We start from the raw sequence: 55,834 nt of genomic DNA, 5'->3' as shown, positions 1-55,834 counted from the left end.
GGAGTACCGGCCGCGCGGCTTTCAGCATCTGGCCGGGATCACCGCCTACTACAACACCCGGAACTGGTACTACCTGTACGTCACCGCGGACGACGACGGCAGTGCGGTGGTCCGCCTGGCCGCCCGCGACCGAGGCCGCACCACGGTCGACACCACCCACCAGGCAGCGCTCGGAGACCTCGCACGCCTCCACCTCGGGCTCGACCTCGACGGACCGGCTCTGCGATTCCGTCTCGACACCGGGGCCGGCTGGCAGTCCTTCGGACCCGCGCTCGACGCGACGGTGCTGTCCGACGAACACGCCGAGGAGTTCGACGGCGACCAGATCCGCTCCCTCGGCTTCACCGGCGCGTTCGTCGGCCTGTGGGTGTGGGACCTCAACGGGCACGGCCACCATGCCGACTTCGACCGGGCCACTTACCTGACCACCTGAGCTCCCGCGGTCGGTGATGTATGTGTCGGTCTGTCCGGGACGACGGCATGTCGCCCAACCACTCCAGGGCGTACCGCACTTCGCTGCCAACGTTGTCAGATCTGACTGGTCTACACCCTTGACTGGTACATACCAAAGCGGTTGAGTGTGCCTCCACACCCCCCACCGCGGCCGCCCCCGACGCCGTGGCCGGCTCGCCCGGCGCGTGCGCTCAAGGGTCTGTTTCGCTCTGCCCTTGTCTCGGGTGCGGCCGTGCTCCGCGAAGGAGTTGATCCTGTGTCGAGGCGCCGCATCTCCGCCCTCATGGCCGCACTCGTCGTCGGAACCGCCGTACCGGCGCTGTTGCCGGCCACGAGCGCTTCCGCCGCGGCTTGTTCGAGCTACCCGAGCTGGGTGGCCGGCAAGTCCTACGTCACCGGCAACATCGTCCGGTACACGGACGGCAAGACCTACATCGCCGAACACGACAACCCGGGCTACGACCCCACCATCAGCACCTGGTACTGGGATCCGTACGCCTGCGACGGCGGCTCCACGCCGTCCGACGGTTTCGTCGTGAGCGAAGCGCAGTTCAACCAGATGTTCCCGAACCGGAATTCCTTCTACACCTACAGCGGGCTGCGTGCGGCGATGAGTGCCTATCCGGCGTTCGCCAACACCGGCAGCGACACAGTCAAGAAGCAGGAGGCTGCGGCGTTCCTCGCCAACGTCAGTCACGAGACCGGCGGACTGGTGTACGTGGTGGAGCAGAACACCGCCAACTACTCCCACTACTGCGACTGGAGCCAGTCGTACGGCTGCCCGGCCGGTCAGTCCGCGTACTACGGCCGCGGCCCGATCCAGCTCAGCTGGAACTTCAACTACAAGGCGGCGGGCGACGCGCTCGGCATCGACCTCCTCAACAACCCCTACCTGGTGCAGAACGACGCCTCCGTGGCCTGGAAGACCGGCCTCTGGTACTGGAACACCCAGACCGGCCCCGGCACGATGACCGGCCACAACGCCATGGTCAACAGCGCGGGGTTCGGCCAGACGATCCGCAGCATCAACGGCTCCCTTGAGTGCGACGGCAAGAACCCGGCGCAGGTGCAGAGCCGCGTGGACGCCTATCAGCGGTTCGTGCAGATCCTCGGTACGACGGCGGGCGCCAACCTGTACTGCTGACGCCCGCACCGGCGCGTGGCGGCCGCATCGGCGCCGGTGGGCGACTGGCGTGGCATGCTCATGACTTCCCACAGGAAGGGGCCACGTGACCATGAGACCGACCACACGCTCCCTGCTCGCCGCCACCGCCGTACTGGGCGCCGCCCTCACCGCTCCCTCGCCCGCCCGGGCCGCCGAAGTCCCGGACGCCGGCGCGTACTACGTCCAGAGCGCGGCCACAGGACTGAACGCGTCCGACAGCGGGGGAGCGGTCGTCCAGCACAACCCCAAGGGCAACGAGGACCACCAGCAGTGGACACTGCGGGCGAGCGGATCCTCGTACGTCCTGGAAAGCGCCGACACGGCGGGCAGTTGTCTGGGCCGCTCCGGTGACCAAGCCAGGACCGTGGCCTGCGCGAGTGCCGACGCCGGGTGGCAGCTGGCGCCGGCCGGAGCCGACCAGTACACCCTCAAGGACCCGGGCGCGGACCGGTACTTGACGGTGGCCGCCAAGCCCTCCGGCTCGAACTACCCCGCCCAGCTGGTCCTCGGCTCGGCGGGGAGCCTCGCCGCCTGGTACCTCACCCCGGTGACACCCGCGACCAGGCCCATGCCCTCCCAGGATCAACGCACCCTGGACCAGGTCACGTTCCTCACCGCCCACAACGCCTTCGCCAACGGCGTCGACGGCGGCTTCGCCCCGCCCTTCGTGAACCTGGTGCCCAACCAGACACGCGGCATCAACCAACAACTCGCCGACGGAGTACGCGGGTTCATGCTCGACATCCACCAGACCTCCGACGGCGCGATCCTCTGCCACAACAGCTGCACCCTCGTCAGCAGGCCGGTCGCGCTCTGGGTCGACCTCCAGCGCATGGTGGACTTCCTCAAGCAGCACCCCGACCAGTTCGTCACCGTCTTCCTGGAGGATTACGTCGACCCGGGCGTTCTGCGCGGCGAACTCGCCCGCGTGAACGGCCTGTCGGACGTCCTCTACCGTCCCGACCAGACCGGCGTACGCCAGAACGGCTGGCCGAAGCTCGCCGACCTGCTCGCCGCCGGCCACCGGTTGCTGATCTTCACGGACCACAGCCGCTCCTCCGACGAGTCCGCGGGCCTCACCCGGGACAGCTTCGGCGTGATGTACCAGCGTGACTGGACCGTGGAGAACTACTGGTCCATGGGCTCGGGCATCGGCTCCTCCGACTGGTCCTGCTACAGCCGCTGGTACGGCGCCGACACGAACATCCCGCTGACCCGCACCGAAACCGGCTTCCGCCCCCTCTTCGTCATGAACCACTTCCGCGACGCCACGATCACCTCGACCGCCACGACGGACAACACGAAACTCGCCGACCGGGCCCAGCGGTTCTGCCAGCCTGCTGCCCGCAAGAAGCCCAACTTCCTCGCCGTGGACCGCTACGACCTCGGCGACCCGGCAGCGGCTGTGAGCGCCCTGAACGCGTACACGTATCCGGAGGGCCCTTAGCCTCATCGGTAACGTGCTAGTCAGAGGCCCTATTTGGTCAAGTTGTTCGTCGTCGATTCACCGGCTGTCCAGGCCGTAGGACGTTGACGGCACAACTCCGGCCTTGCCACTGATCCAAGCTGGCGGCGCCTCCTGCGCGCTCTTGCGGCGAGCCTGACCGTGAGCCACCGTCAGATTTGGCAGTTGCCTCTGACAGTGCCACGAGTACGACGCTCAATCGGGAGCTCCCTGCGAACGATTCTGTTGGTAGGAACGTAGCCAGGACACCAGCGCTGGACAACTGTCGACGTACTTCACAGCAGCCTCCGGGCTGGGCGTCTCCCTCGGACCCGACTCCTCAGCCTCGTTCCGGAGTCGACGAAGAGCGAGAAGGGAACGCATAATGTCCTCCGGAATTTGGCCTTGAGAAGCGACGAGCCATGGGAGTTCCTCCCGTTGGCCACGCATACCCACTGGAACAATGTCAAGCAGAGCGTCTTCGACCCGCTCCCACGCGGCGATCATTCCAGCTACAGGGACGTCGTATGCGAGTGAGGTCAGGTGCTGGTCCTGGTCTCCGGGATAGGTCTTACTTCCCAACCGATCATCAGAATCCGTCGGCCGGTAAGCCAAAGGAGGGAGGGATCCAGGAGCGGACGGGGGCACGGGAGGGGGCGGGCGCTCGACAGAAGGCCATGCCGGCCCGGAAGGCGGCCGCAGAGGGCCAGGAGCGCCGCCAGCGGCCATACGAGGACCTTGAAGAAGTCGAGAATCAGACGCGCAATCTCCACACCTCCATCATGACCGACACCGGTCTGACCTCCGGGTACCGACGGCCGCGGCCCATGGTCAGCCTGGTGAGATCAATCGGTTCCGTATGTGTCACCCCGCAGGTAGGGGCAATATTCCATGATCGTCAGGCGAGAAACACCCCATCTTGTCTGACGGCTAGCACTGGGGGGAAACCCGTTCGGTCAGGGGCCCGTGACCTGGCCGTTCACCGACCGCGCTAGTAGCTGACCTGTCACTGGTTGTCGCCGCGGTCGCTGCCGGGCGCTCTCGCACGGCCCAGGGACGGCCCAGCACGGTACGCGGTCCGAGCCTCGTGGCGCTGTCAGTGCCAGTGGTTATGGTGCGACAGCCATCGAGCGCGACTCATCGGGGAGGGGCTATGGGAGCCAAGACGGGACTGCTCATCTATGCCGACGGCGAGGTGCCGGGCCTGCTGCGGCAGGTGAAGGCGGCAGACCTGCTGCGGACGTCCGAAATGATGCGGCGCCTTTACCCGGGCTGGGAGATCGAGCAGCTCGCAGGCTCGGCACTGGGGAGCGGCGTGTACCCCCCGAAAGATACGGCGTACGCCGCAAGCTGGCCGGGCGTGGAGGTTATCTGCGACCAACGGGTAATGATCGACTTCCCGTCCCAGCTTCCCGAGCACCTCGTCGCGGCAAGCGCCGGCCGACGGCTCGTCCTGCACGCCATGCACAGTGTCGTCGACTGGCTCGCGTTCGCTGTGTGGGAGGACGGGCGCCTGGTCCGCTCCCTGAGTCTGTCGCCGGACAGCGGCATCATCGAGAACATCGGCGAACCGCTCCCCTTCGAGCTGCCCTACTGGGCCGGGGACCGTCCCGCCGACGTCGTCCCCTGGCCGGACGAGGACGAAGAGCCGTACCCGCTGCCCTTCCACCCCCTGGAGCTGGGCGAAGACGCGCTGCGCGCGCTCTGCGGCTTCATCCAGGAAGGCCGCCCCGAGCCTGATGACGTCGACGCCGACAACATCGGACTCCATGGATTCCATGTGCGGGAGCCAAACAGGCCGGATCCTGCGGAGCAGGAAGCAGAGTTGCGAGCGGCCATGGAAGCCATGGGTCCGCCGCGCTTCTACACGCTGGGGCCTGACGGCTCGCTGTTCGAGCGCGATGGCATTTAGCTCGCGACCCTTTCGTCCCGAAGCAAGTTGGGCGGGGGCGCTTTCTTGGGCTGGTGTGGCTCTCCCCTGCGCTGTTGTGCAGTAGGCGTTCGCGCCCGTCCGCCGGTGTCACGCAGTCACGTAGCTTCCGTGGCAGAGATGAGCCGGTTCGATGTTCTTGCCGAAGAACACGGCGGCCAAGGGGGTGGCCGGATAGGGATCCCCGGACTACTGGGTCCCCGGGACGCCGAATGGCTCCGCGCCCACCCCCCTCACAACCTTCTGATCCGTAGCTCTATAGAGATCGGTCGTTGACGCTCATACAGGCCGCGACAGGTCTCATAAGAGCCGCTGTCCGACGCTGACGGTTGCTGGGGTTGCTGTACTTCACTGCTGCACGGCAGTGGTCGCTCGCGTCTCGTCTCCGGGCGGTCTGCGGATCAGGCTCCTGCGTTGGCCGCGACGCAGACGTACTGAGGGGGTTGCGCACCGCCATCGTTCGGGAAGTCCAGGATGGCCGGGTAGGTCATCCGGGTGTCCGGGTACGACTCCGCGCAGTCTGGGGGAGTGCCGTAGAAGACCGATGTGCCGTCCGGTTGAATCGCTTGTCCGTTTGCGCCGACCAGATCAGCCCCGCACTGATATCCCGGTGCGTTCATGAGCAGGGTGGCGTCCTTCCCCGCGCCGTTACTGCTGCCGGTCCAGGCGAGGCAGTAGCTGGATCCTGGATCTCCGCCAGTGGCCGGCTCCGAGATGACGTGGATGGCCTGGACGGGTATGGGGCCACCACAGAGTGCCTCGATGTCAGTCACGTACCAGGGCGCCCCCGGGCTACAGATGTCTGTCTTCGACTCACAGCTCGCTTCGCCGCGAGGGGTCTTGTACGTCACGTGAACGCATGTGGGCGCCTTACTCGCCGAGGGCGGCGCGGCCGTGACGACCGAGGGAGATGCCGTCGTCGACGGGGAAGAGACAGCGGCCTTCGCACTCGGAGTTCCTGGAGCACTGCGCGTCGCTGGGGTATGGGTTGCGGCGTCGGCGAAGTGACCACCCTCCGCCGGGTGATGCAGGAGCAGAGCAACGCAAACCCCAAGGATGATCGCCACGGCTCCCCCCGCCATTGTGACCTTCCAAGGGAAGCGCTTGCGCGGGGTCTCACGGATGACAGGGATGTTCTCCAGAGTGTCGCCGTTGTGGAAGGCGAGCACTTCATCAGGGCGCGGCGGTCTCTTCGGCGATTGCGGTGTACTCACGGTCCCCCCTGCTTGCGATGCGTGACGCTCACGGTAAGGACACCTAGCGTCACGTGGAACGAACTGCGAGGAAGAGCAACGTCGTTGTGATTCGCCCGTTGGGATGGGCGAGGCACCGCTCCAAGACCGCCCGGACTACACACGAAGCGGCGGCCCTGGCGAGGCCTCCAGACAAGGCGCACGCTTTCCAACTGTGGTGGTGGGCCCTCGGGCTGTGTGCGGGGGCGTTCACCTGCGTTCACGGGCGGCCGGTCGTTCTGGGTGGCTACCGCCGTTGGTCTCGTCTGGACGGCCGTGAACGGCGATGAATGAGACGGTGCGGTCTGATAGACAAGCGTGGCCGCTGGCGCACTTCCAGTCCTGAGCCTCCACCTCGGCCCGTGCGCCTCTACCTTGCTCAGATGGAGTGGTCCTCACTTGCCAGCACCCTTGTGGGTGGCACGATTGCTGCCGTTGCCGCGCTCCTCGTGGAAGGCCGCCGCTGGAAGCGGGAACGGAGCAATCAGCGCTCAGAAGTCCGCCGGACCTTGTATGGGAGCTACCTCGCGAGCCTCACGCAAGCCAGGCACGCATGCAGTGTCTTGGCGCGCGACCCGGATGCATCGCCAGCAGCAAGGCGCAGTGCAATCCACAAAGCTTTCGATCCGTGCAACGCCTTTCGTGCACAGATGACCATCGTCGCTCCGCGTGGACTGGTTGATCCATCTCGTCGTGCCTACTTGGACTTGCGAGAGTTCGGCGACCGCATCGCCGAAGGGCTGCGCTTGGAAGACCCGGAGTATGGCGTACGACGAACCAAGCACGACCAAGTTCTCACGGTGTTGATCGATGCGATGCGGCAGGACTTGGACAAAGGCTGATCCTGGCCAACAGTCGGGTGCCTGGCGCATGGCCGAGATCCTTGCCGGGACTCACGGTTTTCGAGAAGACCTCAGCTTGGGAAGCGACGGCGCTTGGGAAGCCGGATAGCCTCTGAACTGGGCATACGTGCTCTGGTGTGGCACCGGGGGCGCATGATCGCACCGTAGTTGACCGTGGTTCACCGGTCTTATGGGCACGCTATGGGCACGACGCTCGGCGACGGGTGGGTGCCGCGTGAAGTGGCCCACCTTTTACATGGGGCCGTCCGTGCCAGGGCCGACTGCGCGGAGCCGTTGCGTGTGCACATGGATAGCTGGCCCCTTCTTGGCGTCACCCGCCCTTGCCTGAGAGGTGGAGCTTGCTGGTGAAGCCGCCCCGGGAGCGTCCTGGGCCCTCGTCGGGGCGGTGCTGCCGGAGCGTGCGTCCTTTCCCGGCACTCTCGGGGCCGTCTCGCGTGCCCCGGCCGCCCGAGCGCACCCGCCGATGCGGCGGGGTTCGGATTGACGCTTGAGCTTGCGCCAGAAAACCGATCGGTTTACGCTTCTGGAAACTGATCGGTTTCACGTTCTCCAGGGAGAGTCATGACTGTTTTGAAGGGCGCGAACGTCTTCGTCACCGGCGGCAGCCGCGGCATAGGCAAGGCGCTCGTGGAAGAGCTGTATGCGCGCGGTGCCGGCAAGGTCTACGCCACGGCCCGCGACCCGCGTACGGTGACGCACCCGGACGCCGTCCCGGTGGCGCTGGAGGTCACCGACCCGGCCTCCGTGGCGGCCGCCGCCGCGCAGGCGCAGGACGTGACCGTGCTGATCAACAACGCCGGTGCCTCGGTCGGCGCGTCCTTCCTCGACTCCCCGGTCGACGACGTACGCCGGGAGTTCGAGACCAACTTCTACGGCCCGCTGCTTCTCACCCGCGCCTTCGTGCCGGTTATTGAGCGCAACGGCGGCGGCCACCTCCTCAACGTGCACTCCGTGCTCTCCTGGATCGCGCTCGGCGGCTCCTACAGCGCCTCCAAGGCCGCCCTGTGGTCGCAGACCAACTCCCTGCGCCTGGAGCTTCAGTCGCGCGGCATCGCTGTCACCGGACTGCACGTCGGCTACGTCGATACGGACCTCGCGGCTGGCGTCGAGGCGCCCAAGTCCGACCCCCGTGACGTCGCCTCCCTCGCCCTCGACGGCGTCGAGACCGGCGCGTACGAGGTGCTCGCCGACGACATCTCGCGGCAGGTCAAGGCGGGCCTGGCCGGCGACCTGGCAGGGCTGTACCCCCAGCTCGCCAAGTAGACCGGGTCCCCGGCGGGGCCCCCACCACCAACCACAACTCACCGGAGAGGGTATTAATAATGAGTGCGAATTCAGAGAAGAAGAAGTTTTACGCCCTGAATATGTTTGACGTGGTCGACCTGGAGGAATACCTTGCGTATTTCAGCCGCTTGCCGGAAGTGGCTCCGCAGTACGGCGGTCGAATGGTGGCGTTTGGTCGCTTCCGGGACAACGTAGCTGGTGACCTCGCGCCACGGCAGGTTCTGTTCCTCGTGGAATGGGAGTCCGAAGAGGCGTTCAACAGGTTCCGGGACGATCCGGAATTGGCCGACCTGCATCCGCTGCGGGAGAGCGGGACGGCGTCCTATATCTGGCAGACGTTCGATGGTTCCGATATGAGTGACCCCACCGACGTTTCGCTCGACGATGTACTGGCGGTGCTCAAGCCTTAGCCTCGATCTTTCGTGAGGGCCCGCCGACGGAGTCGGTGGGCCCTTTCGCTTTCCGGAGCTGGTGGTGGGCAGGCCGGCGGCTCGGTGGAGAATCCTGCGTCGGCCGGTGGTGGCGCGGCTGTGCGGAAAGCCCGGGTAGCGCCTGTGCGTCAGCCGGCCAGCTGGTTCATCTTGCGGATCTGCTTGTCGAAGACCCCGGCGGGAGCGAGACGGCGCAGTGCGCGTGCGCGTCCGGCCAGGGGGCCGGCGGTGTAGCGCGGCTTCGGCTTCGGGTCGGTCGCCGCCGCGACGATCGCCTGGGCGACGACGCCGGGGGCGTCGCCGTTCCTGACCGCCTCCGCCATCGCGCGGTCGACGGTCTGCCGCTGCTGCGCGTACGCGTGCAGGGGGGTGTCGGGCTTCGCGCTGTTGGCCTCGAATCCGGTCCTGGTGTAGGCGGGTTCGACGATGAGCGCCCGGACGCCGTGGTCGCGGACCTCGTGGTCCAGGGACTCGGTGTAGCCCTCGATCGCGTGCTTGGAGGCGGCGTAGGCGGCCATGTAGGGCTGGGGCAGGAACCCGAGCACGGACGAGATGTTGATGATGCGCCCGCGTCGCTGAGCGCGCATGTGCGGCAGGACCTCGTTCACCATGCGCATGACCCCGAAGACGTTGGTGTCGAAGAGGGACCGGGCTTGCTCGACGGAGGTTTCCTCCGCCGCCCCCATCGAGCCGACGCCGGCGTTGTTGACCAGGACGTCGATCCGCCCGAACCGCTCGCTCACTTCCTGGACCGTTGCGGCGACCGAGGCGTCACTGGCGACGTCGAGTCCGAGGAACGTCACGCCGTCGAGCGGGGTGGCGCGTGAGGTGTCACGGCTTGTGCCGACCACGTTGAATCCGGCTGCGACGAGGGCGAGCGCGGTTTCCTTCCCGATGCCGGATGACGCACCCGTCACGAGTGCCACCGGCCGATCTGTCGTCATCCTGGACTCCCGCACCCACTCGAAACCGATCAGTTTCCGCTAGGGTAAACCGATCGGTTTTCGCATGCAAGTTCAAGCAGGGAGAATGCCGCCATGGGCCGGATCAGTGCGCAGGAGCGGCGTGAGAACGTCATTCGCGCGGCGATCGCCGAGTTTGCGATCGCCGGCTACCGCGGCACCACCACCGCTGCGATCGCCGAGCGGGTCGGCGTCAAGCAGCCGTATCTCTTCCGGCTTTTCCCGGACAAGAAGGCGATCTTCGTCGCCGCTCTGGTGCGGAGCGCGGAAGACACTCGCTTGGCTTTCGAGAGGGCGGCCGACGGGGTGGAGGGAGGCGAGCGAGCCCGGCAGGTGATGGCGGACGCCTATGTGCAGCTGATCTCGACGCGCCCCGAAACGCTCCTTATGCAGATGCAGGGATATGCCGCCGTGGCGGCCTCCGAAGTACAGGGCGATGACCTGATCGGTGAGGTCGTCCGGGCCGGCTGGATGAGTATCTGGGAAACCGTGCACCTGTCGCTGGGCGCTGATGCCGACAAGACCGCAAGCTTCTTCGCCTGCGGCATGCTCGGCAACACGCTTACGGCCATCGGGCTTCCAGTGGGTGCCGGGAGGTGAGGGAGTCTTCTGGGCGGCGATGTGTCAGTGCACACCTGCCGCGTCGAGCAGGGTCGTCACGGTGGGCGCGACGAGCCCGGTCAGGTTGTCGGCCTGAATCCCCGCGCGGGCGCTCGCGCCGTCGAAGACGAGGCTGAGCTGCCGGGCCAGCAGATCCGGATCGCCCGCCCCGCCCCGCCCTGCTCGGCCTCGGCGCGGAAGAAGGCCGTCAGATTCGCCTTGACTTGGTGGGCCACGCGGCTCGCCGGGTGACTCTGGTCCTTGAGCTCGACCTGCACGGCCAGATACCGACAGCCTCGGAACTCGGGCGCTCCTGCCTGCGATTCCACCTGCTCGAAAACGTGCAGGATCCGCTCGCGGGGTGACCGGCCGTCGTCCATCGCGGGCAGGAGAGTCGCCACGTAGGCGGAGGGGCGCTCCTTCAGGCTCACTGCCAGGAGTTCGTCCTTGCTCTCGAACAGCTGATACATGGAGCGCTTCGACACCCCCGCCGCCTTGCACAGCGCCTCGACGCCGATGCTGACGCCGTCTCGGTAGGTGAGCGTGGCCGCCGCCTCCAGCAGGCGCTTCCTGGGGCTCAGTTTCACTTCCGTGCTCATGCCGTGAGGTTAACCCGGAGTGGACGAAATGAAAACCGATCGGTTTCCGGAGGTCTCCGGCGAGGGCTCGGCGACGGCCTGGGGGAAGGGCCGTCGCCGAGCCATGATGGTGTGCGCGCCTGCCGTCCCTGTCAGGACGACGCACACCGGGGCCACTCCGAGTGATGGCCCGTCTTGGGTGGCCTGCCGTCGTGCCCGTACGGCGGTCTTCTCCGGCTTCGTCTCCGCCGGGATGCGGTGCAGGCCCTGGCGGTAGTAAAAGGGGTGACTGCCGCTCATGACGTACGTGTCTCTCGGCCGGGGGGCGCGGAACGCTTCGCCGGGGGATGCCAGCCACCGGTGACTTCCTTGACGGGCTTGTGGGGGAAGCGGCGCCGGGCGTACTCCTGTGCGTGGGAGTCCGGCAGGACGTACAGGGTTTCCTTCTTGTCCTGGAGCGGGCGCAGGACGGTGTCCATGAAGTTCTTGCGGTCGTCCAGGTACGGGCCCAGGACGTCCTCGCCGGCGGGGCAGACAGCGAGGCAGTAGCCGGACTTGTAGCCGGGCGGAGAGCTCAGGCTCTGCCACATGGAGGCGCTCTCGGAGTCGGTGACCCTGGATCGGTAGTCGGCGGCGTCCTCGCTGTCGGCCACGGTCTGCGCCCAGTCGGTGAACCCGCTCATGAACTCGCGGTAGTTGTGGGTGGTGCAGGCCAGCGCGTCGAAGGCGCCGTCCTTGGCAATGGCGCCGACCGGACAGGCGGCGACGCACAACTTGCAGTCGATGCAGGGGTTGTAGTCCAGCGCCTGCCCGTACGCGCTGACCTCCGCGTCCACCAGGACGGTCACCAGCAGGACGAAGCTGCCGAACTTCGGGTGGATGACGTTGCGGTGCAGGCCCATCACGCCGAGTCCGGCGGCCACCGCGACCGTCTTGTGCGCCACCACCCAGATCCGCTCCCTGGGGAAGCGGTCCATCTCCTGGGGGAAGGCGACGGACGGATTGAGCGCGCGGTACCCGGCGTCCTGGAGCGCCTGGGTGACGCTGCGGGCGGCGTGGTTGGCCTGCTCGTCGGTCTGGTGGAACTCCTGGTTGGCCACGCTGCGGGCCGGGGAGCGGCAGTTGTCGCGGTTCATCCGGACCGCCATCGCGATCAGGGTGCGGGTGCCGGGCAGCGCCGACTGCGCGTACTCGCGCTCGCCGGCCAGATCGGGGTGGTCCAGGCTGACCGCGGCCGCGTCGTCCGCACCGGCCGCCAGACACAGCTCGCGCAGCCAGGCGGCGTCGATCACCGCCGGCGGGCTTGTGACGTCTCCGGCCCTGCGCCGGGCGAGCACAGCCTGCACCGACGGGTGGGCCGCCAGCTTCGCCGGAATCCTGGGATGAGTCGGTTGCTCCTCGGCGTCGCGCGCGGCAGCCATCCGATGCTCCTGGAAATGCGGGGACGAGGCTCGCCGGCACGGCGAGAAACCGAACAGTTTCACCACCGTAAACCGATCGGTTTCTCGACGCAAGCCCAAGCGGCGAACCTCCCCTTCGGCCTGCCGATCACATTCCTGCGGATGTTGGCGTCGATCGCCAGGTGATCGGAGCCCCGCCCCGCGAGTTCGTCCGGACCGACTGGATGTCCGTGAGGCCGTGCACCTGCCGCCGAGGGCCGATGCCGATGAGCTCACGACCCTTCCTGGTTCACGGCATGCTCATCAACGCTCTTGCGGCCGTCGCCCCCCGGATGTGAGGAGGGAGGAGAGTAAGGGTGTGATGCCATGAGAGTTGCCCGGGTCGCCGGAGGCCGGCCGCGACTCGCCGAGTGCATCGGTCGCCGAGACTGCCCGTAAATGCGACGCGTCAACGCATGCCCGCCGCATCGAGCAGGAGGGTCACAGTGGGAGCGATGAGCCCTGTCGGCGTGTCGGCCTTGATTCCCGCACGGGCGCTGGCGCCGTCGAAGACCAGGATCAGCTGCCGGGCCAGCAGATTCGGGTTGCTCGCCCCACCCTGTTCGGCCTCGGCGCGGAAGAAGGCTGTCAAGTTCTCCTTGACCCGGTGGGCCACCCGGCTCGCAGGGTGGCTCTGGTCTTTGAGCTCGATCTGCACGGCGAGGTACCTGCATCCCTGGAAGTCGGGCGCACCCGCCTGTGACGCCAACTGATCGAAGACGTGCATGATCCGCTCGCGGGGTGACCGGTTGTCGTCCGCCGGGGGCAGGAGAGTCGCCACGTAGGCGGAGGCGCGTTCCTCCAGGCTTGCCGCCAGCAGTTCGCCTTTGCTCTCGAACAGCTGATACATGGAGCGCTTCGACACCCCCGCCGCTTTGCACAGCGCGTCGACGCCGATGCCGACACCGTCTCGATAGGTCAGCGTGGCTGCTGCCTCCAGCAGCCGCTCTCGGGGACTTGGCTTCGCGTCGGTGGTCATACCGCGAGGTTAACTCGATTCCGGCCAATTGTAAACCGATCGGTTTACAACGCTTGTCGAAGCGATCTTCGACGCCGCCCACGGCCTAGAGGGTATGTGAATACGGTTCCCGCTACGTTGGGGTAGAGGTCTTCTCGGCTTCGTCTCCGGGAGGGCGCGGTGCAGCCCTGTCGGTCTGACCATGAGCTGCGCCACGCCCAGCACGACGAGCACCCACCAGCGCACGGCGTGTGAGCCACGGCGGCCCGAGTCTGTTTTCCCGGAGGCGGGCGCCCCGCTGTCGAAGGTGGTACTCACTTTTCCCCTTAGTCGCTGGTCATGGGCCGACCATCAGCAGGAAACCGATCTGTTTCCACTTAGGGAAACAGATCGGTTTTATCGGTTTCCCAGGCGCAAGTGAACGGGTCGCTTCTGGCCCGGGACTGCCCCGACAGGGTCGAAATCCGCGTAGGCCGACGACGCTGCCTCGACCGGCCCCTGGCTGTTCGGCGTCGACGCCTTGTGCCGCACCTTCAAGACCGAGCGTGACCGCCACCACCGGCCTTGCGTACCTCTGCCGTTCCCTCCTTCGCGGCGGCACCGAGGAGCAGAGTCCGCCACCCGGCGCGAGTCCCGCACCGACTCCGGCCGCTCCGACGCCGCCGGCCGCGGAACCGTCCGGCGCGCCGCCGGCCGCACCCCATTCGTCACCCGCCCCCGGCCATCGGGCCTCCGAGCTGTCGTCTCGACCGGCGCCCACCACGGGGGCCTCCCGCGCTTGTGGCGTCAGCGATCTCAAGGCTCCCGAGGGCGCGAGCGCCGGTCGATTCGCCGCCAAGTCCTGGACCATGAAGGGGAGCCGCCTCGAACTGCGCGACCTCGTCTCCGGCGGCGTGGTGACCGTGGACACGGCCGCCGGGCCCAAACGGGCGCTCGGGTTCGCCGCGGCGGCCATTGCGATCCGTGACCTGAAGATGGCCGCACCCGTCGGCCCGCGGATCCGGCACGTCGACGGAGCGCCCGGCCCGACATCCGCGCTGTGAGGCGCCCGCATCGCCATGTGCGTCGAGAGCCTGACGGGCGCCCTCTCCGGCCTCGAAGGCGTGCCCTTGCCTCCAGTCCTCCGCCTCCACCTCGCGCCCGACACCGTCCCGGAGTGGCTCTACGGCACGGTCGGGAAACTCGACCTCAAGCTCCAACTGGGCTTGGGCGACGCCGACATCGACCAGGCAGGACAGGCAGGCGGAGAGCTGGTCATCCCGGGCGTCCACGGGTACGGAACGCCCCGGTGAAGCCGAGGGCCTGCCGGGCTTGCGCCTGGAAACCGATCTGTTTACCCTGATGGAAACCGATCGGTTTCTCGCTCTCCGGTGAGAGTCATGACCGTTTTGGTAACCCCCTCACACACAAGGAGTCGGCCAGATGCCCAGCCAAGAGTCACGTCCCACAATTCGCATTCCGGGGACCACCAGCCACACCATCGCCCCGCGCGCGGGATCTGTCGGCCGCGAGGGAACGCTGCGTTACCTCAAGGCGGGCACCGGCGCCCCTCTGGTCCTGCTGCACACCGTGCGCACCCAGGCCGAGCACTTCCGCCACCTCATCCCGCTGATCGCGGACCGGTACACCGTGTACGCCCTCGACCTGCCGGGGATGGGTTACTCCGAGATCGTGCCCGGGGCGTCGTACGACGAGCCCGCGATGCGTGCGGGCGTCGAGCGGCTGCTGACCGAACTCGACCTGAATGACGTGACGTTGGTCGGGGAGTCCATGGGCGCGGTGCTCGCCCTGACCACCGCGGCCGATCTCCCGGAGCGGGTACGACGCGTCGTCGCGGTCAACACGTACGACTTCCGCGGCGGAATCGCCCGCTCAAGTCTCCTCGCCCGTGTAGTGGTCAGCGGTGTCCTCGCGCCCGGCGTGGGCCCCGTGATCGCCGGGGTCGAGCCCAAGCCCGCCCTCCGCACGATCCTTCAAGGCGGCCTCGGCGACAAGAGCGCACTGCGCGAGGACTACATCGACGAGCTCCTCCAGGTGGGCGGCCGTCCCGGCTACCCGACTGTCGCCCGGGCCGTGTACCAGGCCCTGCCCAGCCTCATCGCGGCCCGCTCGCGCTACCCCGAGGTCAAGGCGCCCGTCCACCTCGTCTACGGGGAGAAGGACTGGTCCCGGCCCTCGGACCGGGAGGCCAACAAGAAGCTGCTGCCCGCCGCCGAGTTCACGCAGGTGCCGAAGGCCGGCCACTTCATCGCCCTGGAACGGCCTGATGTGCTGGCCGACCTGCTGAACGCGGTGGCCTGACCGTCCCGAGAGCGCCGTGGCCACCCGCGTTCGGGTGTAGTGCGCGACCGGGACCGGGTCGCGGACGTCACCGGTGTGGTCTCCGTCGGACAGTACCCGGCCATCAGCGGAGAGGACCTGTACGAGGCGACCGACCCCCACGCCTTCTTCGCGCCGCTCGCTCCCGCGATGGGCGAGCAAGCCATTGCCGCCATCGCAGACAGGTACCGAGCCCTCAGTACGCAGCCGGACCACTCGATCACAGCCGAGCGCTCCGCCCGGAAGCTCCTCGGTGTGCCCCCCGGACCGCTGGCCAGTGGCTGGCCGACATCGATCTCTGACGCGGATCGGCGACGCTGTCGGGATGCCCCGGTCGAGGCGGGGACCGCCGTCTGGTCCCCGCCGGGGTGTTCTCGCAGCCGGGCGGGTCAGAAGCGAGATGACGGCCGAGCCGCCGATGTTACGGCGGGGTGGATACGGTTCAGCGTCGCTTTGTCGCTCGTCGCTCCGGCTGCCGATTGGAGCGTGCCGACGTGCCGTCTGTGGCCAGGCTGCGGCCGTCAGGACTGAGGGCGAGGGCACCGATTGCCTCTGCGGTGTCACCGAGGGACCTGAGGGAAGGCGTTGCGCAGGACTCTGGCACAGCAGTGCCGCCGGCCGTCCACAGGGCGACGCGGCCGGTGCGGTCACCCGCCGAGAGGCTGTGGCCGTCTGGGCTGAACTCCGGCGCGGTGATGTGCTGCCCACCCTGGACGAGACCCAGCGCGACGGCTCCGGCCGGAGCCGTCGTGGGCGACTCGATTGTCACCAACGGCCAGCTTCTCGCGGGGCTCGGCGCCAGAAGCGGCACGACCGCCTCAGCGGCGGCCGTGTCTCATTTGATGCTGCGGCACACGAGCCGTACCAGGCTGCGGTGTCCGAAGTCCGCAAGCGCCGCGTTCAGGCGAGGCTTGCAGATCAGGACTCAGGGGCGGGCGTTGTCCGAGAAGACCTCGATCTTCACGCCGACTGCGCGCCGGTTCCGATCTGTTGGGTGAGCTTGAGCAGTTCTTCGACGTGGTAGATCTCGGTGATCTTGCCGTCGACAACGCGGATGATGTCGGTGCCATTGATATCGACCGGGTTGCCGCTGGCGGCGAACCCGAAGGCGTCTCCGGTCTGGGTCCCAGTCATCCGCCAGTGGAGGACCACCCAGCCGCCGGGAAGCTCCTCCTGGAAAAGGATCCGGTGCTGCGTGTCGGTGAATCCGTCGCGGACCGCGGCGATCAGCGCTCGCATGCCGTCGATGCCCGAGGCGGCGCCGTCAGCGGGGTTGTGGTCGATCAGATCCGGGGCGAACACCTCGTCTGCCCCGGCGACATTGCCGGTGTCGTAGAGCTCAAGGTTGCGCGCGGCAATCCGCAACGCGGTGGTCGTGGCCGAGCGCACCATCTCGCTTGCGGTGTTGGCCGTACTGATCGCGGTCATGAGGTCCTCCATGGTGTGAGGTGCGGGCTGATCCAGCCCTACGGTTCCCCCACGGAACTAGTTACATCAAATGAACTAATAGGGACCGCGTGAGCGATATGGATCACTCTCTGCCGGAACGCCGGTCGGCCATTCCTGACCGTGTCGGACAGTGCGTGGGCAGCGCTGATCGCGGCCGTCTACAACTTGCCCGTCCTGAAATCCGCGCTGCTTTTGAGAACCGCGGAGTCCACGCTCCAGTTCTCCGGCTGAATCCTCTCCCAGAGACTTCCCTTGCCGAGTTCTCTTCCCAGCTGGTCTTCGCGACGGAACCACTCCTCCGCGCTTCTGATCCTGGTGGGGTGGATTTCGTCGAGTAGAGCGTAGTCCCTGGTGATGATTCCGTGCTTCCACACATTCCAGAAGCCCGTGAAATTGTCACGGAAGCTCATGGTGCTCTTGTCGTTGGGGTCGGCGTTGTATCCGGCAGGGTGATCCGCGATCCCCTTCAGGTCCGGGCTGTTCCAATATGCTTCCAGATCGGTGTCGATGTACTGCGCCGGGTGCCCGGTGACCTTCTCGAATGCCGCCGCCATATCGGCATAGGTCATGTGCTCGATGGCGACTTCGAGGTCCATGCCATTGGCTCGCTCAGGATGGTCGAAGAGCCAGCGGACATAGAATCCGCAGTCTTCGAGAGCCACATGCGGAACGGCTCCATCGCCGAGCGGGACTCGCCATGTGACGACGCCGTCCTCGATGCTGGGTTGCATGGGAGTGAGCGGCGAGATCACCATCTCGATGTAGGGACCCGAGGTGAAGACCGCTGCTCCCATGCGGTCCCTGTTCGTCTCGTTCTGGAACAGTACCCATTCGGCCATGCGGCCTTTGCCGTCATAGTGACCGGTGCGGAACCTGGAGTCGTAGCCTGACTTCTTGAGGGCGTAGTCCAGGTTTCCGTAGACGAAGAACTTGATTCCTTCTTCGATCGCTATCTCGTATGTGCGGATGGCCCAGTAGGTCTCGGTCTTCTCGCCAGTGTTGAACCCGTCGATGTTGATGAACGCCCCGTCGCAGCCGCGAAATCCTTCGCGCAGCACGTCCTCGTCGGCGAATGACCCTTCGAGGATGGAGACGTTGCCGAGTGAGAGGAGAGCCTGGGCCCGGGGAGATGTGGCATCCCGAGTGAGCACCCGGACGGAGTACTTCTTGTCGGCGACAAGAGCGCGGACAATGGGCATTCCTTGAGCCCCTGTGCCGCCGATGACGAAGATGCTGGATGTGGCATGAGAAGACATGGTTTTTGACTCCGAGGTTGAGTACGCACGCGATCGGCACGCGCCGGGCGCGGCGCATTCGGGACCGACCTCTGCATCAGCCCGGCGGTCAATGGCACCGACCGACTGGCGCTGCGGCCGATGACCGGAGGTCATGAACGCTCTGAAACCGATCGGTTTCCCATACGGTACACCGATCGGTTTCAGAGTGGCAAGCGCTCCGGGGACCCGGTTCACAGCTGAGCAGTGCAAAGGTGTCTGCGGACTCGGCGCGTGGCGTCCAGCTCTCTGGGGTCTCAGCCCGGCATCACGGTGACATGAGGGCGTAGTACACCTGCCCTGTCCACTCCAGGCTCGCGTAGGGGGCGAGCAGACCTTCGCGCTGCGCGCGGGTCAGGAGTTCGCGGGTGTGGGCGTCGATCTCCTCCCAGAGGGCGGCCGCGGTGCTGGTGTGGGGCGTGGCGTGGCTGAAGGTGAAGCGCCAGGAGTTCTTGACCCGCAGGACGTTCGCGGTCACCCGATACAGGGCGACGAGCGCGGGGGCGACGTCGGGGCGAGCCTCCCCGACCGCGACTCACTGACAGAGCCACGCGTAGACGGCTGCGCTGTCCTGACCTCGATATCGGTAGCGGATGCTGCCGCTGTTCCGCAAAAGCTGCCGTGGATTGACTCGCGTGGCTCGTCGGTCAGTCGGGGGTCTCGGCCGAGTCGGCGGGCTGGGAGTCGTCGGCCGGCGCGGACCGCTCGATGTCGTCGTTGGTGGCGGCCCAGCTGGCCAGCAGGTTCAGGGCGTCCTGGGTGGGTGAGTGGGGCTCGGGGGTGTAGGTGAGGAGGAACTGGCTGGGGCTGTCGGGGAGCGGGAAGGTTTCGAAGGGCAGGTCGAGGTCGCCGACGACCGGGTGGTGGAGGAGTTTCACGCCGGTGGTGTGCATGCGGACGTTGTGGGCCGCCCAGCGGCGGCGGAATTCCTCGCTGCGGGTGGACAGTTCCCCGATGAGGTCCGTCAGCCGTCGGTCGTAGAGGTCGCGGCCGGCTTCGGCGCGCAGCATGGCGACGGTGTCGCCTGCGACTTCGTCCCAGTGGCGGAAGAACTCGGTCGCGTGGGGGCTGAGGAAGACGAACCGGGCGTTGTTCGGCGGCCGTGCCGGGTCGGCGTAGACGGGGGCGAACAGGGCGCGTCCGAGGTGGTTGGCGGTCAGGATGTCTCCGCGTCCGCTGAGGATGAACGCGGGTGTGCCGGCCATGGAGTCGAGTACGCGCTGCACTGTGGGCCGCACGCGCTGCTGGGCCGGGCGGCGGCGTGGCGGGCGGGTTGTGCCGGCGCCGCGCAGGAGGTCGAGCAGGTGGATGCGTTCGGCCTCGTCGAGCTGGAGTGCCTGTGCGATGCCGTCGATGACGCTCTCGGAGACGCCGGTGGCGTTGCCGCGCTCCAGCCGGGTGTAGTACTCGCTGGAGATGCCCGCGAGGAGGGCGACCTCTTCGCGGCGCAGCCCGGTGACGCGTCGGCGTTCTCCGCCGTACAGGGGCAGTCCGGCCTGCTCGGGGGTGACCCTGGCCCGTCGCGTGCCGAGAAATTCCCGGATCTCCGCGCGGAAATCATCGCGGATGTCGCGGTTGGTGCCTTGTGGGTCGTTTCTGCCTGCCATGCGCTTCACTCTACGAGCGCATCCGCCGGCTTGGGGGTCCCTGTCAGTGACCCCCTCAAGAGGGACTCCCACACTCCCGTGACAAGCGGTTTTGTTGGTGGTGCACCGCCCACGGCGGTGTGAACCGTTCGGACGGACGGCGCTTGTGCCGCCGGTCCCAGCCCCTTCTGCGGCGCTGCATGCATCACCCCCCCCCCCGCACACAGCGGGTGCCGGATCACGGTGCCTGAAAGGAAATCCCCCCATGAGCAAGGTCATTCTCGTCACCGGTGCCGGACGCGGTCTGGGCACCGACATCGCCCGGGAGGCCCTCGCCGCCGGCCACCAGGTCGTCGCCACCGGCCGCCGCCCCGAGGAGGTCGAGAAGACCCTCGGCGGGCCGCAGGACAATCTGCTGGTCACCAAGCTGGACGTCACCAGCCTGGAGGATGCCGAGGCCGCTGCGCAGGCGGCCGTCGACCGCTTCGGCCGCATCGACGTCCTGATCAACAACGCCGGGAACCTCTTCACCGGCTACTTCGAGGAGATCTCGCCCGCGCAGATGCGCCGGCAGTTCGAGACCAACCTCTTCGGCCCGATGAACGTCACCCGCGCCGTCCTGCCGATCATGCGAGCACAGCGCGCCGGCCACGTCATCACCATCACCTCGACGGCCGGCCTGGTCGGCATGGAGTTCACCTCCGCCTACGCCGCCTCCAAGTTCGCGGAAGAGGGCTGGATGGAGTCCCTGCGCTACGACGTCGAGCCGTACAACATCCGCACCACGATCGTGGAGCCCGGCTACTTCCGCACCGAACTGCTCGTGGACGGCTCCACCAACTGGCCCGAGCTGTCCATCGACGACTATGCCCCGCGCACCGCCCCGCGGATCGAGGGCATGAAGAGCATGAACGGCAAGCAGCCCGGCGACCCCGCCAAGCTCGCCCGCGCCCTGCTCACCATCGCTGGCCAGGACAAGCCGCTGCTGCGTTTCGTCGCCGGTGCGGATGCCATCGAGGCCGCCGAGGCCAAGGCGAAGGAACTCCTCGCCCAGGCCGAAGCCTCCCGCGAACTGGGCGACAACCTCGCCTACGACGACACCCACGCCTGAGAGGGACAACATGCCCCTCAAAGGCGAGTACGAGCCAAGCAAGGCGCAGTTCGTACGTGACCAGGTGAAGCAGTACGAAAGCTCCGGCGGTACGCAGGGAACGACGCTCAGTGTCCTGGTCGCACGGGACGAAGACGAGAGGCTCCGGGACCTGCCAGTCGTCATCCTGACCACCCTGGGCGCGAAGAGCGGCAAGATCCGTAAGACCCCGGTCATGCGGGTGGAGCACGACGGCACCTACGCGGTCATCGCCTCCATGGCAGGAGCCCCCACCCACCCGGTCTGGTACCACAACGCGGTGGCCGACCCCCGGGTCGAGCTGCAGGACGGCCCGGTGCGCCAGGACATGCTGGCACGTGAGGTGACCGGGGAGGAGAAGGCCGTGTGGTGGGCCCGGGCCGTCGAGGCGTTCCCCGACTACGCCGAGTACCAGAAGAACACCACCCGTGAGATCCCGGTCCTCGTCCTGGAGCCGGCGGCCCAGGAGCACTGACGAGGCGCAGCCAGTTCAGCCGCCTTGACGAAGCCCCGCGCATCGCCAACGACCTGCGGCATCGATGTGGTTGGCAGCCTGACCCACGACGACACCCACACGTGAGCACCATGCCCCGGCCGAGACCGGAAGCCGCCGGGCACACCTACGGCCCTGACCCGCTACCCGGGCAGCAGCGCCCGCGCTGGCAACGCGCGGACCACCGAAGCACGGCCCTCCATGTGGTGGCGCACCCCACTGATCACGACCACCGACCGGTCCTGACGGCCGTCACGAAAGGAACACCTGATGAAGCACGTATCGCTGGGCGGGCTCGATGTCTCCCGTATCGGCCTGGGAGCCATGACCATGGCCGGCGTCTACACCACGGGCGGAGGGCTCGACGACGCCGAGTCGATCCGCACCGTCCACCGGGCCCTGGACCTCGGGGTGACCCACATCGACACCGCCGAGATCTACGGCCCCTTCCACAGCGAGGAACTTGTCGGCAAGGCCATCAAGGGCCGGCGCGACGACGTCGTGGTGGCGACGAAGTTCGGCCTCGTCTCCCACGCCGGCGACGGCCCCGGCGTCATCGACAGCAGCCCCGGAAACGTGAAGGCCGCGGTCGAGGGCTCGCTCGTGCGGCTCGGCACCGACCACATCGACCTCTACTACCAGCACCGCGTCGACCCGAACACGCCCATCGAGGAGACCATCGGCGCGCTGGCCGAGCTGGTCGCCGAAGGCAAGGTGCGCCACATCGGACTCTCCGAGGCCGGTCCCGACACGATCCGCCGAGCGCACGCCGTGCATCCGGTGGCCGCGCTCCAGACCGAATACTCGCTGTGGACCCGCGACGTCGAGGCCGAGATCCTCCCGCTGCTGAGCGAGTTGGGCATCGGGTTCGTTCCCTACTCCCCGCTCGGGCACGGCCTGCTGACCGGGCAGATCCGTACCGTCGACGACTTCGCCGACGACGACTGGCGCAAGACCAACCCGCGCTTCACAGGAGAGAACTTCCAGCGCAACCTGCGCATCGTCGACGAAGTACAGGCCATCGGCGCAGAGATCGGCGCCACCCCGGCACAGACCGCGCTGGCGTGGCTGCTGACCCGCGGCGACGACATCGCCCCCATCCCCGGCACCCGGCGGGTTACGCGCGTCGAGGAGAACACCGCCGCCGACGGCATCGAACTCAGCGCCGCTCAGCTCGACCGCCTCAACAACCTCACACCGGCCGCGGGCGAACGCCACGACGAGGTCAACATGGCCAGCATCGACCGCTGACCGCCGGCGCCCCTGCGCCCGGATCAGCCCACGCGCCTGGACTTCGCGAAGGACTGACGCCCCGGCGAAGTTCCCGACGCGTCACACCCGACCGACCTGCATCCATTCACCCATTTCACTGATCACTGAAGAGGTTCCTCGTCATGTCCAAGGTTCTCCTTGTCGTAGGTCACCCCGACCTGTCCCAGTCGAAGGCCAACGCGGCGCTCGTGGACGCCGTTCGTGATCTGGCCCATGTCACCGTGCACGACCTCTACGCCACCTACCCCGACTTCCAGATCGACGTCGCCGCCGAGCAGGCGCTGCTGGCCGAACACGACGTGATCGTCTTCCAGCACCCGGTGTTCTGGTACAACACCACCCCGCTGTTCAAGCAGTGGCAGGACAAGGTCTTCACCCTCGGCTGGGCCTTCACCATGGACGGCTCTGCCTCGCAACTGGCCGGCAAGAAGGCCGTCGTCGCCGTTACCGCCGGCGTCCCCGCCGACCACTACACCCCCGAAGGCTCGAACCAGGCCACCATCGAGACCCTCCTCAGCAACTGGCACGCCACCCTGCGGCTGTGCCAGTTCGACATCCAGCCGATGGTCAAGCTCTACGGCACCGCCTTCGGACTCTCCGACGAAGACCTGGACACCGCCGCCAAGCAGTACAACGAACTGCTCGCCTCCTTCGCCGCCTGACCGCACTCTCACAACGACAGCCCCTCTCGCCGATCGCGACGCAGCGGTGCTGTGCCCCACCGGTCTCCGGTCGCTCTTCGCCGTATCGGCGCCAAGCGACCGGAGATCTGTATCGGCGGCGACCGCGTCGTGAAACAGTCCTGAGGCTTCTCGTGCCTTGTCGCGCGTCCTGTGCTGGGATGGTGCTGAGATGGGCCTGCATTTCCACAGGTCCCGGGCTTGTGGTCGAATTCCGGTTCAACGTTCAGCACCTGAACGCGCTGGACACCAGCTGGCGCATGCTGCCCCATCACCGCGGAGATCATCGCCCACGCCCACGCCCACCGAGGCACGGGACTGCCGCTCAGCCGGGGCACGGGCCCGATCCACCGGCGGACAGTCGCCGTCGGCTGAGGGAACCACGTTGGGTGCAACTACCCCTTTGCGTAAGCGACTTCACACACGGGCGAACGCTCTGTGACGCAGGTCACCAGAAAAGCGTCTCGCGATTTGGGGCAAGTTGCCTCTTCGCCTCGAAAATCGAACCCCAAGGAGACTCCGGCGGCGCCTCCCACCTGCACTTAGGGCACGCGGAGGGCACGCCGCCCCCGAATTGGTCTAGACGACAAACAACCCCCAGGCCGCTGACCTGGGGGCAAATTCTGGAGCGGGTGACGAGAATCGAACTCGCACTCTCAGCTTGGGAAGCTGCGGTCACCTGGGGCCAGTTCCGGTGCTGACCTGGGCAAACAGGTGGGCTACGACTGCTTCGGCGTCGCTTGCTGTCACCGTTGTTCCCCGTTGTCTCCCGCTCGATCTGGTGCGGCTGTGGTGCGTGCCTGTTCGCCGCGACCGGGTCGGCCACTGTCTGGCATGCTCCGCGCCCGGGCTCTCCCACCGCGGGAGTCGCCGGCACAACGGGGAGCTGAACTCGTGGACGAGCAGGCCCAAGTGGCGCCATCGAGTGGCGACGTGCGCGTGGAGCAGTACCAGCGGGACGCCGAGCGAATCGAGAAGTGGTCCATATTTTGGGTGCTCGTGGCCATCGCCATGTGGGTGTGGTTCCTCTACCTGCTGCTCGTTCCCCACGAGTTCCCCAGTGGTGCCCGGTGCCATGCCCCGTTGTTCGACCTTGCTGAGCAGACGGGTGGCTGCTACGCCGAGATGCGCCAGTGGCCCGCCCTCCTGGGCATCCTCGCCCTCGCAGTGGTGCCGAGCATCGTCGGTGCGGCCACAACCCTGTACGCGAAGATCCTCTTCCGTACGGTCCGCCACTTGACGGGGAAATCGGCCTAGGTCTTTCATGGACGACGCTTGATGTCACCCGCCGATGTCAATGGCCGCGGCAGGATTCGAACCAGCGACACCCGCTTTAGGAGTTCGATCTATGCCCGCCTTTGGTGCTGCCGTCGGCTGATCCGACGATCGCCTAGGGGCGGCGCTGTGTGCTGCCGTCCTGCCTCGTTGTTGTCAGATGTGGATGTCAGAAGTCCACTGGTGTTCCTCAACATGGCTTCGCGGATGGCGCCTGCGGTGGGCCCCAACGTGCAGCCTCTGACCAGGAGGAAAGCCATCGTCGTCTGTCGTCATTGGCTGCCCTTGGACGGCTCAGGGACGGCCCCGAGGGTGCCGGGGTCATGGCCCTCGCGCCCTCGGTGACGCAGCAGCCCGGTACCCAAGTTCGTGGGTGCACCCTAGGGTCCGACCATGAAGTTGACGTTGGCCTTGATCACCGTGGCAGGGGGGTTGCTCCCGCTGATTGCCATCATCTGGGGTGGCCAGGCCCTTCGGAGGGACTACCGGAAGCTGGCTAGTGACTTGGACGCTATCGACAGTGTCATCGGGGCTCCGGAGGGCACCTACGAGTCGAGCGAGGCGCAGAGCGCAGCCATGTACGCCATCCGGCAACCGGCCTTCAACACGGGGCGCCTCACGCACACCTATGAGTGGGCCCAGCGATTGGTCTGGGAGCAGGCAATGAACGATCTTCGTGGCCCAGCATGGCTCGCCACGACAGGGCTTGTGCTCGCCACGGTTGCCGGGGCTTGGTCGATCTGGATTTAGGCGGTCTGGTCCTCCTCAGCCCAGCCGTTCCCCCAGCTCTCATCCGGTACGCCGTCGCGCCACACTCTTTCCAACTGTGTTGGTGGGGTGATGGGCTGTGTATGGGGGCGTTCACCTGCGTTCATCGGCGGCTCGTTACCAGGCTGGGGTCGGCTCCGGGTCTTGGGTGAACGCCGGTGAACCGGGCTGAATGAGACGGAAACTGAGACGGGCAGCGGCGGCCTTGGTGGACCCTCACCAACCACGCTCGCGGGCCATGGTGATGAGCATTTCGGCTTCGGCGGAGCGGTCGGCCAGTTCGCCGGCGCTGCGGATCTGCTCTTCGGTCATGCCGTGCTTCACCAGCTGGATCGCTTCATGGATCCCGTCTCCGTTGCCGCGGTCGAGCATGGCCAGGAACCACCGCACGGCCTGGACCGGGTCCGGCGCTGCGCCCAGGCCGTCGCGGTACCAGCAAGCGGCGGCGTACATCGCACCCGCGTGGCCTCGCTCCGCGGCATGCAGGTACCAGCTCAGCGCTTCGGTGTCCTCGTCGATCGCGGCGAGGCGATCACCGAGTACGGCAGCGGCCTGTGTCACGCCCCCTTCGACTGCTTGGCGCAGCAGACGCAGACACTCGTCGTGGTTTTTCACCCGGACATCGCCGTTGATGTGCATGCCCGCCAGGTTGAACGCGGCGTATGCGTCGCCAGCCTTCGCGGCCGCTGTGAAGAGGGCCTCGGCCTGGAATGTGTCTGCCTGCACTCCGCGGCCGGTGCGGTACATGAAGCCCAAAGTGCGCTGGGCCGCGGGATGCCCGACCCGTGCCGCGGCTGTTGCGTAGGCCAGCACCATCGGCAGAGCCGAATCGTCCACGAAGTCGAGGAGCGCTCCGGCCACCAGGGCCTGCGCGTCGATGTCCCCGGCATCGGCCAAAGCCTTCAGAGGCGCGATCCCCGTGAGCACCAGGTTCGCCGACTCCACACTGCCGGCATTGGAACCAGCGATCCAGGCAGTGACAGCGGCCTTCCAATCTTCCCTGGCAGCGGCTTGCCGACCTCGCTCGATGAACTCGGCGGCTCTATCGGGAGGGACAGGAACATCGCTCATAGCGAGACATCCTGCCGCACGACATGTCAGCACGGACCACGCGGACGGTGCGGGGTGACAGACCGGCGGCAGGCACGTTGATCTCCGCCGAGACCTGAGCTTGGGAAGCTCGGGTTCTACGGCGCCGAGAGGCTTGCTGACCTGCTGCTGAGCGGCGTCATGGCCTGAGGGTGTGCTGGGTGGGGTGGCTGCTGTTCCCCGTGGTTCCTCGCAGTATCTGGCACGGGATTGGCACGGGAGCACGTTCAGGCGGGTGAGTCAGTCGCGCCGCGAACTCGGCACGCCAATGTCGGCGCCGAGGTCGGTAGAGGCGGTCAACGAGTGGGCCGCGGTTCTCAGATCGTTCTCCCATCCCGGGAGGTCGTCAGGGCCGATCCATTCGCTGTAGTCCGCTGCGACGGAGAGGAACCGTGTTTCCTCCTGGGTGCGGGCCGCGACCGTCATTGACAACCGGTCGGCTACGTCCTTGGGGCTCAGCTCGTCTTTCGCGAGACCGAACGCGAGTCTCGTGAGGAGGCATCGGCCGGCTGCCTCCTCGTCGGGAAGAGGTATGCCGAGTTCGTGCAGGGCTTGGACATACAGCTCACGGATCTCGGTCTCGTCGCTCCTGCGCGGCAGTCCGGCGAGCTCGCGCAGGGCAGGGGAATCATGCCCGTCGACGAGCGCATGCGCGGCGAGCATCGGGAGCTCCTCGGGTGGGAGTACCTCCGCTACGTACTGCCAAGCGCTGTGCTGCAACCGATCCATGAGCCAATGGTGGAGGCGATGAGACGCCCTGACCAGCCGATTGCCGTTGTGGCCTCGGCTTCTTCTTGCCCTGGGTCTTGTCGGGGATCTTGGTGACCTGCGATTTCCCTGCTCAGGAGCGGTGGACCAGTACGCCTGATGGTCGTCGTTGGTCGTCCTTGGCCACTGCCGAGCGATCTCGGACGGCCCAGGGACGGCCCAACTTCGCCCGATGCAGGCCGCGTTCGGCTGGCTGCGGGGCGCCTTCGATACGGCCCGTCTGAACCTCAGCCGACGAAGGTCAGCGGCAGTTTTAGACTTCGGCTGGGATACGCCACAGGGGAGCGGCGTACTGCTCCGGCCGGCTGCTGAGCAGTAGAGCTCTGAGGTCCTGGCGCTGCTTGCCGTTGAGGCCGAGAGCCTCGGTGATCCTGCGGAACGTCGTGTGTGTGATGCCATGGTCGCGGGCCTTGGCCTCGAACTGGTCGAGTTGGCGGAGCGTGGTTTCTGGGTCGAGCTTCTGTTCCGGCTGACTGCCGAGCCAACTGGCCTTGTTTCGCTCGTAGTCGATCTCTGAGTATCCGCAGACCTCGCGGCTGTACTGCTCCGCCTCGGCAAGGGTCTCCGTTGCGAGGATGGCGCGTGCGAGCTCGTTGCGGGTGAGGGCGTCGTCCAGGTCCGCTTCGTGGACGGTGGGGCCGTCGTCGGTGAGGGGGACCGGTAGGCCGGCGTCCCTGATTTCGCAGAGGCCGCGGACTCCGCGGGCTGTGGCTGCCAGCATCGCTGTCGCCTCGGACGGGTGCCACTCCAGGACTGAGCTGACCGGTTCGACGTGCTCAGCCGTGAGCGTCAGGGTTGCCGGGCCCATGCGGTCGGCCAGAACTTCGGCCGGGAGCTCGCCGTCCAGACCTGGGCCGGCGACCAAGAGCCTTACGGGTGCGTTGACTTGGCAGCATGCGGCCAGTGTGAGGGCGTCGGCGAGAGGGCTGCGCAGGGTGGGTTCGTTGCCTGTGGCGAGGATGTCGCCGCCCACGTCGAGGAGGTCGATGGACTCGGGGGCCAGGTGTTCGATGAGTTCTTCGAGTTGGCGGGTGATGCCCTCGGCGCCGTGCAGGGGATCGATCAGGGCGAAGGTGTGGGGGAGTTCGGCTGCCAGTCGGGGGAGTGTCGAGCCTGCGGGGGCGACCGGTGCCGCGTCGGCCGGGACGGTCCAGACGCTTCGTGTGAGGGGCCGGAGGCCTGTGAAGTTCGCCGGCCCTCGGGGGCCTGGCACTGGATCGATCAGGAGGCGGTCCCACGCGTACGTGAGGATCACCGCCGGACTGTCGCTATCTCCGTAGAGGGCTGCGTCGAGCATTGAGGCGGCGACTGCGTCGCCCCCTCCTCCTGCTGCCACGATCAAGCGGGTCACCCTTGTCAGCGTACGGGTTCCCCTGCTGGCCACTCACCCTATAGTGGCTACTGGTCATAGCCACTTAGGGAGGGGCTCCGATGCCGCAGATCGAAGCGACCCAGCCCAAGTACCTCCAGATCGCACACCACATCCGCGATCAGATCTTGCGAGGCGACTTGAGGCCTGGCGACGAGGTTCCGTCGGAACGTCAACTGGCTGCCGACTGGAGCGTTTCACGCCCGACGGCGGCGAGGTCGCTGGAGGCCCTGAGTCATCAAGGCCTGGTTGAGAAGCGCCAGGGGTCGGGTACCTACGTGCGGGGCCTCGCGGTGAATCGGCGTGCTCGGGAGCTCTACGGTCGCGCCAAGCAGACTGGCAAGATCTGCACGCCGGGCGAGTATGCGGTGATCACCTCCGCCGGCTGGCTGGAGGCCCCCGACTACGTGGCCGAGGCGCTGAGTCTGGCGGCTGGAGCCCGAGCCGTTCATCGTCGCCGCGTGACCAAGAATGAGTCGGGACCCATCACCATCTCCACCTCGTGGTTTGGTGCAGACGTCGGCGATCGGGCCCCCAAGCTCCGTGATCCTGACCGGATTCAGGAGGGGACGCTCATGTACGTCGAGAACATGACGGGTCGCCAGGGAAGCTATGCCGAAGACCGGATGTGCGCTCGTCTGGCGACTGAGGACGAGGCCGCTGACCTTGAACTTGAGCCCGGAGCAGCCGTCCTGATTGTGCACCACGTGGTCTATGACATGCAGGATCGGCCTCTGGAGTTCGCCGAGGTCACGTACCCGCCTGGACGTTGGGCGTTCGAGCAGGGCTGCCCGATCAGCTAGAAAGTCGCTCTTCTCTTCGCGAACCGCTTGTGGCTTCAAGTGGCTAATGCCACTATCCAGTAAGTGGCTAAGGCCACTTGACCGGAAGGGGCATGAGCGTGAGCCAGGAGTGCGGGGAGTTGCGGCACGTCTCGCGGGAAGCGGTCTGCCGTGGATGCCGGGGGCGAGGGCGGAAGCGCGTCAGCTCCTGCTCCGCCCTGGCGCTCTCCGCCGCTGATGCTCGCGTCCGTGCTGCGTCCAAGCGGCGCTGTCTCGACTGTGGCGGCACCGCTAGGGAGTAGTGGCGCTCATGGCGGATGCGCGTGAAGAGTCCGAAGCCTCGGTTGCCGGATCATCGCCGATTGGGGGCATGACCCTCTATCCCGTGCCCGAGTCCGTGGCTCGGGCGAGGCGATGGTTCCGGAAGTTCACCGCCCCGTACAACCTGGCCTGCTCGATCGACGACTGTGTCCTGATGCTCTCCGAGCTGGTGACGAACGCGATTCTCTACGGAGAGGCCGAGGAATCCTGGCGGGTGCGGGTTGAGTGGTCTCGCCTGGGGGAAGCCCTGCGGGTCGACGTCCACAACCCCGGGTTCCCCGCGGAAGTGCGGCTGCGCAGCCCCAATGCCAGTGATGCGCACGGACGGGGGCTTTGCCTGGTCGACGAGCTGGCGGACTCCTGGGCCGCAGGCCCGAGCCGCTTCGGTGGAACCGTTGTGTGGTTCCAGATCGAAGAAGCATGGAAGCCGCGAGGTCGATCCAAGTCTGTGGGTGAGTGAGAAGGCCGCGCTGATCTGTCGGCACTCCGACGAGGAGTGGCAGCGTGACGTGGCTGCGGGGCTCCATGACATGCCTCGCGCCGAGCGTGCGAAGCACCCCAAGGGCAACTCCTCGCGCCATAAGGAGAAGTCCACGGGCATCTAGCCGGGGTCTTATGGTGCGGTTGTGGTGCTGCGCGTCCGACCCGCCGGTCTAGACAACAAAGAACCCCCGGGTCATCGACCGGGGAGTTCGCATGGAGCGGTTGATGAGACGCGAACTCGCACTCTCAGCTTGGGAAGCTCAGGTGATCCACGGGATGTCGCTCTGATGACCTGCGGCGGACCGGCTACGGGGCCTGACTAGCTGGCGACCTGGTCCCCGCCATTCCCCGTTGTTCCCCGCACGATCTGGCACGACCTCTTCGTCCCGAACTCTCCGCTGGGGGCTATTGAGGGTTTGGTGGGCTGGTCAGTCGGCCATAGAGGGCCGTTGGCACGCGGCTGCGGTTGGATTGGTTGCTGTACTCCGCTGCTGTAGCGCAAATGGCTCCGTAAAACGTGTGCGAAACTGCCGCGATGACCTCAGAAACGATCACCGCGGCAGCTGCGGGCACCTGGAACCTTGGAGATCTCACCGTCAACCGCATCGGGTTCGGCGCGATGCGGCTGACGGGCAGCGCGGCCTTCCATCACGGCACTCCGAGCGACCGCGACCGCTCGATCGCCGTGCTGCGGCGCGCGATCGAGCTGGGCGTCAACCACATCGACACGGCCGCCTTCTACTTCTCGTCGCTGCGCTCCGCGAACGAACTGATCAACAGCGCGCTCGCCCCGTATCCGGACGAGCTGGTCATCGCCACCAAGGTCGGGCCGTTCCGCGACTACTCGGGGGAGTGGGGCACCTCGGCCCGGCCCGAGGACCTGCGCGGCCACGTCGAGGAGAACCTGCGCCAGCTCGGTCGCGACCACCTCGACGTGGTGTACCTGCGCCGTATGCGGCAGGACTCGATCGCCGAGCACTTCGGCGCACTGGCCGAACTGCGCGACGCGGGGCTGATCCGGCACCTCGCCGTCTCCGACGTCGAACCCCGGCACCTCACCGAGGCGTTGGCCATCGCGCCGGTGGTGAGCGTGCAGAACAAGTACGGCCTCGACTTCCCCGACCCCGGAACCGATGCCCTCGTGCGCACCTGCGGCGAACAGGGCATCGCGTTCGTGCCGTTCTTCGCGATCGCGGGCAAGGGCGGCGCACTCGGCCCGGGCGACTCCGCCGACGACGAGGTGCTCGCCGTCGCGCGTGCCCACGGCGCGACCCCCGCGCAGATCCGCCTTGCGTGGACGCTCCAGCAGGGCCCGCACGTGCTCGCCATCCCCGGCACCGGCAACCCGGACCACCTCACCGAGAACGTGGCCGCGGGCGCGCTGCGGCTCACGGACGACGAGATGGCCCGCCTCGACGCGCTCCACACGCGGGGGCAGTGAGGCCAAGGGGCGCCCCTGCCCGGCCTGCCGGTCCGGCAGGGCAGGGGCCCTTTGCGCTCAGCCCGTGTAGGCGCTCAACGGGTAGTGGTCCGAGAGGTTCGTGTACGTGTAGTCGGTGCCCCAGCTGCTCACCGTCCAGGGCGCTGACTGCTCCTTGAGGACCTCGTTCTTCCAGACCGCGGGACGCGCGTGACCGGCGCGGTGGAGGACGTAGTCCAGATCCTCACGCGGGTCGGTCGGGTAGCGGTCGTGCGCGATGGAGTTCTCCTGTGTGTCGAAGGAGTACGGGTGCCCGGTCCGCGCGTCCGCTCCGACCAGGTCGGCGTCCGCGAGCATCGACGCGTACTCCGAGCCGCGCGAGTCGACGTTGAAGTCACCGGCGACCAGAACCTGTTCGTCCGCCGGGATGTTCTTGGCGTCCAGGAACGCGTCGATCGCCTTGAACTGACGGCTGCGCATCGACGCGGCCTCACCCGCGCCACATCCGGAGTCCGTCGACTGCGCATGGGTTCCCACCACATGCACCTTGATGCCGTTCACATTCAGCACCACATAAGCGAACCCTTTGTTGGACCACCAGTCCGCGCCGCACGCGTCCTTGTAGACGTACTGCTCCTTGTGCAGGATCGGCCACTTGCTCAGCACGGTCACCCCGCCGTCCTCGGGCGTGGTCGACGAGTACGCCCCGCCAGTGGCGTCCCAGCCGCTCTTGCTCCGCCCGACGACCGGTGTCTGGTACGGGTACTCGCCCGCCGCCGCGCTCTTCAGCGCATCCGACGACGCGTTGTCGAACGCCTCCTGCAGCACGACGACGTCGTTCCCGCGGAAGAACGAGGTCTTCGGAATCTCCGCGGCGCGGTGATCCTGCCCCCAGTTCGGGTAGAGGCTCTTGCTCATGAGGAAGACGTTGTACGTCAGCACGCGCATCGGCGGCGCGGTCGCGGTCGAGGCCTCCGCCGACGCGGGCGCGGCCCCGACGAGGCCCGCGGCGGCGAGCGAGACGACGAGGGCGGCTGCGCCCTGGGTACGGCGCGGTGAGGAGAGCGGCACTGGATCTCCCTGTGGGTGAAGGGGGTTGAGTGGCGCCGCACATCAAATCACCGGGGATTACTGTCAGGTAACTCCCGTGCGGGGAAAGGATGTCTCCCAGAAGTACGTCTGCCGGGCCCACGTATGTCTGCCGGGGCCTCGTGCCCGGAGCCCCCGGCTACTGGATGTTCAGGCGAGGGGGATGCGAGGCGTCGACCGGGCAGGTGAAGACGCGGAGTTCACCGAACCGGCCTACATTCACCCCCGGGTCGCCACCGCTGTCCATCGTGAGGAACAGTCGCGCCGTGGCACCGCAGGAACAGGCGACCGGCATCAGGTCGGTCAGGTGCCAGCTGGGCCAGCCTCCGACCTTCCACCCCTCATGGCAGGCGAGGCCGCGGTGGAAATCGAGGCCGTGCCGCTCGGCCCAGGGCTCTGCCGCGGCGAGGAGCTCCGCGGGCAGTTCGTCCTGGTCCGGAAGATCGTTCACCTCGACCGGGTCGAGAACGCAGGGCAGGGGCGCGCGGCGCCCGCCGATGTCGTCGGGCACGGGCGGATCCAGCACGGCCGACACGGTCGCGGCCGAGCGGTGGCGCATCTCCACCGCGGGCCCCCAGTAGTCCGACTGCCCCGGAAGGCCGCTGTGATCTTCGGGGCACCACAGCACCTGCAGCACATCCGTGCCCTCAGGCCACGCGGCCGCCGGCACGTCCCGTGCGTGAAGTTGCAGCACTCCCAGCATCGGTACACCGGCGACAGACGTGACCGGTACGCGACGGATCCGCTCCCACGTGACCATGTCCAGCGCGCCGGCGCCGTCCATGATCCGGGACCGGACATCGGCGTCCTCCTCGCTGATCTCCCATGCCGCATCCGGCTTCCCGGCGCGGCGCGCACGCATGTTCCGGTCGATCCGCCGCAGAGCTTCCCGTTCTGCCTCGGAGAGTCCCTCTCGCACTTCGACGAGGTGCGGTCCCCGGCACACGGGCCAGGTTTCGTCGGCGGGCCACAGAAACGGTCCCGCGACGGAGCTGTCGAGCAGCCCTGGGGTACCTGCGGTCGGACGGAGCAGCGTAGCTGTACGGGCATACGTCCCCAGGGCAGGGATATCGGCTATGAGGCCCTCGGCGTTCGGAGTTCGGGGTGTCACCAGGGTCACGGTAGTGCTTTCGAGCCCCCGCCTACCCGCCCGTACAACCTGTCCGGACTGCCCTGTGTCGTTTACCCGGTGTGCCCTGGCGCACCTCAGCGGGAGACCGCCACACTGCCGTCACGGGTGCTTTGTGCTGGGGGGCGCGCATGGGGGAATCGAGTGGCGTGCCGGACGCGCCGGAAGCCGCTGACGGGCAGCGGCAGACGGGCGGTTCCCCTTCCATAAGGACCGCACTGGTGGCTTTTGGAAGTGCGGCTGCCCTGGCTTTCACCAGTGTGTTCTTCGGGTGGCTGCCCAACCCCTGGGAGGCCGATACACGGCCCAAGCCAGGACTTGAGTCCCTGTCGCTGGCCGTGGAACAGACCTCGGGAATTCCAGCGACGTTGCGGGCCGACGAGGGCAGCACATCGAAGCGCACCACGACCGAAGGCGTCAGTGTCCTGCTGACTCTGCGCAACAACGGCAACCTGGTGGCTGTGGTGACCGACTTCCGTATCACGGTGAAAGCCGTCTACCCGGCACGCGAGCCCTGCTCGCCGGAACTTCCGCCCACGGGAGGAGAGGTTTCCGTCACCGGCAGCTTCGACGTGGTGTTGCCCGATACCGGCCAGGACAGCGCCAAGGGCCCGGGCACCGCGAAGGTTCCGGACACCGCCAGGGCCGGCGCCCTTCTCAGCAGGTCTTTCGAGATTCCGCCAGGAAAAGCCGAAGCGGTCCGGTTCACCCTGGGCGAGCCGGACAAGGAGGACGGCTACGAGAAGGAGCAGGGGCGCACGAGGATCTACCGAGCGGAGGTCGCCTACCGCGAGGGCCAGGCCCGCCCCTTCCACAGCGCCGGGACCGTGGCCTTCATGTCGCCCCCCGAAGCGGCACGGATTCTGGTCCGCTACGCCGGCCGGGTTCCCGACAGCGACATGCTCGACTGCAAGGGCAATGTGCGACGTCACGTCGCCGAGTTGATCGCCGGCTCCGACAGCCATGGAGACGACCTCGACGCGTTGCTGACCAGCCTCGACAGAGCACGAGAGAAGGCCGACACGGCCAGTCCTTGAGAGGAACCCGGGAACTTCCTTGCGATCGAGGGTCTTATCGAGGGTCTCGCCGCTCAGCAGACGGCCCGGCCGCCGCCCGCCCACGAGGGATCGCCCGGGGCGGGCTGCCGGCCGGCGAAGGTGTCAGCCCAACTGCTCGTGCAGGAAGGCCACCGTGCGCTCCCAGGCCTGCGCGGCCGACTCGGGTGCGTACGTCTCCGGGCGGCCGTCATTGAAGAAGGCGTGCTGGGCGGGGTAGAGGCGGAGGTCCGGGGTGATGCCGGACTGCTGCTGGATCGCCTCGCTGAGCTGCTCCAGGTTCTCCTTCGTAATGCTTGTGTCGAGCTCGCCGTAGTGACCGAGGATCTGGGCCTTCAGGCCGGAGAAGTCGGGCAGCTCGCCCTGGATCACGCCGTAGAACGGGACCGCCGCGCTCACCCGCGGGTCGGCCGCGGCCTGGTAGACGACGAAGCCGCCGCCCATGCAGAAGCCGACTGATGCCACCGTGTCCGAGGTGACCTCGGGCAGAGCCAGCAGATGGTCGACCGCACCGGAGAGCAGCTCGACGCCGCGCGACACCGGCAGCTCCTTCATCATCCGGAAGGCCTCGCCGCTGTCGTGCGCCACATTGCCGCCGTACAGGTCGGGCGCGAGGGCCACGAAGCCCTCCGCCGCGAGCCGGTCCGCCACATTCGCGATGTGGTCGGTCAGGCCCCACCACTCCTGGATGACGATCACTCCGGGGCCCTGCCCGGAAGGCGGCAGCGCCAGATAGCCGTGCGCGGTGTCCCCGGCGCTGGGGAACGTCACGTTCTGATGGGCGGGGGCTCCGGTCGACTTCGGCAGCTCGGACATGTCAGTCAACTCCTGTGGAGGCAGGGTCAGGTGGGGGCGCGGCGGGCCGGCCCCGAGTCGATCTCCACGATGTCATGCGCGCGCACGGCGCCCCCGCCCGGCCCGCACGACCACGCCCGCCGCCACCTTCTGCAGCAGGCTGTACGCGAGGACCGGCAGCAGCACATGCGGCCGGTCGGGCAGCGTCGTGGTGATGAGGACCGCGCTGGCGCTGCTGTTGTTCATTCCGCAGGCCAGAGTGACGGAGGCACCGGCGGGTGCGTCGAGACGCAGCACCCGGGCGGTGATCCGGCCCAGCGTGAACGACAGCCCGCACACCGTGGCGGCGACGGCCAGCGCGGCCACGAACAGCACCGGTTCGGGATGGCTGACGAAGGGGCCGAGGACACCGCTGGCATTGATGTACGTCAGCAGCAGCGAGCCGAGCATCGCCGTGGGGACCGCCGCGCCGAGCAGACGGTCCATGAGCCGGCGGGGCAGCGCGAGCCGGCACAGTATTCCGGCGCCGCAGGGCAGCAGGACTTCCGTGAGCGCGAAGCTGTTCCCCGCGGTCTGTGCCGTTCCGGCCAGCGTCGCGGCGTACTCGCCGCTCAGCAGCGGGCACAGTGCCGTCATGGTGACCGGGATCGTCAGGGGACTGACGAGCGTGGACGCCAGCACGAGGCCGACCGTCGTCGGCTGGTCGCCGTCCCCCTTGCTGGTCCACACGGTGGCCCCGGCCGCCACGGGCATGGCGACGATCAGGATCATCGCCGCGACCAGTCCGCTGCCACCGTCACTGTCGGGGGATTGCCGCAGCGCGAACGCGACCCCGGGGATGATCAGCAGCGGTGCGATCAGATGGAGGGCGAGCCCGGTCAGCAGCGCGGTGGGGCGGCCGAGTAACGCCCGCAGCTCGTGCAGGGGCACTTGAAGACCCGCGGCGAACAGGACGAGGGACAGCAGGAAATGCGGCGTCTGGAAGGGGATTCCAAGGATTCCGGCCGCGCCGATCGTGTGCGGGTGACGCAGCCACAGACCCGGGGCCGGCACCGTCGTGGCGGCGAGGTAGGACGCGCCGACGGCCCATCCGAGATGGCTACGGAGCAGAGTGAGGGGGGACTTCCCGTTGGGCGTGCGATGCATGGCGGCGCTCTTCCGTCGTGGGACCTGGGCGGAGACGGGGCGCCGATATCGCGGACCAGGCACGGGGAGCGAACCGTGCGAAGAGATACGTACACAGACTCAGCCAGCAGAGGCTGAACAGCCAGCCGCCCAGGACGTCGGAGAACCAGTGAACTCCCAGGTAGACACGGGACAGTCCGACCAGTGCGGCCCAGCAGCCGATGACCAGGACGAGCGACTTCCTGCCGTGAGCCACTCGCGCGAGCACAGCGAGAATGAGCAGTCCGCCGGTGACGGCGGACGTGGTGGTGTGGCCCGAGGGGAAGGACCAGCCGGAGGCGTGCGTGGCCCAGTCCGCCGTGGCGGGGCGGGCACGGGCGACCAGGGACATCACCCCGTACCGCACGGCTTGTGCGGCGGCCAGACAGCCGAGGCAGCCGATGACGGCGAGGACGCGCTGACGCGCCGTACGACCGAGAATGAGGCCCGCCAGGGCGACCAGGACGTACGGAACGATCCCCGTGCCGGTGTAGGTGCCCCCGCGCGCCACGGCGAGCGCCACATCCGGGCGGTGTCCCGCCGACCAGGAGGTGAGGTCCTCGTCGCCGAACAGAGGGCCGCCGTCCCGGCCGGTCAGGATCAGTGTCAGCAGCACGAAAGCGATCGTGCTTCCCACCGCCGTCGAACCGGCGAGATCCGTGGCGTCCTCGCGCTTCACGGCAGGGTCCCCCTTTCGAGCCGGGCGCGCGGGCGCACAGGAGACCGCGTCCGCGCTGACTACAGTTCTGTAGTCGGTCTACAAAACTGTAGACGAGCTCGGCGTCGAGATCGTTCCCGGTGCGGCTGAACGGATGGACCCCGGCGTCGGCCCTTCCCTCGCAACCGGACCACTCGTCGGGATGCCGTACCCTACGTGTTACGTATAACCCTGGAGAGGTTCCGATGAGACGCATCGCCCTGGTCACCCTCGTCGTCGACGACTACGACGAGGCGATCCGCCACTACACCGAAGCCCTCGGATTCCGCCTCGTCGAGGACACGCCGCGTCCCGACGGCTCCCGCTGGGTCGTCGTCGAGCCGGGCACGGAGGGCAGCGGCAGCGGCCTGCTGCTGGCCCGGGCCAAGGACGAGGCGCAGCGCGGCCGGATCGGTGACCAGACCGGCGGGCGCGTGGGCTTCTTCCTGCACACCGACGACTTCGCCCGCGACCACGCACGGATGCGCGCCGCGGGAGTGACCTTCCTGGAGGAGCCGCGCCACGAGCCGTACGGCTCGGTCGTCGTCTTCCAGGACCTGTACGGAAACCGCTGGGACCTGCTGCAGCCCGCCCAGTAGCCAGACCGTCCCCCCAGAAACAACCTGCCGAGGAAAGACACGCATGACCGCGCCCCGCATCGACATCGACACCATCCGCCGCCTCCCCAAGGCCGTGCTGCACGACCACCTCGATGGAGGTCTGCGCCCCACCACCCTCGTGGAGCTCGCGGAGACGGTCGGCCACACCCTGCCCACCACCGACCCGCAGGCGCTGGCCGACTGGTACTACGAGGCCGCCAACTCCGGTGACCTGGTGCGCTACATAGCCACCTTCGAGCACACCCTCGCCGTGATGCAGACCCGCGAGGGCCTGCTGCGCACCGCCGAGGAGTACGTGCTCGACCTCGCCGAGGACGGCGTCGTCTACGGCGAGGTGCGCTACGCACCCGAGCTGAACACGCAGGGCGGGCTCACGATGAGCGAGGTCGTCGAGACAGTCCAGGAGGGCCTCGCCGCCGGTATGGCGAAGGCTGCGGCCGCGGGCACCCCGGTCCGCGTCGGCACCCTGCTGTGCGGCATGCGCATGTTCGACCGGGTTCGCGAGGCGGCCGACCTGGCCGTCGCCTTCCGGGACGCCGGTGTCGTCGGCTTCGACATCGCCGGGGCCGAGGACGGCTTCCCGCCCGCCGACCACCTGGCCGCCTTCGAGCACCTGCGTGGCGAGAGCGTCCCGTTCACCATCCACGCCGGTGAGGCGCACGGCCTGCCGAGCATCCACCAGGCCCTTCAGGTCTGCGGCGCCCAGCGCATCGGCCACGGCGTGCGCATCACCGAGGACATCGTCGACGGCAAGCTCGGCCGCCTCGCGGGCTGGGTGCGCGACCGCCGTATCGCCCTGGAGATGTGCCCCACGTCCAACCTCCAGACGGGCGCGGCCACCTCCATCGCGGAGCACCCCATCACCGCCCTGCGTGACCTGGGTTTCCGCGTCACCCTCAACACCGACAACCGTCTGGTGTCGGGCACGACGATGACCCGCGAGATGTCGCTGCTGGTCGAGGAGGCGGGCTGGAGCGTCGAGGACCTGCGCACGGTCACGGTGAACGCGATCAAGAGCGCGTTCATCCCGTTCGACGAGCGCAACGCCCTCATCGAGGACGTCGTGCTTCCCGGTTACGCCCTCTGAAGCAGCCCCCGTACGTAGGCGGCCTGTCCGACGTGCTGCAGATCGTCGGACAGGACGCTGACCAGCCGTACGCCCAGGCTGACCGGGGGATCCCAGCGCTCGTCCACGATGCGCTCGAAGTCCTTGGCGGTCAGCCCGCGCACGAACCCCAGCGTCTGCTCGTGCACGGCGTCGTAGTACCCGGTCAGCAGGTCACCGGAGTCGACCCGCACCTTGGCGACCTTCGCGGGGCTGTGGCCGTACCCCGTGTCGCGGCGGGGCAGCTCGAGCCCGAAGCGCTTCTCCCAGCCCTGGGCAGGCCAGACCTGGTCGAGCCCGGCGGCGTCGGCGACATGGTCGTCCTGGATCCGGGTGAGATGCCAGATCAGCCATGAAATGGGGTTGGTGCCTTCGGCGGGAGCGGCGTTGAGCTGGTCCGGGGCCAGACCCTCGACGGCGGAATGGACTTCTTCCTGGATGCGGCTGAACGCGTCGATGAGGATGTCCTTTGCATGCATGCGTCCACCATCGCGCATGGCGGTCCCTCACGCGTCCGGAATCCAGCTTCCGTGGAAGCCGAGCGGTACCCGGCCCGGCAGATGGATCCGGGCGACCGGCTCGCCGGTGAAGTCCTGGGCGGCCAGGATCACCAGGTCGGCGGCCCCGCGGTCGGGGTTGTGGACGTAGGCGATCGCATAGCCGTCGTCCTCGGCCCGCGCCCCCTGCGACGGCACGAAGACGGCTTCCCCCGCGGCGGCGTCCCGCGGCAGCCGGTGCACCTGCGTGGTCCCGCGGCACAGGTCGTGCTTGATCAGCGCGTTGCTGAAGGCGCGGTCGGGCGGGTTCCCGTCGGGCGTCAGATACGCCAGCGTCATGTCGGCGGCGGCCGCCGTGTAGGCGTACCGGTGCCGCCGGGACACCAACTCCTCACGTATACGCGGGAACTCCTGCGGGCGGTCGTCGATCGTCCTGGTGCGTACGCGGCCGTCCGCCACGTCGATCGTCCACCGCTGGAGCGAGGCGGTGCCCGCCCCGTAGGGCCCGTCGGAGCCTCGGCCGGCGACATAGAAGGGGGCCGGGTAGGTCGTCATGTCGACCACCACCGACGAGCCTTCGTCGTACGCGTTCAGGGTGTGCGAGTAGTAGACCGGATCGACCTCGAACCAGCGGACCTCGCCACCGGCACGCGGCAGCAGGCCGACCCGCGTCGGGTGCTTCTCGTTCCAGACGTACGGCACGATGTCGCCCCGCTCGGCCCCCGCGGGGTCGAAGGTGATGGGCAGGTCGAAGATCACGACGTACTTCTCGGTGAGCGCGAAGTCGTGCATCATCGGCGCGTCCGCCACCGGGATCCGCGTGGCCCGCACGAGCCGGCCCGTGTGATCGATGACCTGGTGCCGGACGTGGTCCCAGGTCGGGTAGTAGGCGATCGCGTGCAGCTCGCCGGCCGCCGCGTCGAACTTGGTGTGCGCGGTGAAGGCCCCGTTGAGGGTGCCGCGGAAGTCGTACGTACCCACCGTGTTGAGCTCGTGGTCGAGTTCGTACGGCAGCGGCCCGCTCTCCTGGAGCGCCAGGATCCGTCCCTTGTACCCGATCACATGGGTGTTGCAGGGGAAGTCGTCCGGCGGGACGGGCCCGGGGTACGGCTCGCCGAGCTTCTTGGCCACGGAGGCCGAGCGGACCCAGCGGTTGCGGTACCACTCGGCGCGGCCCTCACGCAGCCGCACGCCGTGCACCATGCCGTCGCCGAGCATCCAGTGGTGGGCGCGCGGGTCCTCAAGTCCCAGGACGTTGGGGCCGTTTCGGAGGAAGCGGCCGTTCAGCTCACGGGGGATCCGTCCGGTGACCGGCAGATCGAACGCCGTCAGCTCCTCGGTGACGGGCTTGAACGCGCCCTCCAGGAAAGGGAACCGGCGCGTGTCCTGTGCGCGGGGCCCGGCTGCCGCCGCCCGGCCGCTCACGCCACCGACGAGCCCCGCGGCCGCCGTGACCGCCGCGCCCCGCAGTACCGTGCGCCGTGTGTGATCCGTCATCTCCGTACTCCTGCCTCGCAGTTCTCGTGCTGGACATCCACGAGTCTGCGGCGGGCCGGCGGCCCGGTCAGGAGTGCTGGAGCCCCTCTGGGGGTGGTGTCAGACCCCCTCTTCGGAGGTGTCGAGGAGCGCCATCAGTGCGCGCGCCGCCGGACTGGTGGCCTCCGGCGGCGGCAGCATGGCGACGGTCTCGTACACCGCCTCGCCGGTGCCCTTGAGGGGGAGGGCGGTGAGGCCCTCGCGCTTGTGGCGGAAGTGGCGCGGTACGACGGCGATACCGAGGTTCTCGTCGATCAGGTCCAGGAGGCTGTGCACGTCGTTCACCTCCAGCGAGACCGTCCGCCGCACACCCGCCGCCGCGAAGGCCGCGTCGGTGGTGCGCCGTGGCCCCCAGTCCGGGTGGAAGTCGACGAAGGTCTCGCCGCTCAGGTCCTCCGGCGTGAACGCGACGCCCGCCGTGGCGAGCCGGTGGGACGGGTGGCACAGCACGGTCATCGGCTCGCTGGCCAGCGACACGGACCGCAGCTGGTCGGTGTCCGCCTGCGTGCGATAGGCGAAGGCCAGGTCCAGGCGCCCCGCGGCGACCTCCTCCGCCAGCTCGCCCGACCCCGCCTGCCGCAGCCGGACCTCCACATCCGGGTGACGCCGCCGGAAAGCGGCGAGCAGCCCCGCCACATGCACACCCGCGATGCACTGCTCGGTACCCAGCGCCAGCGTGCCGCGCAGCACGCCCTGCACGGCCGCCACCGCCTCATGGGCCGCCCGCACCTGCGCCAGGATCCGCACCGCCTCGCCCAGCAGCGCCCGCCCGGCCTCCGTGAGCGTCACCCGGCGGGTCGTCCGCACGAACAGCGGGGTCTGCAGCTCCCGCTCCAGCGCCCGGATCGAGGCCGAAAGGCCCGACTGGGACACCAGCAACCGCTCGGCGGCCCTGGTGAAGTGCTGGTCCTCGGCGACGGCGACGAAGTGCTGGAGGTGGCGCAGTTCCATGAGCGGACAGCGTAGTCGCCGATTGAGAACCGCCATCGCTGAATCCCATCCGATTCTCCCGTTGGACCGTTGCCCCGGGTGCGCGCGAGAGTGGAGACCTGCTTTCTGAGTACCTGCTTTCTCGGTACCTGCTTTCTCGTTGCCTGTCTTCCCGGCCTTCCAGGAGTACGCGTTGTACACCGCACACCCCGACCGTTACGCGGACATGCCCTACCGACGCACCGGACGCAGCGGCCTGAAGCTCCCCGCGCTGTCGCTCGGCCTGTGGCACAACTTCGGCCCCGACCGGCCGGTGGAGACCCAGCGCGCGATCCTGCGCCGCGCCTTCGACCTCGGAGTCACCCACTTCGACCTGGCGAACAACTACGGGCCGCCGCCCGGCGCCGCCGAGTCGGCCCTCGGCGACGCCCTGAAGGCCGACTTCGCGCCCTACCGCGACGAGCTGGTCATCTCCACCAAGGCCGGATACCTGATGTGGCCCGGCCCGTACGGCGAGTGGGGCTCACGCAAGTACCTGCTGTCCTCGCTCGACCAGAGCCTGACCCGGATGGGTCTGGACTACGTGGACATCTTCTACTCGCACCGCCCCGACCCGGAGACTCCGTTCGAGGAGACGATGGGCGCCCTGCACTCGGCGGTCCAGCAGGGCAAGGCGCTGTACGTCGGCGTCTCCAACTACTCGCCCGAGGAGACCCGCGAAGCCGCCCGCATCCTGGGCGAACTGGGCACTCCGCTCCTCATCCACCAGCCGCGCTACTCGATGCTCGACCGCCGGCCCGAGCAGGAGGGGCTCCTGGACACGCTGGACGAGCTGCGGGTCGGCTCCATCGCCTACTCCCCGCTGGAGCAGGGCCTGCTCACCGGCCGTTACCTCGACGGCATCCCGGAGGGTTCGCGCGCCGCGAGCGACAGCCCGTTCCTGAGCGCGGACACGGTCACCGAGGATCTCGTACGACGGCTGCGCGCCCTCGACGAGATCGCCAAGTCGCGCGGCCAGTCCCTGGCTCAGCTGGCGCTGGCCTGGGTGCTGCGCGGCGGCCGGGTGACCTCCGCGCTGATCGGCGCGAGCAGCCCGCAGCAGCTGGAGGACAGCGTCGCGGCGATCGGGAACCTGGAGTTCGATCCGGACGAGCTCGCCCGGATCGACGCGATCATCGAGCCGTGACGCCTGGCGGCCGGCCACACGTCCGAGAGCGCGTTCAGCAACGCCTTCAACCTTGTAGGCGCTCCTCCAGGTGGACGGTCACCGTGTCGCCCTCCTCCTTCCCGATCGCCTTGCGTACGTCGGCCTTGACGGGCAGCTTGTGGGTGCCGTCGCCGAGGGCCATGAACGAACTGCGGAACGGCCGGCCGTCGATCGTGCCGCTGACCTTGACCAGTCCGCGGGTTCCGAAGAACGCGACGGACTCCGGCCAGACGACATAGGTCCAGCCACCCTTCTCCGGGCTCTTCCGCAGTACCGCGGTGAATTCCACGTCCACCTTGCTCACTGTGCTCATCCGATGCTCCCTGTCCCGGCGGTCGCCTTACGTCAAGGAGACCGCCGGGAGCCGGGAAACTCATCGCGGGCTAGGCCGGAACGCGGTCCAGGAAGCCGTACACACTCCGGATGCGGTCCTCGCCGTCCAGGGTGATCACGTCGAATCCGGCGACGGGCGCCGAGCCGTCCGCCTCGCTCACCAGCTCCCAGCCGAAGCGGACGACGTCGTGATGTCCGTCGACCGCGCCCAGGCGCCGGAACGCGAACCCCGGGAACTGCTCCTGCGCCGCCGCGATCAGGGCCGCGATCTGCTCGTGCCCGCGGACGTCGGCCAGCGGGTCGGTGTACCTGCCGTCCGTGGTCCAGGCGGCGGCGACCGCCTTCGCCAGCGCGTCCTGCCCACCCGCGTTCCAGGCCTCGAAGTAACGGGCGACGGCGGTCTCGTAACGGTCGTTGCTCGCGGACATGGTGAATCAGCCTCCATCGAGGTCGTACCTGCTGGTCAGGGTCCGCATCCCCACGTTTCGTGCCCCGTTGGGATCCGGTACGGCCACCTTGCCGGGCGGCGATCTGGGCGTCGATTACCCCGCGGGTAATGCCCCGAGCGTGGGGGCGTCGGCGCCGCCTGTGCCGTTTCAGCCAGACCAAGCTGTGAATATGCCAAGAGACTGGCTGGAATGACATGGTGACAGAGTGTCAGGAGTGGCGATACTCAATTCGTAGGGCGACTCAGCCACGCCCGGGGACAGCACCATCGAGCACAACCAATGAGCCGCAGGGAAAGCGAGGCCGGACCGGCAGCGAGCGACGCAAATGGGGGAGCGATCGTGCACGACGAATTCCTGTGCCATGTCACCGCGTACGGAATATGCGGCGGTCAGCGCGTCGGCGTACCCCTGGGGACGTATCGCGCGCCGACCCTGGCGCTGGCCCTGTGGTGGATGCGGGACCGCGCGGCGTGGATGGCCGAGCGGCTCGATCCACAGCCCGAGGACCCCACTTTCCCGCCGAACTCGATCGCGCCGGTGGCGGCCACCGTTCCGGACGTGCCGAGCATGCTGCGCGCATGGTGCGGCGACTCGGACCAACAGGAACTGGTCGCCGAGGAATTGGCCGCGGGAAAACTCGTCCGCATCGCCACCAATGACGACACGACCGAATACGAACTGCTCGCCGAATCCGTGGACGCCCTGCGCATGCAGCGGACCGCCGCCGTGCTGGGCATTTCCGCCGCTTGATCGCCGTCCGATCGCTTTCTGTTCCGCCCGGCCGTACTCATCAGGGTTTTGCCCCGGGTGCGCTGATCAGGGTTTGCCTCGGGTGTACTGATCAGGCGCGCAGGTGGGCGAATAGCTAGAATTCTGGCATGGGAGAGCGGCCGGTCGCGCCGACTGCGCCTGAACTCGTCCTCGAGACCGAGACCGGCTCCACGGTGATGAGTCCGGGCCGCGACTATCACGTCGGGCGCGACCCCTTGAGCGATGTCGTCCTCGACGACGTCCGGGTCTCGTGGCACCACGCGGTGCTGCGGCCCGAGGCCGACCACTGGACGCTCGAGGACGAGAACAGCACGAACGGCACGTACGCCGACGGGCGGCGCGTCCACGAGTGGGGCGTCGGCCCGGGCAGCGTCATCCGCTTCGGCAGCCCCGCCGACGGCCCGCGCGCCGTTCTCCTGGACCGCCCGCCACCGGCCTCGGAGCGCCCCTCGGGCGTCTCCGTACCGGCCGCCACGGGCACCTTCCGGCAGCCGGCCACCGTACGGCCCCTGCCGGCCCGCACCGTCCGCATCGGCCGCGGCGACGAAAACGACCTGGTCATCGACGAACTGGTGGTCTCCAGAAGCCACGCCGAGCTGCGCGCCCATCCGGACGGGACGTACGAGATCGTCGACCTCGGCAGCCACAACGGAACGTTCCTCAACGGCCAGCCCGTCACGCAGGCCCTGGTCACACCGGGTGACATCGTCGGCATCGGCCACTCCGCGTTCTGCCTCGTCGGCGATCAGCTGCAGGAGTACGTCGACACCGGCGAGGTCTCGCTCGATGTCCAGGACCTCACCGTCCAGGTCGACCGGGGCCGCAAAACGCTCCTCGACCAGGTGTCCTTTCCCGTCGGCGAGAAATGCCTGCTCGCCGTCGTGGGCCCGAGCGGCGCCGGAAAGTCCACGCTCCTCAACGCCCTGACCGGGCAGCGCCCCGCGGACCACGGCACGGTCCTGTACGACGGCCGCGACCTCTACCGCGACTACGCCGAGCTGCGCCAGCGTATCGGCCTGGTCCCGCAGGACGACATCCTGCACGCGCAGCTCACCGTACGCCGGGCCCTCACCTACGCCGCCGAGCTGCGCTTCCCGCAGGACACCGCGAAGGCGGAGCGCCGTGCGCGGGTCGACGAGGTGATCGGCGAGCTGGGCCTGGGACAGCGCGCCGAACAGCCCATCCACCGTCTGTCGGGCGGTCAGCGCAAGCGGGTCAGCGTGGCCCTGGAGCTGCTGACCAAGCCGTCGCTGCTGTTCCTCGACGAGCCGACCTCCGGCCTCGACCCCGGAATGGACCGCTCGGTGATGCACACGCTGCGCGACCTGGCCGACGACGGCCGCACCGTCATCGTGGTCACCCACAGCGTGCTCAGCCTCGACGTCTGCGACCGGCTCCTCGTCCTCGCACCCGGCGGCAAAGTCGCCTACTACGGGCCGCCCGACGACAGCCTCGCCTTCTTCGGCTACCGGCAGTGGCCCGAGGCGTTCGAGGCCTTCGAGCGGGACCAGGGCTGGGACTGGGCGGGGGAGTACCGGGACTCGCCGTTCCACCGCCAGTACATCGACAACTCCAGCGGGCAGCCGCGGCTGCCGCGCGCCACCCCCGCCGGCGCCGTCGGACCACCGCCCAAGGTCCAGAGCTGGGGCTCTCAACTCGGCACCCTGGTGCGCCGGTACACGGCCGTGCTCAGCGCCGACCGGACCTTCCTCGCCGTCATGATCGGGCTGCCGTGTGTGATGGGCGTGATGGCCCACGCGGTGGCCGGCAGCGCACTGACGATGGTGACGGCGATGAACGTGCTGCTCATCCTGTGCATCGGTGCGGTCCTGACGGGGGCGGCCAACGCCGTGCGCGAACTGGTGAAGGAGCGGGTCATCTACCAGCGGGAGCGCGCGGTAGGCCTGTCCCGATCGGCGTACCTGATGTCGAAGGTCGTGGTTCTCGGCACCATCACCGTGCTCCAGGCTGTCGTCCTGACCCTGGTCGCCCTGTCCGGTGTCGACCTCAACGCGCCAGGCGGCAAGGGGGTCCTCATGCCGCCGCTCCTCGAGATCACGCTCTCCGTGGCCCTGCTCGCCTTCGCCGCGATGATGCTCGGCCTCGTCGTCTCCGCCGTGGTGACCAAGGAGGAGGTCACCATGCCGCTGCTGGTGCTGCTCGCCATCGTCCAGGTGGTCTTCAGCGGTGCGCTGTTGAAGCTGCACGGGGTGCCCGGCATCGAGCAACTGGCCTGGCTCGTCCCCGCGCGCTGGGGCCTGGGTGCAATGGCGGGGACCGTTGGCCTTGCCCGGATTGTCCCGGGGCCCCTGACCGTCGACCCGCTGTTTCGGCACTTGACCGGCGTGTGGCTGCTCAGCTTGGTGATGCTGGTCGTCCTCTCCGTCGTCTTCGGATTCGCGGTGGCCCGCCTGTTGCGGCGCCACGAACCCGCGGTCATGCGGAAGTAGGCGCCGATGACGACCCCTGGCTTCCGCCCCACGCATGTCGTCCCGCAGGGCGGCCTGCCCGCGTGGGAGAGCCCGGACCCGTCCCGGCGCACTGTGCCGCTGGACGCCCTGCTGCCGGTCCAGCTCGTCGACCGGCGCGGGGACTGGGGCCGGGTCGTCTGCGCCAACGGCTGGTCGGCCTGGGTCGACGGCCGCCTCCTGGTCCCCGTACCGCAGGCACCGCCCGCCGCGACCAGCCCCATCGCCCGCACAGCGGACCCGCGCCCGCTGCTCGCCCGTGTCGAGGAGGCCCTCGCCCGCTACCGCAGCGCCGCCGAGGAACTCGCGGCCGGACAGCTCGACGGGGAGTCCTTCCGCGGCCGTACGCAGGGGCAGCGGATCGGGGTGGTCGTCGACGGGGAGTCCCTCTGGCTCTACGACGGCGAGCACGAGCGATGGGTGTACTGCGACGGCACGCGGCTGAGCATGTTCGCGGCCGAGAGGGATCCGGCGCCCGTGCAGCCGGAGCAGGCGCGCAAGGAGCCAGGGCGGTCCAGGGGCGTACGCGAGGCCGCGCCGGACGGCCATGAACCCACCCGGCTCGTGACGTACGACGAGGACGGCCGGGGCGACGTCTGATGGGTGGCGCGCGGTATGACCCGGGGGGTGGCTGATGGAAGGCGCGCGGCACGAGACCAGCCTGTTCTCGGGGAGCCCGTCCGAACTGATCGGACGGCAGATCGCGGGCTACCGGATCGAGGGGGAGATCGGCCGCGGCGGGATGGCCGTCGTCTACCGGGCCAAGGACCTCCGCCTGGACCGCATCGTCGCCCTCAAGCTGCTCGCACCGGAAATCGCCGGCAACGACACCTTCCGAGCGCGCTTCACCCACGAGTCACGGGTGGCCGCCGCGATCGAACACCCGAACATCGTCCCGATCTTCGAGGCGGGCGAGGCGGACGGCATCCTGTACATCGCCATGCGGTACGTCCCCGGGCGCGACCTGAGCCGTCTCCTCGCCGGCGAGGGGCCGCTGCCGCTCGCGCTGGCCCTCCGGTTGGCCGTCCAGGTCGCGTCCGCCCTCGACGCGGCCCACGACCACGGCCTGGTGCACCGGGATGTGAAACCCGGCAACATCCTGGTGTCCGAGGGCACCGACAGCGACCACCCCGAGCACGTCTACCTCACGGACTTCGGGCTGACGAAGAAGTCGCTGGCCATGACCGGGTTCACCAGCCGAGGTCAGTTCGTCGGCACGCTCGAGTACGTGGCGCCGGAGCAGATCTCGGGAAAGCCCGTGGACGGCCGGTGCGACGTCTACAGCCTCGCCGTCGTCGTCTACGAGACCCTGGCCGGGCGGACGCCCTTCCAGAGCGAGGACCCCATGGCGCTGCTGTGGGCGCACCAGTACGACCAGCCGCCGGCGCTGACCGTGAAGCGCCCCGACCTCGCCGCCGGCGTCGACGCGGTCATGGAGAAGGCGCTCGCGAAGTGCCCCGACGACCGGTACGACTCCTGCCTCGCCTTCGTGAACACGTTGCGGGCCGCGACGCGCAGGGCCGCCGTCGTGGGCGGGACGACGACTCGGCCGGAGGCCGAAGCCGTGGAAGCGCCCGGACCTCCCGGCCCGCCACCGGAGCCGCCGAGCTGGGCCCGGCCGGTCTTCCCGGGCTGAGCGGCCTCGCTTGGCTGACGCGATGTCAACGCCGGTCGGGCGCGGCTGTATCGACCTCGCCCTTCCGGTGGACGCCCTTGGCCAGCAGACCGCCGAGGAACCCGGTGACCAGCCCCCACAGCACGGCGAACCCGAGCGCGGTCCACAGTTCGGGCTTCAGGAAGAGTTCCCCCTTCAGGCCGCCGCCGACGTCGCCGATGCCGAGGATCGACAGGCCGTAGTGCGCCGAGATCCGGCCGACCAGACAGATCATCAGCACGGTGAGCGCGAGCGCGACCGCCATGTGCACGGCGTGCTGCCAGGCCCGCATCCGGGCCGGTGAGCGGGCCGCCATCAGGAACGCGGCCGCGAGCAGCAGCACCGCGTCGACGGCCACCAGCCACCACACCCTGCCGTCGTGCTCGGCGAGGGTGTGGAGGTTGAGCGTGGAGACGTCCGGGGTGCGCAGCACTTCGTCGAGCAGATGCGGCATCGGGAGCCCGAAGGGCCCGTCCACGCGCCCGTTCCAGGTGGCGCCCAGCCCGATGGTGAAGGTGAGCCAGACGAGGTTCGGGAGTCCGAGGAGGATCACGGCGAACGTCTCGGAGACGTGCCCACGCGTCGCCGCCACCACCAGTGCGATGACCAGGCCCAGGGCGACGCAGACGAGCAACAGCGCGACCATGGCGTACGCGGCCGGACGCACCGACTCCTGGAAGCGCAGCAGCCGGGCGGGGAGCGGCGCCCCGCGCGAGACCAGCAGGGCGAGGACGAACACGCCCGCCAGCCACAGCACTCCGAAGACCAGCGTCGGTGTCATGTCGGTCTTGAAGCCCACCTTGGGCGTGACACCGAACAGGTCGCCGATGTCGCCGATGGTCCCGTTCCCGAGGGAGACCGTGAAGTTCTGGCGGGCGAAGAACCCGAGCCCGACCAGGGCCAGCACCCACAGAACGGCGATCCGGGCGGCCCACCCGGCCAGTTCGGGGGCGCCGGCGACGGCACGGTGGCGCAGCGGTCGCAGGAATCCGGCCGCGATCACCAGGGCTCCGGCCAGCGTGACCGAGAGCGGAGTCACCGTCAGACCCGCCTGGGTGTCGGCGATGACTCCGGCGTCGCCCGCGAACTCGATGGTGCCGCCGACCGCTGTCACCACCGTGGCCGCGACGACCCGCGGGAACGCGTTGTCGGGGAGATCCGTGGCGCCGGACGCCCACAGCCCGAGTGCGGCGACCACCCCCATGACGATCAGCCCGGCCAGCACCGCCACGACGGCCTGGACCCAGCCGTGGCGGGCGGCCGTCCGCTCACCGCTGCGGGCAACTGCCTGGTCGGACGGTGTCTGGGGGCTCACGCTGCCACGCTAAGCAGCGCCGACGCGGTCCGCCCCTCGGGAGGGCCGACCGCGTCAACTTGCGGGCGGTACGGGACTGGAGCACACAATAGATCTGTTGTGGAAGAAAGCGGCACAAAGTGTTTCAGGTGCCGCAGGATCCCTACGCCTGGAAGAAGAGCTCGTGAGCGTCGAACCGCCGACTTCCGGCCGCCCCACCGGACCGCCTTCGGGCCCGCTGTCGGGTCCGTCGCAGCCGAACCCGTCCGAACCGACCCCGACCCAGCCCATCGAACGTCCGCCCTCGGAACCGCCTAGCGATGCCTCCGGCGGCGGTGACAGCGGAGCGGGCGGTACGGGTGGACCCTCCGGGTCCGGTGGTGGTCCGTCCGGGCCGGGAGAGCCGGGCAATGGCCCCGGGAGCCCCTGGTGGAAGTCGGCGCCCCGCGTCGCGGTCATCACCGGTGTCGTGGCCGCCGCGGTGATCCTGGGGCTCGTCTTCACCAACAGCAACGGCGGCGGCAGCAGCAAGAACACCGGCAGTGAGGTCTTCCTCCAGTCCGCGAGCAAGGCCGGCCCCGACCCGTTCACCGCGTCGTCGGCGACCAACAGTTCCACCGCGTCCGAGACAGCCACGGCGTCGGCGTCGGCCGCGACGGAGTCCGCCCATGTGACGCGCGGCGTGGACGGTTCCGCGCCCGGTCTCTACGCCGGCACCCGCAACGTCTCCAGCTGCAATGTGGAGAAGCAGATCAGCTCGCTCCAGGCGGACCCGGCGAGGAACAAGGCGTTCGCCGCGGTGCACGGCATCCAGCCGTCCGCAGTTCCCGCGTATCTGCGCTCGCTCACCCCCGTGCAGCTGCGTATGGACACCCGCGTCACCAACCACGGCTACCGCAACGGCGCCACCACCAGCTATCAGGCGGTCCTCCAGGCGGGCACCGCCGTCCTCGTCGACGCCCGCGGCGTGCCCCGCCTGCGCTGTGCGTGCGGCAACCCGTTGCTGGGGCCGGTCGCGCAGAAGACCACGCCCAAGCCGACCGGCGACTCGTGGCCGTCGTACCGGACGCAGAACGTCGTGGTCGTCGCGCCCTCGACGACCATCATCAACGTGTTCGTCATCTTCGACCGTGACCACGACGAGTGGATCGCCCGGCACAGGGGCGACACCGGCCACCGCGACCAGCACACGAAGCCGCCGGCGCACCCTCCCACCCCGTCGGTCAGCATCTCGTCTCCGACTCCCAGCTCTCCGTCGCCGTGCGTCTCCAAGCCCAAGGGCTCGCCTGGCACGTGCCCCCCGTCCTCCCCGTCGTCGTCCTCGTCGCCTTCGTCGTCCTCCTCTTCGCCGTCCTCCTCTGCGTCGTCTTCGTCTTCGCCGTCTTCGTCTTCGTCTTCGTCGTCTTCGTCGTCTTCGCCGTCGTCACAGTCCCCGGAGTCGTCATCGGCATCCGAGTCCGCGTCCACGTCGACGTCCACCGAGCCTCCGACGACCGCATCGGAGTCGGCGTCGACCTCCGGCTCCGCGTCCGCCGATCTGACGACACAGTCCTCGTCGGAGTCCTCCTCCGCCGATACCTCCACGACGACGGAATCCTCGCCCTTCAGCGCCCCGGAGTCGTCCGAAGTGGTGTCCCCAGTGCCCTGAGAAGCGGAGTCCGAAGCCTCAGCCGATCCGCGACCGGGGAGCCGGAGCCGTTGTCACTTCCGGTAGCCGAGCACGGTCATCATGCCGGACTCGGAGTGGTACTGGTTGTGGCAGTGGAGCATCCACAGGCCCGGGTTGTCGGCGTTGAATTCGACGACGATCTTGCGGTGCGGCAGTACGTAGGCGGTGTCCTTGCGGGCTCCGACCGCGTCGATACCCCTGAGCGCGAAGGTGTGGCCGTGCAGATGCACGGGATGCCACATGTCGGTGGCGTTGATGAGGGTCAGGCGGACCCGTTCACCCTCCCGGACCGGACGGCGTTCCTCGATGGAGTAGGGCCGGTGGTCGAAGCTCCAGTCGAACTTCCTCATGCTGCCGGTCAGTTTGATGCGCATCTCGCGGTCCGGCTCGCGGTGGCAGAGGGCGACGGATTCGTCCGGGACGAGGCGTCGGGCCGGCACGACCCGGCCGTCGAGCTCCGCCGGATGTACGGCGGGGTGGGGGCGGCCTCCATTGCCGGTACGCAGGACGGCGAGGGCTTGCGCGTTCTTGCCCTCGGCGAGCGCGACCAGCGGGAACACCCCGTCCTTGGCGGTGATCAGCACGTCATAGCGTTCGGCCATGCCGATCAGCAGCGCCTCGGTCTGCTTGTGCTCGACCGGGTAGCCGTCCGTGTGCGTCACCGTCATCTCGTGACCGCCCAGCGCCACCCGGAAGGCAGTGTCGCCCCCGGCGTTGATGATCCGCAGCCGGATGCGGTCGCCGGGGCGGGCCCGGAAGACCGAAGGCGCGTGCGGGAGGCGGCCGTTGACCAGGTAGTACGGGTAGGCGATGTTGCCGCCCTCGCCGTGCAGCATGCGGCTGTGGGAGTTCCGCAGGACGCGGGAAGGGCCGGTGGCCCCGTCGTGATCCGACGCGTCCCCGCCGGCGGACATGTCGTGGCCGGAACCGTCGCCGGGGTCGTACTCACCCATGTCCATGCCCATCGGCGCACCCTTGCCGTGCCGCAACTGCGCGAGCACGCGGTCCGGACTGGAGCCGCCCACGCCGTCCAGCCAGTCGTCCAGAACGACGACCCACTCCTTGTCGTAGGACAACGGCTCCCTGGGGTCCTCGACGATGAGCGGTGCGTACAGGCCGCGGTCCAGCTGGAGTCCCGAGTGCGAATGCAGCCAGTACGTGCCCGGGTGTGACACGGCGAAGCGGTAGCTGAAGTCCGCCCCGGGCTTGATGGAGTACTGGGTCAGGCTCGGGACGCCGTCCATGTCGCAGCGCATACGGACACCGTGCGAGTGCAGCGTCGTCGGCACCGGCAGGTGGTTGGCGAGCCTCAGATCGAGGATGTCGCCGGCGGTGATGCGGACCTCCTTGCCGGGCAGCGCGTCGCCGTACGCCCACGACCTGACAGTCCGCCCGCCGAGGTCGAGGGACGTCTCGGTGGCGGTCAACATGAACGTGCGGAGACGGCCGTGCCCGCGCTCCTGCTCGGCGGCGATGACCTCGGGATCGGACGGGTTCACGTATCCCTTGGGCCCCCTGGGGACAAAGGGGCTGCCGCCATGGTCCTGGCCGGCGGTCCTGGCCCCCGAGTGCGCGCCGGTCCCCGAGTGCGAGCCGTCCCCCGAGTGCGGCCCGGGCCCGGGCCGAGGGCTGGCCCCGGTGCGGGATCCGGCCCCCGAGCGGGAGCCGGCCTCGGAGGGGGACTCGGACCCGGAACAGGCGGCCAGCAGTCCCGAGCCGGCGGCCACGATCGAGGCGCCGAGCAAGGTGCGCCGCGTAGGTGTGTGCATGTATGAATAACACACGTTTTAAGATGATATGTCCGCGAACTGAGGCGGCGCGTCTCACGAATCTCGCGGATCGAACGACAGCCCGTTCTCATCCAGGGCGTTGAAGACCGTGACGCGCCCCTGGGGAAAGACGAAGCTGACGTCCACGGCACCCTGTGCGACGTCCCGACCCGTCCACTCCAGCAGTTCGACGTCCTGCAAGGGCTGGTCGAGCAGGGCCCGCGTCCCGGGGAACGGGTCCCGCTGCCACCGGAGTGCGAAGCCGGGCCACTTCACGGGCCGCTGGGGGTCGATCGAGTTCCAGGTCAGCGACAGGTCGTCGAACTTCCAGTGATTGACCTCGACCTGCTCACCTCCGAAGTCGAACAGAACGGGACAGTCGGCGAACCACTCGTCGTCGTGAAGGTCCCAGACCGCCCAGACACGGGTCAGCGGACGACCGGTGAGGGCGCGCAACCGCTCGCCGTGCGCAGCTTTGACGGCGGACGCGCCGTTCATCCAGCGAGGTCCGTAGCCCGCGATTCCGAAGTCGAACACGCGAAGGATTGTGGCAGGGACGGCAGGAGGACCGGAGGGCGGTGGAAAACCGGTGGCGGATCGTGTGGTGGCGGTCGATGCTCGTGGGCATGGCTGACAGCGTCCGACCGGAGTCCGGTGACAGTCCCGGGATTGAGCGGAGCTTCGGATGGTGGGACATGTTCCTGCATCCGGACCAGGATCCGCGGTCCGACGGGGGGTTCGTGGGGGAGCGGGACACGCTGGTCGGGTTTCTGCGGGACCAGCGGCTGACGATGGAGATGAAGTGCGCCGGGCTCGACGCCGAGGCGATGGCCCGGCGCTCGGTCGAGCCGTCGAACCTGTCGCTGCTCGGGCTCGTGCGGCATCTCGCCGGGGTCGAACAGGCGTGGTTCCGGCGGGTGATGGCCGGACAGGACGTGCCACGGCACTACCGCTCCGACGACGATCCGGGCGGGGACTTCAACGGCGCGCTGCCCGACCCCGAGTCCGTCGCACAGGCCTGGGACACCTGGCGCTCCGAAGTCGCCTTCGCCGAACGGTTCGTGGCCGAGGCCCCCGACCTGGGCGTCACCGGCACGCACGACGACGAGCCCATCGCTCTCCGCGAGGTGCTGGTGCACATGATCGAGGAGTACGCCCGGCACAACGGCCACGCGGACTTCCTGCGCGAGCGGATCGACGGCCGGGTGGGGCAGTAGCACCCCGCCGGGCGCCCCGGATTCACCGAGAGCAGAACGCCGATCCCTTCCCCCACGGCCCAGCGCTTCTAGGCTGAAGGGGTGAGCAACCAAGCGCCGAACAGCAACCAAGCGCCGGACGAAGCCCGCGTCATCCCGCTGCGTCCGCCCGCCGCCCCGGCACGCACGCCGCAGCGGCCCCGGCCGGTCCTCGCCCCACGGCAGGCGCCACCGGCCCCCGCCGGCAGGGAACCGCTGTGGCGCGACGTCGTCGGCGACGTCCTGCGGCACGAGCGCCTCGCCCAGGAGCGCACCCTGAAGGACGTGGCCGACGCGGCCCGGATCTCCATGCCGTACCTCTCCGAGCTGGAGCGCGGCCGCAAGGAGGCTTCCTCCGAAGTCCTCGCGGCCGCCGCCCGCGCCCTGGGCCTCGGCCTCACCGACCTGCTGTCGCTGGCCCAGGGCGAACTCACCCGGCTCGACCGTGCGAGGCCGGGCCGCGCCACCCCGAGGGCCTCGACCTCGCGGTACGACGGCATGTGCCTGGCTGCCTGACCGCCCCGTGGTGGTCCGGCCCTCGGCGCGACCCCG

55 protein-coding genes and 3 pseudogenes (1 of these 58 only partly in view) are annotated in these 55,834 nt (G+C 68.5%); 32 read left to right on the top strand and 26 right to left on the bottom strand.

The features are described 5' to 3' along the window. The 4 genes and pseudogenes from AB5J50_RS04795 to AB5J50_RS04780 all read left to right on the top strand — a co-directional run. Positions 1-433: pseudogene (locus AB5J50_RS04795) on the top strand (glycoside hydrolase 43 family protein); its annotated part reaches 182 nt to the left of the window's first position; the annotation flags it as partial. Positions 434-709: 276 nt separating this feature from the next. Next, a complete protein-coding gene (locus AB5J50_RS04790) occupies positions 710-1,597 on the top strand; it encodes a glycoside hydrolase family 19 protein (RefSeq protein WP_327426333.1) in 888 nt (295 codons plus the stop codon). 91 nt (positions 1,598-1,688) lie between these two features. After that, on the top strand, positions 1,689-3,065 hold the full coding sequence (locus AB5J50_RS04785) for a phospholipase (protein ID WP_369255182.1): 1,377 nt from the start codon (positions 1,689-1,691) through the stop codon (positions 3,063-3,065). A gap of 1,150 nt (positions 3,066-4,215) precedes the next feature. Beyond that, on the top strand, positions 4,216-4,974 hold the full coding sequence (locus AB5J50_RS04780) for a hypothetical protein (protein ID WP_369255180.1): 759 nt from the start codon (positions 4,216-4,218) through the stop codon (positions 4,972-4,974). Between the two features lie 419 nt (positions 4,975-5,393). On the opposite strand, the gene AB5J50_RS04775 is transcribed toward AB5J50_RS04780, so the two are convergent. Next, entirely contained in the window at positions 5,394-5,843 is a 450-nt protein-coding gene (locus tag AB5J50_RS04775; RefSeq protein ID WP_369255178.1) for a hypothetical protein, read from the bottom strand. A 764-nt stretch (positions 5,844-6,607) separates the two neighbouring features. Here AB5J50_RS04775 and AB5J50_RS04770 point away from each other — a divergent pair. Next, positions 6,608-7,066: a hypothetical protein gene (locus AB5J50_RS04770; RefSeq protein WP_369255176.1), complete on the top strand. Its 459-nt coding sequence runs from the start codon at positions 6,608-6,610 to the stop codon at positions 7,064-7,066. Between the two features lie 334 nt (positions 7,067-7,400). Here the strand turns inward: AB5J50_RS04770 and AB5J50_RS04765 are convergent. Beyond that, positions 7,401-7,534: pseudogene (locus tag AB5J50_RS04765) on the bottom strand (IS5/IS1182 family transposase); the annotation flags it as partial. Positions 7,535-7,648: 114 nt separating this feature from the next. Between AB5J50_RS04765 and AB5J50_RS04760 the strand changes: the two are divergent. After that, entirely contained in the window at positions 7,649-8,350 is a 702-nt protein-coding gene (locus AB5J50_RS04760; RefSeq protein WP_369255174.1) for an SDR family oxidoreductase, read from the top strand. Positions 8,351-8,409: 59 nt separating this feature from the next. Then, positions 8,410-8,781 (top strand): DUF1330 domain-containing protein, encoded by a 372-nt coding sequence (locus AB5J50_RS04755; protein WP_369255172.1) that lies wholly within the window; start codon positions 8,410-8,412, stop codon positions 8,779-8,781. A gap of 149 nt (positions 8,782-8,930) precedes the next feature. Here AB5J50_RS04755 and AB5J50_RS04750 read toward each other — a convergent pair whose 3' ends face one another. Next, a complete protein-coding gene (locus AB5J50_RS04750) occupies positions 8,931-9,746 on the bottom strand; it encodes an oxidoreductase (protein ID WP_369255170.1) in 816 nt (271 codons plus the stop codon). A 93-nt stretch (positions 9,747-9,839) separates the two neighbouring features. Between AB5J50_RS04750 and AB5J50_RS04745 the strand changes: the two genes are divergently transcribed. After that, on the top strand, positions 9,840-10,364 hold the full coding sequence (locus AB5J50_RS04745) for a TetR/AcrR family transcriptional regulator (RefSeq protein ID WP_369255168.1): 525 nt from the start codon (positions 9,840-9,842) through the stop codon (positions 10,362-10,364). A 24-nt stretch (positions 10,365-10,388) separates the two neighbouring features. Here AB5J50_RS04745 and AB5J50_RS04740 read toward each other — a convergent pair. From AB5J50_RS04740 to AB5J50_RS04730, 3 genes and pseudogenes are all read right to left on the bottom strand, one after another. Then, positions 10,389-10,963: pseudogene (locus tag AB5J50_RS04740) on the bottom strand (TetR/AcrR family transcriptional regulator). A gap of 275 nt (positions 10,964-11,238) precedes the next feature. Continuing rightward, on the bottom strand, positions 11,239-12,363 hold the full coding sequence (locus AB5J50_RS04735) for a 4Fe-4S binding protein (protein WP_369255166.1): 1,125 nt from the start codon (positions 12,361-12,363) through the stop codon (positions 11,239-11,241). A 427-nt stretch (positions 12,364-12,790) separates the two neighbouring features. Continuing rightward, positions 12,791-13,360 (bottom strand): TetR/AcrR family transcriptional regulator, encoded by a 570-nt coding sequence (locus AB5J50_RS04730; protein WP_369255164.1) that lies wholly within the window; start codon positions 13,358-13,360, stop codon positions 12,791-12,793. Positions 13,361-13,884: 524 nt separating this feature from the next. On the opposite strand from AB5J50_RS04730, the gene AB5J50_RS04725 reads away from it, so the two are divergent. The 3 genes from AB5J50_RS04725 to AB5J50_RS04715 all read left to right on the top strand — a co-directional run bounded on the left by AB5J50_RS04725 (position 13,885) and on the right by AB5J50_RS04715 (position 15,640). Next, positions 13,885-14,382 carry a hypothetical protein gene (locus tag AB5J50_RS04725; RefSeq protein ID WP_369255162.1) on the top strand — a complete coding sequence of 166 codons (498 nt, stop codon included), beginning with the start codon at positions 13,885-13,887 and terminating at the stop codon, positions 14,380-14,382. Between the two features lie 15 nt (positions 14,383-14,397). After that, positions 14,398-14,631, top strand: coding sequence for a hypothetical protein (locus AB5J50_RS04720; RefSeq protein ID WP_369255160.1), 234 nt, complete (start codon positions 14,398-14,400; stop codon positions 14,629-14,631). Positions 14,632-14,761: 130 nt separating this feature from the next. Continuing rightward, positions 14,762-15,640, top strand: coding sequence for an alpha/beta fold hydrolase (locus AB5J50_RS04715; RefSeq protein WP_369255158.1), 879 nt, complete (start codon positions 14,762-14,764; stop codon positions 15,638-15,640). 978 nt (positions 15,641-16,618) lie between these two features. Here AB5J50_RS04715 and AB5J50_RS04710 read toward each other — a convergent pair. From AB5J50_RS04710 to AB5J50_RS04695, 4 genes are all read right to left on the bottom strand, one after another. Further along, a complete protein-coding gene (locus tag AB5J50_RS04710; protein WP_369255156.1) occupies positions 16,619-17,086 on the bottom strand; it encodes an ester cyclase in 468 nt (155 codons plus the stop codon). Positions 17,087-17,265: 179 nt separating this feature from the next. Beyond that, entirely contained in the window at positions 17,266-18,363 is a 1,098-nt protein-coding gene (locus AB5J50_RS04705; protein ID WP_369255154.1) for an NmrA family NAD(P)-binding protein, read from the bottom strand. A 286-nt stretch (positions 18,364-18,649) separates the two neighbouring features. Then, positions 18,650-18,859, bottom strand: coding sequence for a hypothetical protein (locus AB5J50_RS04700; protein WP_369255152.1), 210 nt, complete (start codon positions 18,857-18,859; stop codon positions 18,650-18,652). A 169-nt stretch (positions 18,860-19,028) separates the two neighbouring features. Further along, positions 19,029-19,988: a helix-turn-helix domain-containing protein gene (locus tag AB5J50_RS04695; RefSeq protein WP_369255150.1), complete on the bottom strand. Its 960-nt coding sequence runs from the start codon at positions 19,986-19,988 to the stop codon at positions 19,029-19,031. Positions 19,989-20,232: 244 nt separating this feature from the next. On the opposite strand from AB5J50_RS04695, the gene AB5J50_RS04690 reads away from it, so the two are divergent. The 6 genes from AB5J50_RS04690 (at position 20,233) to AB5J50_RS04665 (ending at position 25,566) form a co-directional block, all read left to right on the top strand. Then, positions 20,233-21,078 carry an SDR family oxidoreductase gene (locus AB5J50_RS04690; protein ID WP_369255148.1) on the top strand — a complete coding sequence of 282 codons (846 nt, stop codon included), beginning with the start codon at positions 20,233-20,235 and terminating at the stop codon, positions 21,076-21,078. A gap of 10 nt (positions 21,079-21,088) precedes the next feature. After that, positions 21,089-21,571 carry a nitroreductase family deazaflavin-dependent oxidoreductase gene (locus AB5J50_RS04685; RefSeq protein WP_369255146.1) on the top strand — a complete coding sequence of 161 codons (483 nt, stop codon included), beginning with the start codon at positions 21,089-21,091 and terminating at the stop codon, positions 21,569-21,571. A gap of 288 nt (positions 21,572-21,859) precedes the next feature. Next, complete coding sequence (locus AB5J50_RS04680; RefSeq protein WP_369255144.1) at positions 21,860-22,840, top strand: aldo/keto reductase; 981 nt, start codon at positions 21,860-21,862, stop codon at positions 22,838-22,840. A 143-nt stretch (positions 22,841-22,983) separates the two neighbouring features. Next, complete coding sequence (locus AB5J50_RS04675; protein ID WP_369255142.1) at positions 22,984-23,523, top strand: NAD(P)H-dependent oxidoreductase; 540 nt, start codon at positions 22,984-22,986, stop codon at positions 23,521-23,523. Positions 23,524-24,435: 912 nt separating this feature from the next. After that, entirely contained in the window at positions 24,436-24,798 is a 363-nt protein-coding gene (locus tag AB5J50_RS04670) for a hypothetical protein (RefSeq protein ID WP_369255140.1), read from the top strand. A gap of 411 nt (positions 24,799-25,209) precedes the next feature. Further along, positions 25,210-25,566, top strand: coding sequence for a hypothetical protein (locus AB5J50_RS04665; RefSeq protein WP_369255138.1), 357 nt, complete (start codon positions 25,210-25,212; stop codon positions 25,564-25,566). A 234-nt stretch (positions 25,567-25,800) separates the two neighbouring features. On the opposite strand, the gene AB5J50_RS04660 is transcribed toward AB5J50_RS04665, so the two are convergent. The 3 genes from AB5J50_RS04660 to AB5J50_RS04650 form a co-directional block, all read right to left on the bottom strand. After that, positions 25,801-26,655: a tetratricopeptide repeat protein gene (locus tag AB5J50_RS04660; protein ID WP_369255136.1), complete on the bottom strand. Its 855-nt coding sequence runs from the start codon at positions 26,653-26,655 to the stop codon at positions 25,801-25,803. 258 nt (positions 26,656-26,913) lie between these two features. After that, a complete protein-coding gene (locus AB5J50_RS04655; protein ID WP_369255134.1) occupies positions 26,914-27,336 on the bottom strand; it encodes a hypothetical protein in 423 nt (140 codons plus the stop codon). Positions 27,337-27,694: 358 nt separating this feature from the next. Next, positions 27,695-28,792 (bottom strand): DUF1152 domain-containing protein, encoded by a 1,098-nt coding sequence (locus AB5J50_RS04650; protein ID WP_369255132.1) that lies wholly within the window; start codon positions 28,790-28,792, stop codon positions 27,695-27,697. Positions 28,793-28,872: 80 nt separating this feature from the next. On the opposite strand from AB5J50_RS04650, the gene AB5J50_RS04645 reads away from it, so the two are divergent. From AB5J50_RS04645 to AB5J50_RS04630, 4 genes are all read left to right on the top strand, one after another. Next, a complete protein-coding gene (locus AB5J50_RS04645) occupies positions 28,873-29,613 on the top strand; it encodes a GntR family transcriptional regulator (protein WP_369255130.1) in 741 nt (246 codons plus the stop codon). 289 nt (positions 29,614-29,902) lie between these two features. Continuing rightward, positions 29,903-30,373 carry an ATP-binding protein gene (locus tag AB5J50_RS04640; RefSeq protein WP_369255128.1) on the top strand — a complete coding sequence of 157 codons (471 nt, stop codon included), beginning with the start codon at positions 29,903-29,905 and terminating at the stop codon, positions 30,371-30,373. Beyond that, positions 30,366-30,518: a hypothetical protein gene (locus tag AB5J50_RS04635; RefSeq protein ID WP_369255126.1), complete on the top strand. Its 153-nt coding sequence runs from the start codon at positions 30,366-30,368 to the stop codon at positions 30,516-30,518. Before AB5J50_RS04640 ends, AB5J50_RS04635 begins: the two co-directional genes overlap by 8 nt. A gap of 413 nt (positions 30,519-30,931) precedes the next feature. Further along, positions 30,932-31,837 carry an aldo/keto reductase gene (locus AB5J50_RS04630; protein WP_369255124.1) on the top strand — a complete coding sequence of 302 codons (906 nt, stop codon included), beginning with the start codon at positions 30,932-30,934 and terminating at the stop codon, positions 31,835-31,837. Positions 31,838-31,894: 57 nt separating this feature from the next. Here the strand turns inward: AB5J50_RS04630 and sph are convergent, their stop codons facing one another. Continuing rightward, on the bottom strand, positions 31,895-32,887 hold the full coding sequence (gene sph / locus AB5J50_RS04625) for a sphingomyelin phosphodiesterase (protein ID WP_369255122.1): 993 nt from the start codon (positions 32,885-32,887) through the stop codon (positions 31,895-31,897). A gap of 157 nt (positions 32,888-33,044) precedes the next feature. Further along, positions 33,045-33,767: a hypothetical protein gene (locus AB5J50_RS04620; RefSeq protein WP_369255120.1), complete on the bottom strand. Its 723-nt coding sequence runs from the start codon at positions 33,765-33,767 to the stop codon at positions 33,045-33,047. 488 nt (positions 33,768-34,255) lie between these two features. On the opposite strand from AB5J50_RS04620, the gene AB5J50_RS04615 reads away from it, so the two are divergent. Then, on the top strand, positions 34,256-35,071 hold the full coding sequence (locus AB5J50_RS04615; RefSeq protein ID WP_369255118.1) for a hypothetical protein: 816 nt from the start codon (positions 34,256-34,258) through the stop codon (positions 35,069-35,071). Positions 35,072-35,194: 123 nt separating this feature from the next. Here the strand turns inward: AB5J50_RS04615 and AB5J50_RS04610 are convergent, their stop codons facing one another. The 3 genes from AB5J50_RS04610 to AB5J50_RS04600 all read right to left on the bottom strand — a co-directional run bounded on the left by AB5J50_RS04610 (position 35,195) and on the right by AB5J50_RS04600 (position 37,727). Continuing rightward, positions 35,195-35,905, bottom strand: a complete 711-nt coding sequence (locus AB5J50_RS04610) for a dienelactone hydrolase family protein (RefSeq protein ID WP_369255116.1) — start codon at positions 35,903-35,905, stop codon at positions 35,195-35,197. 72 nt (positions 35,906-35,977) lie between these two features. Continuing rightward, positions 35,978-37,030: a sodium-dependent transporter gene (locus AB5J50_RS04605; protein WP_369255114.1), complete on the bottom strand. Its 1,053-nt coding sequence runs from the start codon at positions 37,028-37,030 to the stop codon at positions 35,978-35,980. Further along, the gene (locus AB5J50_RS04600; protein ID WP_369255112.1) at positions 36,984-37,727 is read right to left on the bottom strand and encodes a phosphatase PAP2 family protein; all 744 of its coding nucleotides are present in this window, start codon (positions 37,725-37,727) and stop codon (positions 36,984-36,986) included. The genes AB5J50_RS04605 and AB5J50_RS04600 overlap by 47 nt, the downstream gene beginning before the upstream one ends. A 224-nt stretch (positions 37,728-37,951) precedes the next feature. On the opposite strand from AB5J50_RS04600, the gene AB5J50_RS04595 reads away from it, so the two are divergent. After that, positions 37,952-38,344 carry a VOC family protein gene (locus AB5J50_RS04595; protein ID WP_327426322.1) on the top strand — a complete coding sequence of 131 codons (393 nt, stop codon included), beginning with the start codon at positions 37,952-37,954 and terminating at the stop codon, positions 38,342-38,344. 43 nt (positions 38,345-38,387) lie between these two features. Beyond that, positions 38,388-39,452 carry an adenosine deaminase gene (locus tag AB5J50_RS04590; RefSeq protein WP_330302307.1) on the top strand — a complete coding sequence of 355 codons (1,065 nt, stop codon included), beginning with the start codon at positions 38,388-38,390 and terminating at the stop codon, positions 39,450-39,452. Here AB5J50_RS04590 and AB5J50_RS04585 read toward each other — a convergent pair. The 3 genes from AB5J50_RS04585 to AB5J50_RS04575 form a co-directional block, all read right to left on the bottom strand. Further along, the gene (locus AB5J50_RS04585) at positions 39,440-39,949 is read right to left on the bottom strand and encodes a DinB family protein (protein WP_369255111.1); all 510 of its coding nucleotides are present in this window, start codon (positions 39,947-39,949) and stop codon (positions 39,440-39,442) included. The genes AB5J50_RS04590 and AB5J50_RS04585 overlap by 13 nt on opposite strands. A 27-nt stretch (positions 39,950-39,976) precedes the next feature. After that, positions 39,977-41,464 carry a carotenoid oxygenase family protein gene (locus AB5J50_RS04580; protein WP_369255109.1) on the bottom strand — a complete coding sequence of 496 codons (1,488 nt, stop codon included), beginning with the start codon at positions 41,462-41,464 and terminating at the stop codon, positions 39,977-39,979. Positions 41,465-41,563: 99 nt separating this feature from the next. Beyond that, positions 41,564-42,454, bottom strand: coding sequence for a LysR substrate-binding domain-containing protein (locus AB5J50_RS04575; protein WP_327426318.1), 891 nt, complete (start codon positions 42,452-42,454; stop codon positions 41,564-41,566). Positions 42,455-42,626: 172 nt separating this feature from the next. Here AB5J50_RS04575 and mgrA point away from each other — a divergent pair, with 172 nt between their 5' ends. Beyond that, positions 42,627-43,619, top strand: a complete 993-nt coding sequence (gene mgrA, locus AB5J50_RS04570; RefSeq protein ID WP_369265307.1) for an L-glyceraldehyde 3-phosphate reductase — start codon at positions 42,627-42,629, stop codon at positions 43,617-43,619. 46 nt (positions 43,620-43,665) lie between these two features. On the opposite strand, the gene AB5J50_RS04565 is transcribed toward mgrA, so the two are convergent. Both AB5J50_RS04565 and AB5J50_RS04560 read right to left on the bottom strand, forming a co-directional pair. After that, entirely contained in the window at positions 43,666-43,953 is a 288-nt protein-coding gene (locus AB5J50_RS04565; protein WP_327426317.1) for a DUF1905 domain-containing protein, read from the bottom strand. 70 nt (positions 43,954-44,023) lie between these two features. Beyond that, positions 44,024-44,401 carry a nuclear transport factor 2 family protein gene (locus AB5J50_RS04560; RefSeq protein ID WP_369255106.1) on the bottom strand — a complete coding sequence of 126 codons (378 nt, stop codon included), beginning with the start codon at positions 44,399-44,401 and terminating at the stop codon, positions 44,024-44,026. Positions 44,402-44,761: 360 nt separating this feature from the next. On the opposite strand from AB5J50_RS04560, the gene AB5J50_RS04555 reads away from it, so the two are divergent. The 4 genes from AB5J50_RS04555 (at position 44,762) to AB5J50_RS04540 (ending at position 49,297) form a co-directional block, all read left to right on the top strand. Beyond that, positions 44,762-45,172 (top strand): hypothetical protein, encoded by a 411-nt coding sequence (locus AB5J50_RS04555; RefSeq protein ID WP_327426315.1) that lies wholly within the window; start codon positions 44,762-44,764, stop codon positions 45,170-45,172. Between the two features lie 128 nt (positions 45,173-45,300). Further along, positions 45,301-47,643, top strand: coding sequence for an FHA domain-containing protein (locus AB5J50_RS04550; RefSeq protein WP_369255104.1), 2,343 nt, complete (start codon positions 45,301-45,303; stop codon positions 47,641-47,643). A gap of 6 nt (positions 47,644-47,649) precedes the next feature. Then, positions 47,650-48,261, top strand: coding sequence for a hypothetical protein (locus AB5J50_RS04545; protein ID WP_369255102.1), 612 nt, complete (start codon positions 47,650-47,652; stop codon positions 48,259-48,261). A 34-nt stretch (positions 48,262-48,295) separates the two neighbouring features. Next, positions 48,296-49,297 carry a serine/threonine-protein kinase gene (locus AB5J50_RS04540; RefSeq protein ID WP_369255100.1) on the top strand — a complete coding sequence of 334 codons (1,002 nt, stop codon included), beginning with the start codon at positions 48,296-48,298 and terminating at the stop codon, positions 49,295-49,297. A gap of 25 nt (positions 49,298-49,322) precedes the next feature. Here the strand turns inward: AB5J50_RS04540 and AB5J50_RS04535 are convergent, their stop codons facing one another. Beyond that, positions 49,323-50,630 carry a streptophobe family protein gene (locus AB5J50_RS04535; RefSeq protein ID WP_369255098.1) on the bottom strand — a complete coding sequence of 436 codons (1,308 nt, stop codon included), beginning with the start codon at positions 50,628-50,630 and terminating at the stop codon, positions 49,323-49,325. 163 nt (positions 50,631-50,793) lie between these two features. On the opposite strand from AB5J50_RS04535, the gene AB5J50_RS04530 reads away from it, so the two are divergent. Then, the gene (locus AB5J50_RS04530) at positions 50,794-52,257 is read left to right on the top strand and encodes a DUF6777 domain-containing protein (protein WP_369255096.1); all 1,464 of its coding nucleotides are present in this window, start codon (positions 50,794-50,796) and stop codon (positions 52,255-52,257) included. Positions 52,258-52,310: 53 nt separating this feature from the next. Here AB5J50_RS04530 and AB5J50_RS04525 read toward each other — a convergent pair whose 3' ends face one another. Next, positions 52,311-54,047 carry a multicopper oxidase domain-containing protein gene (locus tag AB5J50_RS04525; protein ID WP_369255094.1) on the bottom strand — a complete coding sequence of 579 codons (1,737 nt, stop codon included), beginning with the start codon at positions 54,045-54,047 and terminating at the stop codon, positions 52,311-52,313. Positions 54,048-54,101: 54 nt separating this feature from the next. Then, the gene (locus AB5J50_RS04520) at positions 54,102-54,584 is read right to left on the bottom strand and encodes a hypothetical protein (protein WP_369255092.1); all 483 of its coding nucleotides are present in this window, start codon (positions 54,582-54,584) and stop codon (positions 54,102-54,104) included. 158 nt (positions 54,585-54,742) lie between these two features. Between AB5J50_RS04520 and AB5J50_RS04515 the strand changes: the two genes are divergently transcribed. Together AB5J50_RS04515 and AB5J50_RS04510 are read left to right on the top strand one after the other, a co-directional pair. Next, complete coding sequence (locus AB5J50_RS04515) at positions 54,743-55,264, top strand: DinB family protein (RefSeq protein WP_369265306.1); 522 nt, start codon at positions 54,743-54,745, stop codon at positions 55,262-55,264. 81 nt (positions 55,265-55,345) lie between these two features. Next, complete coding sequence (locus AB5J50_RS04510) at positions 55,346-55,798, top strand: helix-turn-helix domain-containing protein (protein WP_369255090.1); 453 nt, start codon at positions 55,346-55,348, stop codon at positions 55,796-55,798. The last annotated feature ends 36 nt before the right edge of the window (positions 55,799-55,834 follow it).

It is taken from the genome of Streptomyces sp. R35, from assembly GCF_041053035.1.
Classification (GTDB): Bacteria; Actinomycetota; Actinomycetes; order Streptomycetales; family Streptomycetaceae; genus Streptomyces; species Streptomyces lutosisoli.
Note: the sequence above shows the minus strand (reverse complement) of the source record. Positions and strands in the feature narration are given on the sequence as shown.

Coding starts and splice junctions, on each gene's coding strand:
- AB5J50_RS04735 (WP_369255166.1), bottom strand. CDS start 12,363: ATGGCTGCCGCGCGCGACGCCGAGGAGCAACCGACTCATCCCAGGATT.
- AB5J50_RS04745 (WP_369255168.1), top strand. CDS start 9,840: ATGGGCCGGATCAGTGCGCAGGAGCGGCGTGAGAACGTCATTCGCGCG.
- AB5J50_RS04620 (WP_369255120.1), bottom strand. CDS start 33,767: ATGCGTGCGCGCCGCGCCGGGAAGCCGGATGCGGCATGGGAGATCAGC.
- AB5J50_RS04585 (WP_369255111.1), bottom strand. CDS start 39,949: ATGCATGCAAAGGACATCCTCATCGACGCGTTCAGCCGCATCCAGGAA.
- AB5J50_RS04540 (WP_369255100.1), top strand. CDS start 48,296: ATGGAAGGCGCGCGGCACGAGACCAGCCTGTTCTCGGGGAGCCCGTCC.
- AB5J50_RS04730 (WP_369255164.1), bottom strand. CDS start 13,360: ATGACCACCGACGCGAAGCCAAGTCCCCGAGAGCGGCTGCTGGAGGCA.
- AB5J50_RS04580 (WP_369255109.1), bottom strand. CDS start 41,464: ATGACGGATCACACACGGCGCACGGTACTGCGGGGCGCGGCGGTCACG.
- AB5J50_RS04710 (WP_369255156.1), bottom strand. CDS start 17,086: ATGACCGCGATCAGTACGGCCAACACCGCAAGCGAGATGGTGCGCTCG.
- AB5J50_RS04675 (WP_369255142.1), top strand. CDS start 22,984: ATGTCCAAGGTTCTCCTTGTCGTAGGTCACCCCGACCTGTCCCAGTCG.
- AB5J50_RS04550 (WP_369255104.1), top strand. CDS start 45,301: ATGGGAGAGCGGCCGGTCGCGCCGACTGCGCCTGAACTCGTCCTCGAG.
- AB5J50_RS04640 (WP_369255128.1), top strand. CDS start 29,903: ATGGCGGATGCGCGTGAAGAGTCCGAAGCCTCGGTTGCCGGATCATCG.
- AB5J50_RS04590 (WP_330302307.1), top strand. CDS start 38,388: ATGACCGCGCCCCGCATCGACATCGACACCATCCGCCGCCTCCCCAAG.
- AB5J50_RS04720 (WP_369255160.1), top strand. CDS start 14,398: ATGTGCGTCGAGAGCCTGACGGGCGCCCTCTCCGGCCTCGAAGGCGTG.
- AB5J50_RS04685 (WP_369255146.1), top strand. CDS start 21,089: ATGCCCCTCAAAGGCGAGTACGAGCCAAGCAAGGCGCAGTTCGTACGT.
- AB5J50_RS04760 (WP_369255174.1), top strand. CDS start 7,649: ATGACTGTTTTGAAGGGCGCGAACGTCTTCGTCACCGGCGGCAGCCGC.
- AB5J50_RS04605 (WP_369255114.1), bottom strand. CDS start 37,030: ATGCATCGCACGCCCAACGGGAAGTCCCCCCTCACTCTGCTCCGTAGC.
- AB5J50_RS04660 (WP_369255136.1), bottom strand. CDS start 26,655: ATGAGCGATGTTCCTGTCCCTCCCGATAGAGCCGCCGAGTTCATCGAG.
- AB5J50_RS04525 (WP_369255094.1), bottom strand. CDS start 54,047: ATGCACACACCTACGCGGCGCACCTTGCTCGGCGCCTCGATCGTGGCC.
- AB5J50_RS04780 (WP_369255180.1), top strand. CDS start 4,216: ATGGGAGCCAAGACGGGACTGCTCATCTATGCCGACGGCGAGGTGCCG.
- AB5J50_RS04595 (WP_327426322.1), top strand. CDS start 37,952: ATGAGACGCATCGCCCTGGTCACCCTCGTCGTCGACGACTACGACGAG.
- AB5J50_RS04515 (WP_369265306.1), top strand. CDS start 54,743: ATGTTCCTGCATCCGGACCAGGATCCGCGGTCCGACGGGGGGTTCGTG.
- AB5J50_RS04630 (WP_369255124.1), top strand. CDS start 30,932: ATGACCTCAGAAACGATCACCGCGGCAGCTGCGGGCACCTGGAACCTT.
- AB5J50_RS04680 (WP_369255144.1), top strand. CDS start 21,860: ATGAAGCACGTATCGCTGGGCGGGCTCGATGTCTCCCGTATCGGCCTG.
- AB5J50_RS04645 (WP_369255130.1), top strand. CDS start 28,873: ATGCCGCAGATCGAAGCGACCCAGCCCAAGTACCTCCAGATCGCACAC.
- AB5J50_RS04690 (WP_369255148.1), top strand. CDS start 20,233: ATGAGCAAGGTCATTCTCGTCACCGGTGCCGGACGCGGTCTGGGCACC.
- AB5J50_RS04565 (WP_327426317.1), bottom strand. CDS start 43,953: ATGAGCACAGTGAGCAAGGTGGACGTGGAATTCACCGCGGTACTGCGG.
- AB5J50_RS04770 (WP_369255176.1), top strand. CDS start 6,608: ATGGAGTGGTCCTCACTTGCCAGCACCCTTGTGGGTGGCACGATTGCT.
- AB5J50_RS04575 (WP_327426318.1), bottom strand. CDS start 42,454: ATGGAACTGCGCCACCTCCAGCACTTCGTCGCCGTCGCCGAGGACCAG.
- AB5J50_RS04695 (WP_369255150.1), bottom strand. CDS start 19,988: ATGGCAGGCAGAAACGACCCACAAGGCACCAACCGCGACATCCGCGAT.
- AB5J50_RS04655 (WP_369255134.1), bottom strand. CDS start 27,336: ATGCTCGCCGCGCATGCGCTCGTCGACGGGCATGATTCCCCTGCCCTG.
- AB5J50_RS04715 (WP_369255158.1), top strand. CDS start 14,762: ATGCCCAGCCAAGAGTCACGTCCCACAATTCGCATTCCGGGGACCACC.
- AB5J50_RS04560 (WP_369255106.1), bottom strand. CDS start 44,401: ATGTCCGCGAGCAACGACCGTTACGAGACCGCCGTCGCCCGTTACTTC.
- AB5J50_RS04665 (WP_369255138.1), top strand. CDS start 25,210: ATGAAGTTGACGTTGGCCTTGATCACCGTGGCAGGGGGGTTGCTCCCG.
- AB5J50_RS04750 (WP_369255170.1), bottom strand. CDS start 9,746: ATGACGACAGATCGGCCGGTGGCACTCGTGACGGGTGCGTCATCCGGC.
- AB5J50_RS04785 (WP_369255182.1), top strand. CDS start 1,689: ATGAGACCGACCACACGCTCCCTGCTCGCCGCCACCGCCGTACTGGGC.
- AB5J50_RS04755 (WP_369255172.1), top strand. CDS start 8,410: ATGAGTGCGAATTCAGAGAAGAAGAAGTTTTACGCCCTGAATATGTTT.
- AB5J50_RS04545 (WP_369255102.1), top strand. CDS start 47,650: ATGACGACCCCTGGCTTCCGCCCCACGCATGTCGTCCCGCAGGGCGGC.
- AB5J50_RS04705 (WP_369255154.1), bottom strand. CDS start 18,363: ATGTCTTCTCATGCCACATCCAGCATCTTCGTCATCGGCGGCACAGGG.
- AB5J50_RS04610 (WP_369255116.1), bottom strand. CDS start 35,905: ATGTCCGAGCTGCCGAAGTCGACCGGAGCCCCCGCCCATCAGAACGTG.